Genomic DNA, 57,671 nt, shown 5'->3' on the forward strand with positions numbered 1-57,671 from the left:
CGTGTTCTTCGTGTCGCTGATCAGCTATTTACTGTCGACGATCCAGTGGGTGGAGCACACCGACCGGGTGATCAATAACGCCAATGAAGCGGTCAAGCTGACCGTGGACCTGGAAACCGGGATGCGCGGTTTCCTGCTCAGTGGCGACGAACATTTCCTCGACCCCTACGAAACCGCCAAGCCACGCATCGCCGTGGCGCTCAACACCATGCTCGAACTGACCGCCGACAACCCGGTGCAGTCCGACCGCTTATTGCGGTTGCAGGCCTTGCAGCAGGAGTGGTCCGACTATGCACAATCGATGATCGATTTGCAGCGCAGCAGCGGGGACTATCGCGCCGTGGTCAAGGCCGGGCGCGGTAAACGCCTGACCGATGAAATTCGCAAGCAGTTCGAGGCGGTGATCGACACCGAGCAACAGTTGCGTGCATCGCGCAATGATGAAGTGCGACGTACCACGGTCATGAGCATCAGCCTCTACCTGTTGTTCATTGCCGGGGTCAGTGGGTTGCTGGCGTATGTCGGGCGCCGCGATTTGTTGACGCTGTCGCAGAACTACAGCGTCAACCTTGCCGCCCAGCAGGCCAGCGCCCGTCGTCTGGAACAGCAGGCCTGGCTGCGCAACGGCCAGACCGAGCTGGCCGAGCAGGTGTTGGGGCAATTGAGCCTGAACATGCTCGGTCGCAACATCCTGCAATTCTGCGCGCAGTACCTGGGCACCGCCGTGGCGGCTATTTATGTGCGCGAAGACCACGGCGGCCTCAAACGCATCGCCACCTACGGCTTCTCTCGCGAACAGGAGGAGCGTGAACAGCAGATCTACAGCGACGAAGGCATTGTCGGCCAGGTGGCGCAGCAGGCACGGCTGATTCGCCTGGACGAGGTGCCGGGGGATTATTTCAAGGTCAGCTCCGGCCTCGGTGACGGTTTGCCGCGCAGTGTGCTGGTGGTGCCAACCAGCGACGACGAGCGGGTCAATGGCGTGATCGAGTTGGGCTTTCTGCGTCCACTGACGGACCGTGACGTTGAATTGCTTGAGCTGATTGCCGGCAACATTGGCACCTCGATCGAGGCGGCACGCTATCGCCAGCGTTTGCAGGAGGTGCTGGCCGAAACCCAGCAACTCAACGAAGAATTGCAGGTTCAGCAGGAAGAACTCAAGACCGCCAACGAAGAGCTCGAAGAACAATCGCGGATTCTCAAGGAGTCCCAGGCGCACCTGGAAACCCAGCAGGTGGAGCTGGAGCAGACCAACGAACAACTTGCCGAGCAGGCACAAGCATTGGCCGAGCAACGCGACGCCATGGACCTGAAGAATACCGAGCTCAATCAGGCCCAGATCCAGCTCGAAGAACGCGCAGTAGAATTGCAGCGCTCGAGCACGTACAAGTCCGAATTCCTCGCCAACATGTCCCATGAGCTGCGCACGCCGCTGAACAGCTCGTTGATTCTGGCCAAGCTGCTGGCGGAAAACCCGCAGGAAAACCTCAGTGCCGAGCAAGTCAAGTTCGCCGAGTCGATCTACTCTGCCGGCAATGACTTGCTCCACCTGATCAACGACATTCTGGATATTTCCAAAGTCGAGGCCGGCAAGCTGGAAATCCGTCCGGAGAACACCAGCGTGGTGCGTCTGGTGGATGGCCTGCGCGGCCTGTTCCAGCCGTTGGCTACCGACAAGCAGCTGGATTTCCAGTTGGATATGCAGGACGGTGCGCCGCTGATGCTGTACACCGACCGCCAGCGCCTGGAGCAGGTCCTCAAGAATCTGCTGTCCAACGCCGTGAAATTCACTGAAAACGGCAGCGTCAGCCTGTCCGTCGCCACGGCGCCGAATGACGGCATCGCGTTCAGCATCGGCGATTCCGGAATCGGCATCGAGGTGGATCAGCACGAAAGCATCTTCGATGCGTTCCGTCAGGCCGATGGCACCACCAATCGGCGTTACGGCGGCACCGGGCTGGGCTTGTCGATCTCCCGTGACCTGGCGGCCTTGCTCGGTGGCTCCATCAGCGTGAGCAGCGCGCCGGGGCAGGGCAGTGTGTTTACCCTGGTCTTGCCGCAGCAGTACGTAGAACCGGGCGAAGTGCCTGTCGAACCGATGCGAGCCGTTCCGGTGGCGGCCACGCCGAATGTATTGCCGCCCACGTTGTCGCCACGGGTGGCCGAAGTCGAAATTCCGCGTTTCGACGACGATCGCAACAAGGGGCCGTTCACCACCCGCTGCATGCTGGTGGTGGAGGATGAGCCGAACTTTGCGCACATCCTCTACGACCTGGCCCATGAACTGGGTTATCAGTGCCTGGTGGCCCACGGCGCCGACGAAGGCTACGACCTGGCCAAGGCGTTCATCCCCGATGCGATCCTGCTGGACATGCGCCTGCCGGATCATTCCGGCCTGACCGTGCTGCAACGCCTGAAGGAACACGCCGAAACCCGGCACATCCCGGTGCATGTGATTTCGGTGGAAGACCGGGTCGAGGCGGCGATGCACATGGGCGCCATTGGCTATGCGGTCAAGCCGACCACCCGCGAGGAACTCAAGGACGTGTTTGCACGCCTCGAGGCCAAGCTGACCCAGAAGGTCAAGCGCGTGCTGCTGGTCGAGGACGACGACTTGCAGCGCGACAGTATTGCCCGCCTGATCGGCGACGATGACATCGAGATCACTGCCGTTGGCCTGGCGCAGGAGGCGCTGGATCTGCTGCGCACGTCGGTCTTCGATTGCATGATCATCGACCTCAAGCTGCCGGACATGCTCGGCAATGACCTGCTCAAGCGCATGTCCACCGAAGACATCTGCTCCTTTGTGCCCGTCATCGTCTACACCGCACGCAACCTGACCCGGGATGAAGAAGCCGAACTGCGCAAGTATTCGCGTTCGATCATCATCAAGGGCGCACGCTCGCCAGAGCGCTTGTTGGATGAGGTGACGCTTTTTCTGCACAAAGTCGAATCACGGTTGTCCCATGAACGGCAGAAGATGCTCAAGGTCGCCCGCAGTCGCGACAAGGTCTTCGAGGGCCGCAAGGTGTTGCTGGTGGATGACGATGTGCGCAACATTTTCGCCCTCACCAGCGCGCTGGAGCAAAAGGGCGCTGTCGTGGTCATTGGCCGCAACGGCCGTGAAGCGATTGAACGATTGAATGAGGTGCAAGACATCGATCTGGTGTTGATGGACGTGATGATGCCCGAAATGGATGGCTTTGAAGCCACCGTTGAAATCCGCAAGGACCCGCGCTGGCGCAAGCTGCCGATCATCGCGGTGACGGCCAAGGCCATGAAGGACGATCAGGAGCGCTGCCTGCAGGCCGGCGCCAACGATTACCTGGCCAAGCCCATCGACCTGGATCGCCTGTTTTCGCTGATTCGTGTGTGGTTGCCGAAGATGGAACGGATCTAGTGGAGCGCAATTCCTCAGTGGAGCGAAACAGCGAAATCGAATTGCGGTTGTTGATCGAGGCGATCTACCTCAAGTACAGCTACGATTTTCGCGATTACTCCGGCGCTTCGATCAAGCGCCGGGTCAACCACGCGCTGAGTCAGTTCGAGTGCAATACCATCTCGGCGTTGCAGGAAAAGGTCCTGCACGACCCCGTCGCGTTCATGCAACTGCTGCAATTGCTGACCATCCCGGTCAGCGAGATGTTTCGCGACCCTTCGCACTTCCTGGCCATCCGCAAGGAAGTGGTGCCGCTGCTGCGAACCTACCCTTCGATAAAGGTCTGGATCGCCGGATGCAGCACCGGTGAAGAGGTGTATTCGATGGCCATTCTGTTGCGCGAAGAAGGCCTGCTCGACCGCACGATCATCTACGCCACCGACATCAATCCGCGCTCACTGGAAAAGGCCAAGCAAGGGATTTTCTCGATGGAGAATGTCCGCGCCTACACTGCTAATTACCAGCAGGCCGGTGGCCAGTGTTCGTTTGCCGACTACTATACGGCGGCCTATGGGTACGCGATTTTCGACAAGACCCTGCGCGAGAACGTGACCTTCGCCGATCACAGCCTGGCAACGGACAGCGTATTTTCCGAAACTCAATTAATTTCATGTCGTAACGTACTGATTTATTTTAATAAAAAGCTTCAGGATCGGGCATTCGGACTGTTTCATGAGTCCCTCTGCCATCGCGGTTTCCTGGTGCTGGGCAGTAAGGAAACCCCGGAATTTTCAGCCTGCGGCAATCGGTTCGAGCCGTTGGTCAAACAAGAACGGATCTATCGAAAATCATGAAACGTGCAACGAGTTTGCCGGCTATTGAAGCGATCGTGATCGGTGCCTCCGCCGGTGGCGTCGAGGCGCTGTTGAACATCCTCGGCCCGCTGCGCGAAGGTTTCGCACTGCCGATCATTGTCGTGCTGCACCTGCCGGACGAGCGCCGCAGCCAGCTGGCGGACGTGTTTTCCCGCCGGGTTGCCCTGCCGGTGCTGGAGGCGTGCGACAAGACCCCGGTCGAGGCCGGCACGTTGTATTTCGCCGCGCCCGGATATCACCTGTCGGTGGAGCAGGACCGCAGCTTTTCCCTGAGCCTGGAGCCTCGAGTGCATCATTCGCGACCCGCCATCGATTACCTGTTCGAATCGGCTGCCGATGCGTACGGCGCCAACCTGGCTGCGGTATTGCTCACCGGCGCCAACCGCGATGGCGCGCGCGGGCTGGCCCAGGTCAAGCAGCGCGGTGGCATGACCATCGTGCAAGACCCGCAAGAGGCTCAGGTCGCCACCATGCCCCAGGCTGCGCTGGATATGCAGCAGCCGGACCACATACTTCCTGTACGCGGCATCGGCCGTTTGCTTGTCGAGCTGGAACGAATCGCATGCTAAGTAATATCCAGGCCAAACTGCTGATCGTGGACGATCTGCCAGAGAATCTGCTGGCGCTCGAAGCGCTGATCAAGCGTGAGGACCGCATCGTCTACAAGGCGCTGTCCGCCGACGAAGCCTTGTCCCTGCTGTTGCAACACGAATTCGCCTTGGCCATCCTCGATGTGCAGATGCCCGACATGAATGGCTTCGAACTGGCCGAGTTGATGCGTGGCACGGAAAAGACCAGGAATATTCCGATCGTTTTTGTCAGCGCCGCCGGGCGTGAATTGAACTATGCCTTCAAGGGCTATGAAAGCGGTGCCGTGGATTTCCTGCACAAACCGCTGGACATCCAGGCGGTCAAGAGCAAGGTCAATGTGTTCGTCGACCTGTATCGCCAAAGCAAGGCGATGAAGGAACAAGTGCTGGCCCTTGAGCAAAGTCGCCGCGAACAGGAGACCCTGCTCAAGCAGCTGCAAAACACCCAGCTGGAACTGGAACAGGCGGTGCGCATGCGCGATGACTTCATGTCCATCGTCGCCCACGAAGTGCGCACGCCGCTCAACGGCCTGATCCTTGAAACCCAGTTGCGCAAGATGCACCTGGCCCGGGACAACGCCGCCGCCTTCACCCTGGACAAGATGCACGCCATGGTCGACCGCGATGAGCGGCAGATCAAAAGCCTCATTCGCTTGATTGAAGACATGCTCGATGTCTCGCGCATTCGCACCGGAAATTTGTCGATCCGGCCGACGCGCATCGATCTTTCGACGCTGGTTCGTGACCTGTTGCACAACTTTTCCCGGCAGATCGACGCAGCCGAGGCGTCGGTCACCCTCGATGCCGCGCAACCGGTGATCGGAAACTGGGACGAATTTCGTATTGAGCAGGTCATATCCAACCTGTTGACCAACGCCTTGCGCTACGGGGCCAAGAGCCCGATCTCGGTGAAGGTCTACAGTGAAGGAGGCCAGGCGCTGGTGGACGTGCAGGATCAAGGGATCGGCATCAGCGAAGAAAACCAGAAGCGGATTTTCCAGCAGTTCGAACGCGTATCCGCCAAGCACGCCATCGCCGGGCTGGGCCTGGGATTGTTTATTTCAGAACAGATTGTGGCCGCCCATGGCGGTACTATTACCGTCCAGAGCAGGATTGGCGAAGGCGCCTTGTTTCGCGTTTGTCTGCCGCTGTAGGAAAACAACCAGATTAACGCAACCTCTGATCGACCCCACGGTCGTATCAGCAGCAATTGACCGAACAAAGGCTTCCCATGAGCGAAGATGCACAAGATGTAGTACTCGTCGTCGAGGACGATCCCTCGATTCTGATGGTGCTGTCCGCTTATCTGTCGGGCGAGGGTTACCGCGTATTGCAGGCCGAAAACGGCGAACAGGCCTTTGAAATCCTGGCGAGCAAACCGCACCTGGACATGATGATCACCGACTTCCGCCTGCCAGGTGGGATCTCCGGCGTGCAGATCGCCGAGCCCGCCGTGAAGCTGCGACCCGAACTCAAGGTGATTTTCATCAGCGGCTATGCCCAGGAAATCCGTGAGACCGACAGCCCGATCACGCGCAAGGCGCCGATCCTGGACAAACCCTTCGATCTGGACAAGTTGCAGGAACTGATGCAGGACATGCTTTCGTAAGAGCATTGGCCGGGCGCGTACCTGTAATTTCTGACAGTTGACGGTAGTGCGGTAACGGCAGATAAACGTTCCGGATGTCATGTGGCTAATCCCTGCATGTGAATCCGGAGCGAGTGTGATGCACAGACATACACCAACACTTTCAGTGATTGATCCGCGTCGCACCGTCGTACGTGAGATCGCCTATCATCGGCGCTCGGACCAGCAAGCCCCCGAGGCTCGCATCACCCAACACATCTACAGCACTCCAAACCGAGTCAGTTACAGCCGCGATCCGCGGCTTTTTGCCCTATTTGAGGACGATAAGTCCACTCCCGCCAATCAAACCACAATCACCACGCTCACCGGGCAGCCTTTGCTCTCTGTGAACCTGGACGCCGGATGGCGGGTTAGTCTTTACGGTGCTGCCCGGCAAAGGCTGGAAGATTGGGACCAGAAACTTAATCACCTGCGTATGACCTACGATTGCTTATTGCGCCCAGAAGGTGTTTTTGAATCGGCGACAGGTGCAGAGCAGCGCACGGCTTGTTTTGCGTACGGCGACGATTCGCAAGAGTCCGCCAGGCACAATCGCTGCGCTCAGTTGATCCGTCACGATGACGGTGCGGGTACTCAGCACTTCAGCGAATTCAGTGTGTTCGGTGCATGTTTGCAGCAGACTCGTCGCTTTCTGGCGCAGATTCAATTGCCTGACTGGCCAGTGAACGAAACCGAGCGCGATAAATTGCTCGAGCCTCAAGGGGCGCTCACACAAACAGGATTTAACAGTGTGGGCGAGTCGGTACGTCTTGTAGACGCATTGGGCAATGAGCAAAACCAGCGTCAGAGCGTCGCCGGGGAATTGTTGGACACACGCATCAAGCTGTTCGGAGCCCATGACGAAATCACGCTTGTAAGTGACATTCGATACAACGCCTGGGGGCAAACAGAGCAGCAAACGGCCGGCAATGGCGTAGTAACCCGTACCGTTTTCGATCCCGAGGATGGGCGCCTGACAACGCTGCAAGCGCAACTGGCAAGCCAGCCGCCGTTGCAGCATCTGACGTATGCCTATGATCCAGTCGGTAACCCGATTCGTATCACTGACGCCACCCAGTCGATCCGCTACTCGCGCAATCAAAGCGTTGCCGCGGTCAGCACCTGGCAGTACGACACCCTTGGCCAACTTATCGAAGCCAGCGGTCGACAACGCTGCTATGCCTCGGGCGGGCCCCATTTGCCTGCGTTCGTTTCGCCACCGGACCCTGGCCAATTGGAGAACTATATCCAGACGTTCGACTACGACGCCGGTGGCAACCTGGAAATCCTGCATCACCACGCTGACAGCGCAAGTCGAACCGAGCGAACGGCCGTTGCAACCTTGAGCAACCGAAGCCTGCCTTGGGGCGATGGCATCGAATCGCCAGGTGACAGTGAAATTGATGCTGCTTATGACGCCTGCGGCAATCTCAAAGTGCTGCAACGGGGACAGACACTGCACTGGGATGCACACAACCGCCTGCGTCAGGTCGATCAGGTGGTGCGCGAGGACGAACCTGCAGACACGGAGATCTATGTCTATGACGGCGATGATCAACGCGTACGAAAGATCCGTACGGCTTATACCGGCACATTGAGCCGTACCCATGAAACCCGCTATTTGCCGGGCGTGGAGGTCCGGACGGGTCCGAATGAAATCCTGCATGTCATCAGTGTCCAGATTGGCGGATGCACCGTACGAGTACTGCACTGGCAAACAGGGCAGCCGAAGGCAATTGCCAGGACCCAATTCCGTTACTGTCTTGCTGACCATCTGGGATCAAGCACGCTGGAACTGGATGAAGACGCCAACATCATCAGCCAGGAAAACTTCTACTCCTATGGCGGCACAGCCTGGTGGGCGGGTCGAGACAAGGTTGAGGCCAGCTACAAGACGATTCGTTATTCAGGTCAGGAGCGGGACGCGACGGGACTGTATTACTACGGTTTTCGGTATTACATGCCGTGGCGACAGCGCTGGCTGAGCGCCGATCCGGCAGGGGCGATAGATGGGTTGAACCTGTATCGGATGGTGGGGGGCAATCCGATCGGGCATGTCGACTGGCTCGGATTGGCCAAAACCCGGATTGGTACTGTAAAGCGCGTTGCGGTGACCCTCGCGGCAATTGGCCGGGGAACTGTCAAAGGGGCAGCGGGATATGGCGCAAAGCAACTGGTAAAAAAGGCGTTGAGCGCATCGCTGGGGCAACTGGCACGTTATCCCGTTGCAATCATGTCAGGTGTGGCGGCGGGCTATGTCGGTGGCTCGACCGTGGCCCATGTTCTGGATCGCGAAGGTGACAGCGGTTTCCGCAAAAACCTGACCGTGGCGGGTGTGGGAATTGTCAGCTTTGGTGTGGGTTTCACTGCTGCTTTAACATCGCCCGACCCAATCGGCATCGTTGAAGGGGTGGTTAAATCAATGGGTTCGAAGGTGGTTGGGCGGGTAGTTTCCCGAATAGGCCCTACCATTACTCCCGACATCAGTACGCGAGGTGCGCTAGCCGTTGATACGATTGCCAATTTGAGCGGCAACATGGTTAAGGGTATGTGGTCCGCAAGCGCGCCTGAAGGCGTTCATCCAATACTGAATACTGTGGCCGGTGTCGTGATGAAAATGGCCGTAGGCGACGCGATTCGCGTTGTGGGAGGTGTGGACTCTCAACTCAAGAAAAGTAGGCATCAACGATTGATAGCGGTGCCAACAGGGGAGGATTTGATAAGCGCCGGGAAATCGTTGATTCACGATGCAGCGGTACAGTCGGTTTACAAACTGGGCAATACCGAAGTCGACAACGGGCTGACGGCAGTTTTGGGGGCGCAGGCCTCAGAGTCGGCATGGCGGGCTGGGCTTAGACAGTTGAAACCCGCTAATGAGGTCGGAGCTATCGGGATTTACTTGTACAAAGAGCAGAGTAACGGGCAGGGGATCACGGAGCATAAAAAACGCCCCTTTACGATGATGCAGGTATGAATTTAGGAACATTGCGGTGCCCACTACTCGCGTTCAGGCGCGGATCATCTCCCTCACCTTCGCCGTCAACAGGTCGAAGGTAAACGGCTTGGTGATCAACTGCATGCCCGGATCGAGGAACCCGCCGCGCACCGCGGCGCGCTCGGCGTAGCCGGTGATGAACAGCACCCTGAGGTCGGGCCGCAGTTGCCGGCCGATTTCCGCCAGTTGCCGGCCATTCATGCCGGGCAGGCCGACATCGCTGATCAGCAGGTCGATGCGCTGGGGCGAGTCGAGTATCGGCACGGCGCTATCACCATCACAGGCCTCGACGAAGGCATAACCCAGATCGCTCAACACCGTGCTGACCAGCACCCGCACCGCCGGATCGTCCTCGACAATCAACACCGTCTCGCCATTATTGGCGAGCGGTGAGTGTTCGACGTCCAGTGGATGGTCCCTGGGCAGGTCACCGCCAAAGCGAGGCAGAAACAGACTCACCGTGGTGCCTTTGCCCACTTCGCTGTGGATGGCGACGTGGCCACCGGACTGTTTGCTGAAACCGTAGATCATCGATAGCCCGAGGCCGGTACCCTGGCCGATGGGCTTGGTGGTGAAGAACGGGTCGAAGGCGCGGTTGATGGTGCTTTGCGGCATGCCACAGCCGGTGTCGGTGACGCTGAGCACCACGTAGTCACCTGCGTCGAGATTGCTCTGGCCTTGAGTGAAGTCCTCGTCAAAGTGCTGGTTCGAGGTAGAGACCAGCAGTCTGCCGCCATTGGGCATGGCATCGCGGGCATTGATCACCAGGTTGAGCAGGGCGCTTTCCAGTTGATTGGGGTCGGCTTCGGCCACCCACAGTTGCTCGTCCAGTTGCATGTCCAGGCGAATGCTTTCGTTGATGCTGCGCTGCAGCAGTTCATCCATGGAGATCACCAGGCTGTTCATCTCCACGGGTTTGGAGTCCAGCGACTGACGGCGGGAAAACGCCAGCAGGCGGTGAGTCAGGCCTGCCGCGCGGTTGGCCGAAGTCACCCCCAGGTCGATCAGGCTGTCCAGGTCTTCGGTTCGTCCCCGGGCCAGGCGTCGGCGCAACAATTCCAGGCTGCCGATGATGCCGGTCAGCATGTTGTTGAAATCATGGGCGATGCCGCCGGTGAGCTGGCCGACTGCTTCCATCTTCTGTGACTGGCGCAGCACTTCTTCATTGTGGCGCAATTGCGCGGTGCGCTCTTCTACCTGCTGTTCAAGGGTTTCAAGGGTGTATTGCAGGCGCAATTTGCTCTGGCTCAGGTCAATCAGGCGATCCCTGGCTTCGTACTGTCGTCGACGCCCACGCAAGGCGGTGGTGACCAGACTGATCAGTGTGACCGGGTGAAAAGGTCGCTCAAGGAAGGTGACGTTGCCCAATTGCGCGCCGAGGCGTGATGCCGGGTTCTGTTGCGGGCCACCATGGTGTGTCATCAACACGATCGGCAGGTCCGACCACGCGGGCTGCTGTTCAATCAGGTGGATCAGCGGTTCGAGATCAGCACCCAGCAGCGCCTCGCAAGAGATCAGCAGCAGGCCGGCACCCTGTTCCAGTTCGGCGCACAATCCCGGCAGGTCGCGACTGATCACTCCTTGGAACCCTGCCTTTTTGAGCATCATCAAGGTCATCTGGCCGTCGCGCCCCCGCGGTGCAAGGATGATGGCGCGTTCAGGTGTCGCTTGCACGGCCTTCACGGGATATCGTCCATCTGCCATTCATGGGACAAGGCGCCGTCGAGGATAGCGTCCAGACCTTCGATACCGGTGGCGGCCAAATCGTTGGATAGAGACAATCAAGCGTCCTCACATGGCCAGGGTCAACGAGACAGCCGCTGCGAAGTGCCGCAACGGGCTGCCTTTTTCACTTGACCCTTGGCCGGGACGACGGTTCAACGAAATTTCAGGCGGGGTCAAAGCCCTTGTTGCAACGACGGATCATCGGGGTTCATCTGTTCGAGTTGGGCCAACAGGATCTGCACGTTTTGCAGCTGCCCGCTTTCCTTCCAGTAATTGATCAGCAGTACCCGTGCCTTGCGATCGTTCGGGTGGCGCTGAACGATTTCCTGCAACTGATTCTGCGCCGCTTCGAGCTCCTGCTCACCGTGCAACGTGGTGGCCAGGTCGTAGCGGTAATCGCGGTTATTGGGCTCAAGTTCAACGGCTTTGGACAGGCCGAGCAGGGCGAACTCGCTTTGCTCGTGATGCAGCAGCCAGAGCCCCAGGGCATGTTGCAGGTAGGCCGAGTTGGGCTGTGCCTGCAGTTGCCTGGCCAACAGTTGCCGGGCAGCGTCGTTCTGGCCCTGTTTATCCAGCACCTCGATTTGCAGCACCAGCGCCGGCAAGTTGTCCGGCGCCAGGCGCAGGGTGTTGTCCAGCGCCTGTTGCGCTTGCTTGAGCTCGGCGTTGTGCAGGTGCAGCCGGGCCAGTTGGTATTGATTTTCGGCGCTTTGGGGGGCGCTCTTGAGCACTTGCTCCCAGGCATCGATGGCTTGCTCCAGCGGTGCGAAATACAAACCCAGTTCATCCGGAGACAACCCCAGCAGCGCGTTGATCGCCGCCAGCCGCACGCTTTGTTCGCTGTCATCGAGCAAGGGTCCCAGCAGCAGGCTGCGCTGGCCGTTCGGTACCAGGCCACTGATGCTCCTGATCGCCGCGATACGCACTTCGGGCGACTCGTTCTGCAAGTCGGCATCCGCCAGTTTCAGGGCCACCGAGCTTGGGTAGTTGGGCAGCTCGGCATGCAGCCAGACACGACGCTTGGGGGACAGGTCCGGACGGGCCAATTGCTGATAGAGCACCCGCGCGGCACCTGGTTTGCCGCCCCGGGCTGCCGCCAGCGCTTCGCTGTAGCCATGCTGGATAGCCTCGGGAACCACCGGGGTGGTATCGCGCAGGGAAAACCACACAAGGCCGATGACGAGCAGGGCGAAAAGGCTGATAAACAGATAGCGGCGGGACTTGGGCATGCAGGAATCCGGAAACTGGCGAGCTTAGGCAAAGGCGCCAGCTTCGGTCAGGCCAGGCCTTGAGTCAAACCTTGACGACGCTCACGCTCGATCCAAACGGTTGAACAGCCCTTCAGGAGGCAATCAACGGGCCTGCAAGCTGCGTCGACAGCAAAACCACTCGAGGCCCCGCAGCAGTGACTACGCTTGCTGGAGGTTTCTCGACGAGTGTTCCCATGCAAGCGTTGTTGCAGTACTTCAAGGCCATGCTCAACCCCGGGCCCGGGGTATTGCTGTTTGCCTTGCGAACCATCGCGGCCGGGTTGTTGACCCTGTACCTGGCGTTTTTGTTCGACCTGGACCAGCCCAAGTGGTCGATCATGGCCGTGGTCATCATCAGCCAGCCACTGGGCGGCATGGTGCTGGCCCGCAGCTTTGGCCAGGTGATCGGCACCACGACGGGCGCGGCCGTGGCGGTGCTGATCATGGCGATCTTTCCCCAGGCACCGTTGCCGTTCATCACCACCCTGGCGTTGTGGCTGGCGTTGTGCACCGCCGGTGGCACTTTGTTGCGCTATACCAGTTCCGGGGCGTTTGTCCTCAGCGGCTACACCGCCGTGGTGGTGGCCTTGCTGGCGGTGCCGGACCAGGACGGCATGTTTTTGCTGGCGGTGACCCGCGTCACCGAGACGTTGCTGGCGGTTGCCTGTGTGTGCGTGGTCAGCCTGCTTACCGCCAGGCCGGAAGCCGTGGCCCGGGATTACTTCGCCAGGATCGATCAAATCACCCGGTTGCTGGCCACCCATGCCAGCGCCGTCATCCGCACCGAAGAGAGCGAAGCCGATTTCCAGCAGCGGCAAATGCAGCTGTTGGGCCAGATCAGCGGCCTGGAGGGCGTGCGCCGGCACATGTACTACGATGCGCCACGGTTGCGCAGTGCCAACGGTCTGGTGCAACTGCTGGGCAACCAATTGGTGTTATTGACCGCACGGCTGACCGCCTTGCGCCACCAGCGGCTGCTGCTGACCGAGCGCTGGGAGGGCGAGTTGCCAAAAGAAATTCAACAGCTGCGTGCCGAAGAACTGGCCTTTCTCGATGAGCTGGCGCGGGAGGGGCGTTCGCTATCCAGTGACAAGCGCCACTATTTCACGTCGCTGCAACAACGCTTTGATGAACTGGCCTACAGGGCCGAACAATTGACCGAGCCGCTGCCGGCCACCTTGCGTTCGCTGGCCTGGTCACTGCGCTGGGAGCAGGCGCGCCTGCTGCAGCAACTGGAGCAGATTCTGGAGTTGAGTGATGCCATCCAGAGCGGGCGACCGGCCAGCAGCGTGTATCGCGGGCGGGAAAACCCACTGCACCTGGACTTCACCCTGGCGACCATGAACGCCGTCCGGGCCTTTTCCGCGCTGTTGATCGCCGGCCTGATCTGGATCGAAACCGGCTGGGACGGTGCGCGAGGCGGGATGGTGCTGGTGGGCATCCTTTGCTCGCTGATGTCGACGTTTCCCCGCCCGCTACTGGCCGTTCAAAGCTACGCGAGGGGGTTCGGGCTGGCACTGGTGGCCTCGGCGCTCCTTCAGTTCATGCTTGTGCCGATGATCAGCAATTTCGAGATGCTTGCCTTGCTGTTGGCTCCCTTGCTCTACGCCGTTGCGGTGGGGCTGGCCAGTCCACCCACCACAGGTACCGGCATTGGCCTGGGGCTCACGACCTTTCTGTTGCTTGGCCCGTTGAACGTGGGGATTGGCCAGAACACCGCCATCCAGTGGTTTGAGTTTGCTGGCGCCTATACCTGCGCGACCGTGCTGGCCTTGAGTGTCTACGCGCTGATCTTTCCGTTCATGCCGGATTTGCGCATGCGCCGGCTCCACAAAGAGAACTGCGAGCAGGTGTACGCCTTGCTGAAAACCTCGGCGAGCGATGAACAGCAGTTTGCGTTCGAGAGCCGCATGGTTGATCGCCTGACCATGATGCTGGGGCTACTGCCGGCGACCCGGGAGCCACAATCGCGCGAGCGGTTTCAAGTCAGCCTGGCCTGCATGGCACTGGGTATTGCCTTGAATCAGCTCAGGCAGCAGGGGCAGAACAACGCACTGCTGAGTCCGGATCTGCAAAGTCGCCTGTTTTCGACAGTCCGGGAAACGGGCAGGCTGGTCGCCGGCCGGCCCGGGGTCGAAGTGGCGCAGGTGCTTGATAGTCTCCACACACTGGGCGACGACCTGGATGCCTTGCATACCGATGTTCATGAGCGCTTGTGGTCGGTGTTCCGGATGCGCGTTGCGCTGTTGATCGTGGTGTCGTTCGTTGAGCGTTATCGCGGCTACTTTCAACCCTCAGGCCTTGAAGGAGACCCTGTCCTTGCCCATTGATCTGGAAGTGGGTGGCGCCTATCTGCCCCCGATTGCCCAGGCGCTGCTGCTGGGCTTGCCGATTTTTCTGCTGTTGGACTGGGCGTTGCGCCGCCTCGGTGTGCTGCAGTTCGTCTGGCACGAGGCGTTGTTCGAAGGCGCGCTGTACGCCTGCGTCTGCGCCACGCTGATTCTGGTCATGGGAGCCTGATGCCTTGAAGAACATCCTTTCCCGACTCTCGACGGTGGCAGTGGTACTGCTGGCCTTGATCCTGGGCTGGTTCGCCTGGGAGCATTACACCCGCGCGCCCTGGACCCGGGATGCCCGGGTGCGCGCCGATGTGGTGACCTTGTCCGCCGACGTCTCGGGGCGAATCGTCAGCCTGGCCGTGCAGGACAACCAGCATGTAAACAAAGGCCAGGCGCTGCTGGAGATCGATCCGGCGCGTTACACCCTGGCGGTGGAGCATGCCAAGCGCGCGGTGGAGGTGGCGAAAGCCTCGCTGGGGCAGGCCCAGGCAGCCATTATCGCCAGCGAAGCCTTGCTCAAACAACGTCAGAGCGAAGAGCAACGGCGGCGCACGCTCAAGGACCGTTCGGCGATTTCCGGCGAAGAGTGGGAAAAAGCCAACACCGATGTGTCAGTGGCCCAGGCTGATTTACTGCGTAATCAGGCAAATCTGGTGTTGGCCCACGCCAACGTGCAACTGGCCATTGCGGCCTTGACCCAGTCCGAGCTCGACTTGCAGCGCACTCATGTCGTCTCCCCGGTGACCGGCTATGTCACCAATCTGCTGACCCGGGAGGGCGACTACGCCGCGGCCGGCGGTCCCTTGCTGGCGCTGGTGGACAGCGACTCGTTCTATGTCAGCGGTTACTTCGAAGAAACCAAGCTGCCGCGGATCGGGGAGGGCGACCGGGTCAAGATCGAGTTGATGAGTGGCGAAACGTTCGGCGGCAAAGTGCAGAGCATCGCCTTCGCCATTTCCGACCGGGAAAACCTGCCCGGCGGCCGCCTGCTGGCGAATATCAACCCCAGTTACACCTGGATCAAGCTGGCGCAACGGGTGCCGGTGCGGATCGAGATCGATGCCGACTATGCCGGTAAAAACAACCTGAGGGCCGGGACCACGGCCACTGTGACCGTCCAGGAAAACCATCGGACTGAAGATCACCGCTAACCCTTGTGGGAGCGGGCTTGCTCGCGAAGACGGTGTGTCAGGCAATACATATGTTTACTGACGCACCGCCTTCGCGAGCAAGCCCGCTCCCACAAGGGAAATGAGCTGTTTTTAAGAGAACAAAAAAAGCCCCGCGACCGAATGAGACGCAGGGCAAGGAAATTGGTTGGTTGCGGCCAACCAAAGGAGCACTTCAAAACATCGGGTTAATTGCTCGCGACCGTCTCCGGCTGCCAGCCGCCACCGAGGGCCTTGTAGATCGCGACGATGCCGCGATACAGGTCGACTTCAGCCTGGGCCTGGGTGTCTTCGGCCGCCAGGCGTTCACGCTGGGCGTCGAGCAGCACCAGGAAATCGGCGGTGCCTTCGCGGTAGCGGATCTCCGCCAGGTCGGCGGCCGAGCGGCTGGACTCGCTCTGGCGAATCAGCGAGATCAGGCGCTGTTGGCGTTTGCCGTAGTCGCTGAAAGCGTTTTCAGATTCTTCCAGGGCCAGCAACACTTGCTGCTCGTAGGTCGCCAGGGCGCCTTCGGCATCGGCGTCGGCACCGCGCAACCGGGCCTTGACGCTGCCCAGGTCAAACGCCGCCCAGGTGATGCTCGGGCCCAGCGCCCAGGCGTTGGCCGCCGAGGAGCCGATCTGCGAACCGCGCCCGGCCGTAAAGCCAAGGAAACCGCTGAGGCTGACCCGAGGGAAAAGGTCGGCCTTGGCCACGCCGATACGCGCCGTGGCCGAAGCCAATTGGCGCTCGGCACTGCGAATGTCCGGACGGCGTTGCAACAGTTCACCCGGATCACCGATCGGCAATGCCTTGGCGATCGCCGGCAGGTCTTTCGGGCTCAGGTCCACGGTCAGCTTGTCCGGGCGTTCACCCAGCAGGGTGGCGATGCGGTTTTTCTGCCGAATCTGTTCGGCCTGTAGTTGCGGCACGCTGGCCTCAACCGACGACAGTCGCGCATCGGCGCGCTCCACATCGAGCTGATCACCGACGCCGGCATCACGCAGGCTGACTGTGATCTTGCGCGACTCCTGCTGGTTCTGCAGGTTGGCCAGGGCAATTTTCTCCCGCAGCTGCGCGCCGCGCAGTTGCCCGTAGGAATCCACCAGTTCGGCAATCATGGTGACTTGCAGTTGGTACAGGTCGGCCTCGAACGCCTGTTGCTCGGCGTTGGCCGACTCCAGGTTGCGCTGGATGCGACCGAACAAGTCGATTTCCCAGGCCATGTCCAGGCCCAGGTCATAGCGTTCGCTGTTGACCCGGTCGGTGGTCTGGCCCGGAATCTGGCCTTTGCCCAGATCACTGCTGACGCGGCTGGTGATGGTTGGCATGGCGTCGTTGCTGACGTCATCGCGGATCGCCCGTGCGGCTTTCCAGCGGGCGAAGGCGACGCGCAAATCGCGGTTGCCTTGCAGGGATTGCGTCACCAGCTGGTTAAGGGTCGGGTCTTCGAACTGTTGCCACCAGATGCCTTCGAAACGCGAACGGTCAAAATTCTTCTGGCCGGCGGCGCCATCGGTGGCGGCCGTGATGTTGGCCGCCTCGGTGGTTGGCGTCTTGTAGTCCGGGCCCACGGTACAGGCACTCAGGGCCAGTACCAGCAGGCTCGGCAGGAAGGCTTTCAAACTCATCAGTGCGACTCCAGCTTCAGGGCGGCCTTGGCGGCTTTGCGTGCCTGGCCGCGCTCGACAAAGTTACGAATCAGTACGTAGAACACTGGCGTCAGCAACAGACCGAAGAAGGTCACCCCGAGCATCCCGGAGAACACTGCCACACCCATGGCATGACGCATTTCGGCACCGGCACCGCTGGAGAACACCAGCGGCACAACACCCATGATGAACGCGAAGGAGGTCATCAGGATCGGCCGCAGACGCAGACGGCACGCTTCGAGTACCGCCGCCAGCGGGCTCAAGCCTTCCTCCTGTTTGTCCTTGGCAAACTCGACGATCAGAATCGCGTTCTTACAGGCAAGCCCCACCAGCACGATCAAACCGATCTGGGTAAAGATGTTGTTGTCGCCACCGGAAGCAATTACCCCGGTAATGGCCGACAGCAGGGTCATCGGTACGATCAGGATCACCGCCAGTGGCAGGCTCCAGCTTTCGTACTGAGCCGCCAGTACCAGGAACGCCAGCAGCACACAGAGCGGGAACACGAAGAGTGCGGTGTTGCCGGACAGAATCTGCTGGTAGGTCAGATCGGTCCATTCGTAGGTCATGCCGTTGGGCAGTTCTTCCTTGAGCAGTTTCTCGATGGCTTTTTCGGCCTGGCCGGAGCTGTAGCCGGGGGCTGCCGCACCGTTGATTTCAGCGGTGATGAAGCCGTTGTAGTGCATCACGCGGTCGGGACCTGAGGTGTCGCTGACCTTGATGAAGGTCGCCAGCGGGATCATCTCGCCTTTGTTGTTACGCACTTTCAGCTGGCCGATCTGGTCGGATTCGAGACGGAACTGTTGCTCGGCCTGAACGTTGACCTGATAAGTACGGCCAAAGCGGTTGAAGTCGTTGGCATACAGCGAACCCAGGTAGATCTGCAGGGTGTCGAAGATGTCGCTGACGGCGACGCCGTGGGTCTTGGCTTTTTCCCGATCGATAGCGGCATCGACCTGCGGCACGTTCACCGTGTAGCTGGTGAACAGGCCGGCCAGTTCCGGCACGTTGTGGCTCTTGTTGATGATGTTCATGGTTTCCTTGTACAGCTCTTCGTAGCCCAGGTTGCCCCGGTCTTCGATCTGCAGGCGGAAACCACCAATGGTGCCCAGGCCTTGTACCGGCGGCGGCGGGAAGATCGCCATGTAGGCTTCCTGGATGTTCGCGTACTGGCCGTTCAAGGCACCGGCAATCGCACCGGCGGACATGCTCGGGTCTTTACGTTCGTCGAACGGTTTCAGGGTCACGAACACGATGCCGGCGTTCGGGCTGTTGGTGAAACCATTGATCGACAGGCCAGGGAACGCCACCGCACTTTCCACGCCCGGCTGTTTAAGGGCGAGGTCGGACATGCGCTTGATCACGTCTTCGGTACGGTCCAGGCTCGAGGCATCCGGCAGTTGCGCGAAGGCCACCAGGTATTGCTTGTCCTGCCCGGGTACGAAACCGGTCGGGGTGCTGGAGAAACCGAAGAAGGTCAGGACCATCAGGCCGGCGTACAGCAGCAGGGCGATACCGCTGGAGCGGATCACGCGGGCAACGGTGCCGACATAACCATGGCTGGCCTTTTCAAAGAAGCGGTTGAACGGACGGAACAACCAGCCACCGAAAATCTTGTCCAGCACCTTGGAGAAACGGTCTTTCGGTGCGTCGTGGCCCTTGAGCAATACTGCGGCCAGGGCCGGCGACAGGGTCAGGGAGTTGAAGGCCGAGATCACCGTGGAAATCGCGATGGTCAGGGCGAACTGCTTGTAGAACTGGCCGGTCAGGCCGGAAATGAACGCCGCCGGAACAAACACCGCACACAGCACCAGCGCCGTCGCAATGATCGGGCCGGTTACCTCGCCCATGGCTTTTTTGGTCGCTTCGACCGGGGTCAATCCGAGTTCGATGTTCCGCTCGACGTTCTCCACCACCACGATGGCATCGTCCACCACGATACCGATCGCCAGCACCAGGCCGAACAGCGACAAGGCGTTGAGCGAGAAGCCGAACAGATGCATCACGGCAAAGGTACCGATCAGCGATACCGGCACAGCGACCAGCGGAATGATCGAGGCGCGCCAGGTCTGCAGGAACAGGATCACCACCAGCACCACGAGGATCAGCGCTTCGAAGAGGGTGTGAACCACCGCCTCGATGGAGCCGCGCACGAAGATCGTCGGGTCATAGACGATGCTGAAGTCCATGCCTTCGGGGAAGGTCTTCTTCAGCTCGGCCATTTTCGCCCGGACTTCATTGGAGATTTCGATGGCGTTGGAACCCGGACGCTGGAAGATCGGGATCGCCACCGCCGGCTGGTTGTTCAGCAGGGAACGCAGGGCGTACTGACTGGAACCCAGTTCAACTCGGGCGATGTCTTTCAGGCGAGTGATCTCACCGTTACTGCCTGCGCGAATGATGATGTTCTCGAACTCTTCCTCGGAAACCAGACGGCCCTGAGTGTTGACCGACAACTGGAAGCTTTGGGCATTCGGGGCAGGGGGCGCACCCAAGGCACCGGCCGCCACCTGGCGGTTCTGTTCACGAATCGCGGTGACCACATCGGTGGCGGTCAGGTTGCGCGAAGCGGTCTTGTTCGGATCGAGCCAGACACGAAGCGAGTAATCGCCCATACCGAACAGTTGCACGTCACCGACACCGCCCAGCCGCGCCAGCTCATCCTTGATGTTCAGGATCGCGTAGTTGGACAGATAGAGCATGTCGTAGCGTTTGTCCGGCGAGGTCAAGTGCACCACCATCGTCAGGTCGGGCGACGCCTTGTCCACGGTGATACCGATGCGTGTCACTTCCTCGGGAAGCTTAGGCTCGGTGCGGGTCACGCGGTTCTGCACCTGCACCTGGGCGTTGTCCAGGTCAGTGCCCAGGGCAAAGGTGATGGTCAGGGTGATCTTGCCGTCGGCGGTCGACTGCGAGGACATGTACAGCATGTTCTCGACGCCGGTGATGGCTTGTTCCAGCGGCGCGGCCACGGTTTCACCGATAACTTTCGGGTTGGCACCCGGGAAGTTGGCGCGGACCACCACGGTCGGCGGCACCACTTCCGGGTATTCGCTGATCGGCAACTGGAACAGCGAGATCGCACCGGCGATCAGGATCAGCAGCGACAGCACTGCTGCGAAGATCGGCCGCGAAATGAAGAATTGGGAAAAATTCATCGTAAAAATCCCTTAACCGCGTGGGGTCGTGGCAGCCAGTTTCACAGCCGTACCCGGTGCAACCCTGGCAGGCGCGACTTGAGGCAGGTTGCTGGCTTCCAGCGCTTGGCGTTGTTGTGCGAGTGCCGCGAGGGTTTGTTCGCTGGCCATCGGAATCACTTCAGGGGTGACCGGTGAACCAGGGCGTACCCGTTGCAGACCCTTGACGATGATGGTGTCGTCCTTGTTCAGGCCGTTGCGCACGATGCGCAGGCCTTCGATCTTCGGACCCAGTTCCACCGCGCGGTAGGCGGTCTTGTTGTCGGCATCCATCACCAGCACGAACTTCTTGCCCAGGTCGGTGCCGACCGCTTCATCGTTGATCAGCATGGCGCTGTAGGTGCCGCTGCCCACCAGTTTCAGGCGTGCATACAGGCCCGGGGTGTAGCTGCCATCGCTGTTGTCGAACACGGCGCGGCCACGGATGGTGCCGGTCTTCGGGTTGACCTGGTTGTCGACGAAGTTCATCACGCCCTGGTGCGGGTTGCCGTCCTCGTTGGACAGGCCCATGTAGACCGGGGTGGTGGCGCCGCGTTTGCCCTGACGGGCGAGCTCGGTGTACTTGAGGAACACACGCTCGTCCGCGTCGAAGTAGGCGTACACCTTGTCGGTGGAGACCACACTGGTCAGCGGGGTGGTGTCGGCGGTCACCAGGTTGCCGGCGGTGATTTCCGCACGGCTGACGCGGCCGCTGATGGGGGCGGTGACGCGGGTGAAGCTCAGGTTCAGCCGCGCTAGATCAAGCTGCGCTTGCAGGGCACCGACGGCGGCGCGGGCTTCCTGGGCGGCGCTGGTACGCGAGTCGGCCAGTTCGGCGGAAATGGCGTTGCTGGTGCGCAGGCGCTCACCGCGCTGGGCTTCGTTTTCGCTGCGGGTGGCATTGGCGCGCGATTGTGCAACCAGGGCTTCGAGGCGGCGGACCTCAGCCTGGAACGGACGCGGGTCGATCTGGAACAGCAGGTCGCCTTTCTTGACCAGGGCGCCTTCAGTGAACGCTACTTCATCGATCTGGCCGGAGACCCGTGGACGAATCTCGACGGTTTCCGGCGCTTCGAGGCGGCCGGTGAATTCGTCCCACTCGTTGACCGGTTGTTCCAGCACCTTGGCCACGCTGACCTTGGCCGCTGGCATGCTGGCGGCGGTTTCCGGGGCCTTGCCGCAAGCGCTGATCACCACTACGGCCAACAAAGCCAACGGGAAGCGCAAATGTTTGAGTGACTGTTCCATGGATGCATCCGCCAATGTGTTGAGATTGGCGAATGATGCGCGGCGGGTTTGTATCTCACGAATCGAATGGGGCGAAGGTAACTATCATTCGGAATGATATAAGACCCAAGCCAGCCCTCTAGCCTGCGCCTTGCGTCAGAGTGCAATCAACCCGGTTGATGGCAATTCTGTGTTTTCAGGTCTGCAAAGGTGTGAGGGAGGTCGATGTGCCGGTTTTCGGACGCCCTATGGTGAGGTGCATTCAATGAGGTATCAGTCATTTTTCGATACAGCCAAAGCATACGAAATGTAATTCGTATAATGAGGCTGCTGTATTAAAGGTAGTTAATTGTTTGCTGAAGTGGAAAAAATGGGAAGTTTCCTGTAATGATTTATCAGTAAAGCGTAAGTGGGACTATTGAATGACTCTGGTATGCTGAGTTTGTGTTCAGCCAACTAGAGAAATAAGCATGAGTAACATGAGGTTGCCGAAGCTCCTGAAAAATGGAAGCAGGATCGCTATAGTTTCGCCAGCAGGTTATTTGACCAATCCGGCTTTTTTGGATCACGTTACTACGATGATTAAAGAGCAGGGGTATAGTTTTGTATATTCAAAAAACTGCTTTGAGAAGTATGACAATCATTATGCCTATGCAGGCACACCGCAGCAAAGGTTGGCAGATTTACAATGGGCGTGCGATGACCCGAATATCGACGCTATCTGGGTGACTCGTGGGGGTTATGGAAGTGTACAGTTGCTGGATGGACTAAATTTTAGTGCCATTTGTAAAAATCCAAAATGGCTGATTGGTTATTCCGATATCACTTACCTGCACAGCGCTTTCAATCGAAACGGTATCGCTACGATCCATGGGCACAACGTGGTACGAACCCTGAGTAATGGCGTTCCTCCTCCGCCGTCTGCCTACGGCAAGATCTTTGATATTTTGAAAGGCCACGCGCCAGAGTATGAGATTGCTTCACATGCATTGAATGAAGCGGGTAAGGCCAAGGGGCGACTGGTGGGCGGAAACCAAACGATTGTCGGAGCCGTTTCCGGAACTCGCTACGACTTCGATTACAAGGGGGCAATATTGTTCCTGGAGGAGATCGGTGAAAACGCCTATTATAGAATCGATCGGCAAATGCAAACGCTGGAAACGGCAGGTGTATTGGCTAAAATAAAAGGCATCATTATAGGCTCCATGCGGGATATAGGCGGCGCAAAGTCGGATTTTGACGAGACTGCTTATAGCTTGATTCATCAAATTACAGAAAAATATAACGTACCTAAAATATTTGCTTTTCCCGCAGGGCATACGCCTGATCATTATCCGCTGATTATGGGGGCGGAGGTTGAGATGGAAGTGCAGGCAGGCCGGAGCATCGTGAAATACTCCCTGCCTCATAAGTGCCCTTGATTTGGGATGTTCTTCGGGTGGTTAAATAAATGTTGAACACTCGAAGAAGACCCGGTTGCGACAATTCTCGTAGATCATCAGGCGCCCGATTATGTGAGACTGTCCGGATCCCCGAAAAACATTTTGACTTGGCTCTATGGCGGTGGTTTAAGGCCGAAAAAACTTAGCGATGCCCCCACTTTTGCCCCCACTCGCACCCAGAACACGAGCGACCGAAACGGGGGGGCTGACTGAGCCCGAAAACTCTTGAGTAGTCACTAAGATCACGGCGAGAAAGTCAGATCTGACAGGCACCCATAAAAAAGCGGGTGACTGTCAGATCAAGCAGGGCTCACTGCATCAAATTCCTAGCGCGTCGAAGGGTAAAATGCTGATGTTTTTTTACCGGGCGGCAAGTATTCAGTTAATCCCTGGAACCACATCACTTCAACAAAGTCACCGCGGATAACCAAGTCCTCTTTACGCAATCCTGTCAGAAATGCATCTTTACTATCTTTGGCAGACAGAATGGCGAATCCCTTTGCTGCATCTCTGAACGACAGGGTGAATTTTGGCTTTTCAGTCAAACCGGTAGAGGATTTTATCTTGCCGTTTTTAAGGGTGAAGTAGCGACCCACTCCGTCATGCGTTTGGATTTGAAAGACCAGCTCCTTGCCTTTAACGTATTTTGCACAGTCAGGACTTTTTTTGATTGTTCTCTGTAATAACTTGGTCAACGCCCATAACAAAAATTTAAACTTCAGCATGGTGAGCTTGCTCCGCAAGGGGGGACTCGTTGAGGAATTGAATGGCGTGTTTGAGAAAACGCTCAGGGTATTGGAATTGAGCACCATGACCGGCATCCGGGTACAAGAACAGTTGGGCGTTCGGGATGTTCTGAGCCATGTACCAGGAATTGACCGTTGGAACCATAACGTCATTCATACCGTTCAGAATGAGCGTCGGCTGTTTGATCTCGCGCAGATGATTGAAAGGATCGTTCGGGTCCAGCTTTGGCAAATAGTACATATTCGCTTCGATCTGGGCCTGTATCACTTCAGGAGAGCTGGGTGGGTCCTGGTCGACACGCTGATGGCGGCGCTCCCAGAAATCACGTCCGGCCTGCTGCGCCGCCGCGGATCGACCGAAGAACAGAAACAGAAAGTCTTCGAGGGTCGGAACGGGGCGCGGTGCAGCTTCCAGCACTCCAGGGTCTGAATCCGGATTACCGCCACGAGGTCCAGTGCCGAGCAGCATGAGCTTGCGCACGAGGTCGGGATGGCGTCGTGTCAGGTCCTGGGCTTGAAAACCACCGAGTGAGAAACCTAAAACATCGACCTTGGACAGGCCTAGTGCGCGGATCACCGCAGCAGCGTCGTCGGCCATATGTTCGATCCGGTTACGCGGTTTGCCGGAAGAAGAGGCAATTCCACGACCGTTGTAGAGGATGACCTCGCGCCCCGCAGCCAAGCCATCCGTCATGAGTGGATCCCAATGATCCATACCGCCGCGGAAATGTTGAAGAAAGAACAGAGGGGGCTGGCCTGTCGTATTGTTGCCCCAGCGGCGATAGGCAAATTTATCCCCGTCGACTTCCACGAAGCGAGTGGGGGCGGTGAAATGGGTGTCGGTCATTGGCGTCTTCCGGAGTGGTTATTGTGGCGATCGATGCGAGCGAGCCTCGGGCTCAGGCCCGTGCGCGCATGCGCCGCGTACGGAACGTGCCCCAGCCGCTTTTCATCACTGATTTTGAAAACGCCCACAACCCACTTTCGTTGGGGCGCGGATCACCGCCATTGGCGATTCGTTTGAGCTGCAGCGTGTACCAGAAGATTTCCATGACGCCCATCTGATCGATTTGCTTGATGCCTGTGGTGATCGGCCGTACACGTTGCGAACTGTCCCGCCCTTGCAGTAGGGCCGCCGGTGCCTCGGGATCAATGGCCAATAAGCGCGCGAGGCCAATGACATCGAGCGCTTCGCAACGCAGCGCAGCGTTCATGGCGGCGGCACTGCGAAAACCGCCAGTGACCATCAAAGGCACCTTGATCGAGGCGCGCACCTTTTCAGCAAACTCAAGAAAGTAAGCCTCACGTGCTACGGTGGACGCTTTTTTCGTCTCCTGGAGCCCGCCGCTCATGGCTGGAGCCTCATAGGTGCCCCCCGAAATCTCAATCAGGTCGATGCCAGCTTCGGCAAGTGCATGAATCGTCGCCATCGATTCCTCTTCGGTGAAGCCTCCGCGCTGGAAATCTGCTGAGTTGAGCTTGATGCCTACGGGAAATTCGGCACCGACCTGGCGGCGAATCTCGGCGTAAACAGCCAACACGAAACGTCGACGTTTTTCCGGGCTGCCACCCCATTCATCCGTACGCCGATTGTGGTGTGGCGAGAGGAACTGATTGATCAGATAACCGTGTGCGCCGTGGATTTGCACGCCGCTGAAGCCGGCCTCCTTGCAGATGGCCGCGCTGCGTCCAAAGCGCCTGATGATGTCTTCGATCTCGGCCGTGGTGGCTTCGCGTGGGGTCTCGAAGAGCGCGGCCATGTCCTCGCGAAAGGGGACGGCCGATGGCGCGAGGTTGCTGGCATTCAAGCCTTTGGTCGACTGCTTGCCGGGGTGATTGAGCTGCACCCAGATCGCCGCTCCCTGCTCGGTTGCCGCACGGGCCCACTGGCGGAGCACAGGCAGGTCCGCTTCATCTTCGATTACCACGTTGCCTGGTTCACCGAGCGCACGCCGGTCGATCATCACATTTCCGGTGATGAGCAAACCAATGCCGGAGGCGGACCAGCGCCGGTACAACTCGACCAGTTTTAACGTCGGGTGATTGTTGTAGGTACCCAACGTTTCGCTCATGGACGCCTTGGCGAGGCGGTTGCGAAAAACGCTGCCGTTCGGGAGTTGTAAAGGCTGGTTCAGCAGATTTTCTTCAGGCGAGGCGGCGGTCATGGTGAGTTCTCAATAAGGGCTGTTTCATGATTGAAGGGTGTGCAGCGGGATGGAGTCCGATACCCGCCGGGATTGAGTGTTTTTCAATGGGATGTACGACATGGCATGCTCGGTCAGCGCGGTAATCGTCAGGCTTGGATTAACCCCGAGATTGGCGCTGAGCATCGAGCCGTCGCAAACCAGCAAGTTCTGATAGCCGAAGACCCGGTTCTGTACGTCCATCACGCCGCGCTCCGGCGAGTCCGCCATCGCACAGCCGCCCATGCAGTGGGCCGTGGTCGGGATGTTGAACAAGATCTCGGACAGAAAGGTGGTGGGTATGCCACCGAGCGCTTTTGCGCCCTTTTCGGCAAACGCGTTCGCCTCTGGAATGAAGGTCGGGATGGGACCACCCTCACTGGCGAGCTGTTTTGCGAATGGCCAAAACCAGCGACGCTTGAGCCGCATGTCGAGAGACGCATCCACTGCCTGCATCACCAGCAACAACATGGTCTGACGGGCGAAACCGGCGGGGTTGTGCACGAGCAATGCTTGCAGCGGATGTTTGAGCAGCGTCCACAGCCAGGTCAATATTCGCCTCCACCCCGGGCGTCCGCCGCACAGCAAGGTCATCATGAGGCCAATGGCGTCCGAGCCTTCCGGGTAGCGCACGACTCCGATATGTGTGCGCTCATCGAGATAGATGCTGCCACCCCCCGCCAGTCCCGGCGACATGCTCTTGTCCGCGGCCGGGAAGCGTACGCCAATAAGGGATTCGGCATTGGTGCGCACACGTTTTCCGAGGTCGTCGCTGATGCGCGGCAGCGACCCTTTTTGCTTGAGCCGGAACAACAATTCCATTGTGCCCAACGACGACGCGGCGAAGACCACGCCGCGGCAGCGAAAGCTGCGGCGCTGCTTATCGAACCAGGTGGTCGAGCACTCAGTGAGGACTTCATAGCCGTCACTGCCGTCCTCCTTGCCGTTGATCGGCCGCACGTCCACCACCCTGGTTTCGGCAAAAACCTGGGCGCCACGTTTTTCTGCGAGATAAAGGTAATTCTTGTCGAGTGTGTTCTTGGCGTTGTGCTTGCAACCCATCATGCAGCCACCGCAACCGGTGCAAGTCCCGCGCGCCGGGCCTTCACCATTGAAGTAGGGATCCGGGTAGCTCTTGCCGCCTGCTTCTCCGTCGGGAGCGAAGAAGGCCCCTACGCGGGGGGCGTGAAACGTATGGCCCACGCCTTGCAAATCTGCCATTTTCTTGAGGCGTAGATCAGCCTCGCCCATGATCTTGCTCTCGGTCACGCCCAGCATCTTCTCCGCTGTGGCGTAGTACTGCGGCATGATTCGTTTCCAGTCCGCCAGGCCGGCCCAGGAACCCTCATTCCATACGCTATCGCGCGGTGTCAGCAAGGCGTTGGCATAGGTGATGGATCCGCCACCGACTGCGTTGCCGCTGACGGTCATCACGTGACGGAACAGGCGCATGTTGTAGAAACCGAACATCTTCAGCCCGGGTCGCCACATCCAGCGCCGCGCGTCCCAGTTGGATTTTGGAAAGTCCTCGGCCGTCCAGCGCCGGCCCATCTCCATTACGCCAACGCGGTAGCCCTTTTCTGTCAGCCGGAAGGTGGACACGCTGCCACCGAATCCGGAGCCGATCACGATGTAGTCGAAATCGAAAGATGGATTCATTGCGTGCTGCTCAGCCAAGCACTGCGTAGAGGCGTGAAAAAACTGGTCATGCCGGTCTCCTTATTTTTGTAATGGTGCTGCGGGCACTGGTTGCAGGAGTGATTCTTTCAGGATGACTATACCATTCGTATATTCTCATAGCTATACGAACAGTATAGTATTATTAAGCTGTAGACGTAGACGCAGGAAGGGGCAAATCAGAAACGATAGGTTATCTGTGTACCTATAATGTGCGCGCTGTTGTCGTATTTTGCGCTGTAGCCGGGCTGTACGCCGGTTGTATTTGCCTGGCTGACGGAGGTGGTTGATTCCCATAGATAGCCGTAAGCCAAATCGATGGTCAGGTCGGTGTTGGGAGAGAACCCTATACCCAGCGTCACAGCTTTTCGGTCGCCCACGGGGAGTCGGACGTTTCGATCGGCGTTGCGGGCAGGTGATGGATCGTAGGCGAAGCCGCTGCGCAACAGCCATTGCGGGGAAAGTTGGTAAGAGGCCCCAATGGCCATCGACCAGGTGTCATGTAATTTAAAGTCATCTCCGAAGCTGTTAAATCCCAATTGCTGGCCCAACGGCGGTACTCCACTATTAACGGCTTCGATCCTCTGAACGCGGCTCCATCGGGTCCAGGTCGCGCCCAGGTAGCCAGTCCAGCGCTCGTCAAAGTGATGGGTAAACGATGTGTCCAGCGACTCTGGCAACGTGATGTCTATTTTATTGCTGTATTTGCCATCGAGACCGAAAGCACTTGGCGAGTTGCTCACCTGCGTATGGCCGTTGACGTGAAAATCAAGTTTTGAATGATAGGTGATGCCCCACGTGGTGGAATCATTCAGGTCGATCATCAGGCCGAAATTATAGCCAACGGCGTTATCGTTACCCTTGATAGTGATCTTCGTGTCGGTGCCCCCATTGAGCTGCCCTGTGGCCAAGTAGGTTTGCATATTGTTTTCGATACGGTTCAATGTCAGCCCGCCTCCGACAGAGACATGATCACTGATGCGATAAGCAACGGCGGAGTTCAGGGTTTTAACTTGAACCTTGCTATAGGAGCCATGGTAGCGTCCCTGGAACGAACTTTCGTAATCGTTCACAAGGCCATAGAGCGCGTACATTCCCAGGCCGAAAGTGAAGCGTTCGTCAATCGGTATGGATAAATAGCCAAAAGGGATTGTCGTCAGGGGTACGGAATCTCCTTTGTTGGTGCCTGGCGCCTCGCCATGAGCGTTTTTAATATCGCTATTGACCTTGATCAAGGCGAACCCTCCGCTCACTTCCCTGCGCTTTATCTTGCTCAGGCCGGCCGGATTCCCATAGACAGTACTCGCATCCAGAGCCGCAGACGAGCGCCCGGCATAAGCAGTTCCGGCGCTGCCAACGCTTTGCTCGTTAATAGATAAACCATTGGCTAAAGATAAAGTTGCCTGCCCACAGATAGCCAATGACAGAGTGGTTTTGAACAACGCCCTGCTTGACTTGAGTATCAGGGTGGACCCTGTCTCAAGATGACGTTTCAAACGCAGTACTGATTTCTGGGAAGGGCGAAGCGCAGAAAGATATTCATGGTTCATCTGGCGGTACCTGTTGTTGTTGTTGTTGTTGTTGTTGTTGTTGTTGTTGTTGTTGTTGTTGTTGTTGTTGTCGGGATGAATAGAAATCGTGGGCGGCCGTATACATCAACAGTGCCGGCCGGGCTGGAGTAGGGAGTGTTAATTGGATCTTGCAGACTCGTAGTTGTTTTTTAGTTGCAAAGCCCTCTCTGGAATATCACAGGCTCAGACGATTGCCCTATTTATATATCTTGGGGTTGCAAGTTGCGTTGATGGAAAGAAGAGCCTTGCCTGGCAGGCAAGTACCCTCGGGCCAGACGCGGGTACAAGGCTGCAAGCAACTCGCTGATAAAGAGGCAATGACGGATGCCGGGCGGGCAAGTCCCCCTCGATCCGCATGGTGCGAGGGAAGGGGGAAAGGCCGGCAGTCCTAGGGCTTGTATTCGAGTACTTTGCACACTCGTGTGAAGGCTGGCCGATCCCCTTGCAACAGCTTTGCATGACCTTCGCGAAGGGCGCGAGTTGGCGTGATCTGGCGCAGGACTAATGCAATGAAGGTTTCCATGTCGCATTGTATTTTGACGTCGATGGGCTCTTCGCTCGGCCCGGAGCGTGCCAACAGGTTCCCGTCGTTGACTCGAATATGGAAGACTTCCGCCCCCACCTGGAACTCGTACAACTCCTGCAAACCGGCGCTCGCTGCCGAATCGTTCGAGCCTGTCAGGCACAGGGCTATGAGCTCCGCACGAGCACTGGACGGATCGATGCGTTCGTCGATCGGCAGGCTCAACCCCCAGAATCCCAGCGCGATCACCGGCTTGCGTAGTTGCTCGCCCAAGTCCGTCAGCTCGTAAGCGGGCGTGGCGGAAGGTGTGTTCAGGGTGACTTGTTGAATGACGCCGTTCTGCACCAGCATGGCCAGGCGTTCGGACAGTCGGTTTGTACCCATTGCAGGCAGGATCGCGAGCAGATCCTTGAAACGCTTCGGACCTAACAGGAGTTCGCGAATCAAGAGCAGCGTCCAGCGATCTCCGAGTACGTCGAGCGACCGGGCTAAGGGGCAGAGTTGACCGTAAGTTTTGTTTGTCATGCCGCATTGTACAAAATTCCGCTCAGTTGAAATACAGTGAAAAGCCACTGCTGCCTCAAGTCGAAGGAATTGGGCGATGTTCCAGGCCCTTGGACGGCTGATCTCACGGTCGCGTTCATGTATCGCTCACTGAACAGGTTGAGTCATTCTTATTGATTTCACTATACCGTTCGCTTTGTGGTTTCGCTATATAAAAAGTATAGTTGTGTCGTGAGCCTGTCCGTTATCGCGCAATGCGTTGGACGACCCAGCGGGTCAGAGCCGCAGGCGCGAGACGCGTAGCGAACGACAGGAATCCGGCTTGCATGCCGACTGTCCAGTGGGTCTTGTGGATTCGTCGTTTCGACGTCGCGCAAGCCCACACGGTCGATGCGACGTCGTGCGACGTGAGCCGGATACCCAGCGATCTGGCGCTGGGAATACGACCGTAGTCATCAGCCATTGCGGTCTTTACGAAGCTCGGCCAGATATCGCTCACGCGAATGCCGAACTTTCCCCATTCGAGGTCGAGTCCTTCGGTGAATCCGCGCACGGCGAACTTGCTCGCCGAGTAGGTTGCAAGTTCAGGCTGTCCGTAGATTGCGGTGGCAGAGGCCATATTGATGACATGAGAGCAGGGCGTGCCTCGCAGGTACCGGAAGGCGCTGTGACAGCCGGTGATCATTCCCTGAACGTTCACGTCAAGCATTGCCTGGTGTCTGCTCAACGGTACAGCTTCAAATTGCCCGGCGGCGAGAATCCCGGCGTTATTGAGCAACACGTCAAGCCGCTGGCCGCTATGTGCCCAGAAATCCACAAGCGCTTGCTTCCAGGCTTGGGGATCGCTCACGTCGAGCGCACCGCAGACGGCGTTGCCCTCTCCCAGGGTCGCGGCGACCGCGGCGACACCCTCTGAATCGATATCGTATAGCCCCACGAACCAACCGCGCCGCGCAAACAACTCAGCGCAGGCGCGACCGATTCCCGAAGCCGCGCCTGTGACGAAGATGGCTGGTCTCCATTCAGGAAGAAGGGATTCAGTCTGGTTTCTGGCTGTTTGATTGCTCTGTACCACAGTGATGTGCGGTTTCATTTCAGAGGTTCCCTTCAGAAGCTGAGCATTGAGGTTTTGTGTACAGGTCAGTGCATATTGCGAGAGTAATATAACGGTGTTATGTTTTGCAATAACAGTGTTATCTATCTCTCCGACTGATCTTATGACTGGTCAGGAGGTGGAAATACTGATGGGAGCGCTTGCTCTCTACGTTTGTCACCGGAGGATCCAAGAGATGACGAAGATGCATACACCGCCCGAGTACCTTGATATGGAGTCCCGTGGCTCTGTGTTGATTGCGCGGCTGGATGGAGGTCCACACGGGCTGATGGGGTTGGACATGGCCAATGAGCTTGCGGCGCTATTGGACAAGCTGGAGTCCGATACCGCGGTAAAAGCGGTGGTGCTCACCGGAACTCATCCTGAGCGTTTCATCGGTCATGCAGACGTTCGTTGGCTGCAGGAAGGTGGAAAGAGTATCCCGTCGGTCGGGCGCAGTACGGCCTCGGCGATCGCTCGAACCGCCAAGACCGTTCGCGGTATTGCGCCATTGGCGTCAGCTGCGTCTCTGACACCGCTGGATGGCGGGATGCAACTCGACAAGCTGCACGACACTTTTTTACGGATGAACCGCAGTGGCGTCATTTTCGTCGCCGCGCTGAATGGATCTGCGCTGGGACTTGGCAGCGAGCTCGCGCTAGCGTGTGACGTCCGCCTGATGGCGGATGGCGATTTCTTCATCGGGCAGCCCGAGGTGCTTCTTGGAATCCTTCCCGGTGGCGGAGGCACTCAGCGATTACCACGACTGGTCGGCGCCCATCGCGCGCTGATGCTGATGCTTGAAGGTCGGCCGGTGTCGCCACAGAAGGCGCTCGAAATAGGATACATCGACGAAGTGGTTGCTTCAGATGCGCTGCTTGATCGTGCCGTCAAGCTGGCCGGGCATCTGGGTTCCCGACCCAAAGGGGCGATTGAGGCAGTCAAGCGAGCCGTGTACTTCGGCGGGTCAGCCACCCTCGACGAGGGGCTGCATATGGAGCGTACCGAATTCATCAAGATCTCGCCGACCGAGACTGCGCAATCGCTCATGGTTGAATACCTTGAGCGCACCGATCAGGACGGCAACGTGCCGTTCTACAACCCGGCCATTTTCGAGCAAACCCTTGAGCAAGGCTCCTTGCCCCTGCAAAACGGGGGAGGGAGGAAATGAATCAAATGTCACCGCTTACCTACCCGTTCACTCGCCAGGATGTTCGCTTTGACTCGGGCGAAACCTATTGTTCAGCCTGGCTCTACCTGCCGGTCGGCGTAGAGAAACCGCCGATTGTAGTGCTCGGACACGGACTTGGTGCGGTTCGCGAGATGCGCCTCGACGCCTTTTCCGAGCGATTCGCTGCTGCGGGAATCGCTACATTGGCCTTCACCTACCGTTATTTCGGAGACAGCGGTGGTCGGCCCAGACAATTGATGTCTGTGAAGCGGCAACTGGCTGATTGGGATGCCGCGCTGGACTTCGTCAAAGGTTGCGCAGATGTCGATGGGCGGCGGGTTGCCGTATGGGGAAGCTCGTTTGGGGGAGGGCATGCAATCACGGTGGCCAGCCGACACCCCGAGTTACTGGCGGCTATCAGCCAGTGCCCCTTTACCGACGGTCTTGCTTCAGCTGCCGCGCTGGGTGTGAAGGGTTCGCTGCAGGTAACGCCGGTGCTCCTGCGTGATTTTGCAGCCAGGCTACTGGGTCGTCCGCCCGTGATGGTGCCAATCGCTGCCGTTCCCGGTCAGCCAGCCTTGATGAATGCGCATGATGCCCTGCCGGGTTATCTGGCCTTGGTGCCGAAGGGGATGGTGTTCGTCAATCACGTCGCCGCACGGGTGCTCCCGGAAATCATGGCTTATCGACCCGGACGCTCCGCCTCCAAGGTGAAGCTCCCCATCCTGTTTTGCGTCAGCACCACTGACACCGTCACGCCACCGGAACAGACGATCGCCTTGGTGCGCAAGGCGCCGCATGGAGAAACCAAACTCTACGCGGCGGGGCATTTCGAGTTCTATATGGGCGACGCGTTCGAAGAACTGGTGAAGGATCAGACTCAATTTCTGACGAAACATCTACTCGGCTCTTCAGCCAATTGATTCAAGCGTTTCCGTCACTTTCAGAGAGAACAACAATAATGTGCTTTTCCAAACTTTCAGATTTGCGCGCGGTGACAGAGCCTGATGGTCTGTGCATCGCTGACGACAGCAGCAACCTGACTAACCGGCAGTTCCATTCCAGAGTCCTCGCGGCAGCGGGAGTATTCGCGGACAGGGGGGTGGGCGTTGGAGACGTCGTTGCTATCATGTTGCCCAACCAGGTGGAGTTTGTGGTGGCGATGTTCGCCGCCTGGCGTCTGGGGGCGGCGGTCACGCCGATCAATCCTGGGCTGACCAGCAAGGAAGCCACTCATCAACTGGTTGATTCGGGGGCGAAGCTGCTCATCAACGCCAGCGGCGAAGTCATAGTCCCGAATCTGCAGTCTCTGCCTGTCGCCACTCTGGAAATGGGGGCGTCCTACACCGGTGTACCCTTTGAAGAGCCTGGCGCACTGGCATTGTTGATCTACACCAGTGGCACTACCGGCCTGCCGAAGGGCGTGATGCTCGATCACGCCAATATTGAAGCCATGTCGGAAATGGGACGAAACTCACTCAAGGTCACGGCAGCAGACCACTGTTTATTGATACTGCCACTCTTTCACGTAAACGGCATTGTGGTGAGCACTCTTGTCCCGCTATCAAGCGGTAGTCGGGTTTCGATTCGCAAGCGTTTCAACGTCGACACGTTTTTTGAGGATGTCGAGTGGCTTCGACCCACGTACTTCTCTGCAGTGCCAACCATCTACGCAATGCTTAACGCGTTACCTCGTGAGGTAAAACCTTATACCTCCAGTCTTCGGTATGGCATCTGCGGCGCGGCGCCTGCATCGGCGGAACTACTGAAAAAATTTGAAGCTCGCTTCGGTTTTCCGCTGCTTGAGGGATATGGCCTGTCCGAAGGCACGTGCGCTTCGACCATCAACCCCTTCGACGGCCTACGCAAGGTCGGTACGGTCGGGCTGCCCTTCATCGGGCAACGCATTGCAATCGCCGACCCGAGCGGTGTGCATTTGCCGCAGGGCGCCACTGGCGAGGTACTGGTTCAAGGTCCTAACGTCATGCGCGGTTACCTTGGGAAGCCCGAGGAAACAGCGAAGACCATCGTCGATGGCTGGCTGCACACTGGCGACATTGGCCGGATCGACGAAGACGGTTATCTGGCCATCGTCGGGCGCCTTAAAGAGATGATCATTCGCGGAGGCGAGAACATCTATCCGAAGGAGATCGAGGATGTGTTGTTCGAATTTTCGGGGGTTCTTGAAGCAGCAGTGATTGGTGTCCCTCACGAGACCCTTGGCGAAATTGTTGTTGCCTACGTCGCGTTTCGTACGGGATTCGCCGGTACCCAGGAGGGCTTGAATGAGCACTGCACTGACCGGCTGACGCGTTATAAACGACCTTCCACGATCAACATCATCGACAGCCTGCCAAAGAATGCCGTGGGCAAAGTCGACAAGTTGAGACTGCGCAAGATGTGGACCGAACCTGTCGATTGACAGGTAATTACCTGATGGACTTTAGGCGAAAAGCAACCGGCACGTAGAAGGGGACACATCATGAAAAACGCAGACTTCGACTGGCTGGTGATCGGATCGGGATTTGGCGGCAGCGTCTCGGCGCTGCGCCTCGTGGAGAAAGGCTATCGCGTCGGGGTACTTGAGCGCGGCCGTCGCTATCGCGACGAAGACCTTCCCAAGTCGGCCTGGCAGTTCAACAAGTATCTGTGGGCACCCGCATTGGGTTTGAAGGGCATCATGCGCATGTCGCTGTTTCGCCATGTCTTTTTTCCCAGCCAGTCGGGTGTCGGTGGCGGTAGCACCGTGTATGGCGGTGTGTTGTACCGCGCCAAGCCAGAGTTCTTCAAAAACGTGCAGTGGCGCGCGCTCGGTCACTGGGACAGGCTATTGCAGCCTCACTACGATACGGCCGAGCGCATGCTTGGGGTAAAGACGGTGCCATTCGACTCGACGAACCAGCAATTGGCCCGGGAGATGGCGCAACACTTCGCAACCGAAGACACATTCACCCGAGCACCCACCGGAGTGTTCTTTGGCGAGCCGGGCAAAACCGTCAAGGACCCCTATTTCGGTGGGGAAGGGCCTGACCGTACCGGGTGTATACGTTGCGGCGCCTGTATGGTGGGATGCCGCGTCGGTGCCGTGAACTCGCTGGTGAAAAACTACCTGTGGTTCGCAGAGAAACGCGGCGTGCAGATATTGGCAGAGCGCGAGGTTGTTGATGTGAACCCAATCGGGGCAGCCGATGGCAGTGACGGCTACCGTGTGACCACCCAGCGCCCTGGCGCCTGGTTCGCCCGTGATCGCCATACTTACACCGCCCGCGGAGTGATCTTCGCCGGCGGGGCTCTCGGTACCAACGAATTACTGGCCAACTGCAAACACGGAGGCTCGTTGCCCCGGGTCAGCGATCGTCTTGGTGAACTGGTGCGCACCAACAGCGAATCGGTTCTGAACGTGCGCCTGCCCGAGGACCGCAAAACCTGGAACGATGTCACCGCCAGCAGCAGTGTGCACGTCGATCAGGATACCCACATCGAGTTTCTCACCTATGGTCGCAACGCGGACTTCCTGAGCTTGCTTTGCACGCTATTGGTCGGGAAGGGTAACCGCGTGACGCGGCCGTTGAAGTGGCTGGGGAATATCGTGTTGCACCCGGTGCGATGGCTCAAGTCAATGTGGCCAAGGGGCTGGAGCCGACACATGGTGATGCTGCTGGTGATGCAGACATTGGACAATGCGATTGCACTGCGTCCCAGGAAGCGTTGGCTGGGCCGCGGCTATCGCCTCGTCACCGAGCAGAACCGCAAAAAGCCAAATCCGACGTATATCGAGATGGGTAATCAGGCCGCTCAGTGGTTGGCCAGGCACACGGGCGGTATCGCCCAGAGCAACGTACTGGAAGCGCTGGGCAACATTCCGACAACAGCCCATGTGCTGGGAGGCGCCGTGATCGGCGCCGATGCCCAACGCGGCGTGATTGATCAGAACCTGCACGTTTTTGGTTACCAGAACATGTTGGTGTGTGACGGCGCTGCGATGCCTGCAAATCCCGGGGTTAATCCTGCGTTGACCATCACGGCACTTGCCGAGTACGCAATGGCGCAGATTCCACAGGCCCGCAATAACGAAGGTGTTCATGAGCGAGGTGAAGCGGTCGCTACGAAACCGTCCAGTGGCGTGCCCGGCCAACCTGATAATCAGCGCGTGGCCTCGATACAGATCCCTATCCTGTTGCACATATGAGCACTGAGCCGCAAAGCATACGAGCATCTGTCATGACCGGTTCCTTCTCTGCATGAGCGAACCGGTTGACCCAACCTCTGAACATGCCGAGTGGCTGCGTACTTGAACTGAAATACTGTTCGCACCGCGTGACTGCATGGTTGCGCGGTTTTTTCAAGGTTCTAGCGCAGTTGCCGACCCGGCAATGACGCCAGCAGTGGAAGATTCCACTTTTTCGCGCTTCGCTCCCAAGCCGACAACAATGTTGTTACACGTCGCTACCAGGATCTGCGAAGCAGGATTTTCCATACCTGAGAAGTGGCCAGCGAGTTCGAGCATGATGAATCCATGCGCGGCACTCCACAGCTGTGGCGCGATGAGAGCAGGATCGATTTTGCGAACGCATTTGGCATCAACCAAGCGAGCGCACGCGTCGATCAGAATCGCGTATGTCGCCTTGAAGGCTTCCGATTGCCCATTTGCAATCGATGTCATGGTACCTCGTGAGGGGCTATATCTGCCGTCAATCGAAAGACCAAACATCAAGTCGTACAGATGGGGATTGCTTCGTGCAAGGTCTCGGCAAGCCAGGAGCATCGCACATAAGTCGGTTATCGGATCATCCGTGATTGGCACACGCTTGAAGACTGCAGCCAACCGCTTGAATCCCTCGTCAGCGACTGCTTGTAGAAGTTCCGGCACTCCGCCGAAGTGTGTGTAAACCCCCATCGTCGACAGGCCGGCTTCGCTCGCTACCGAACGGGCCTTGACTTCGGACGGGCCGCTGGTCGCAAGCACACGGATGGTTGCCTCGACGAGGCGGGTGGGGGCATTAGGGAGTGAGTTATCAGTGGTCATGTTGCAATACTGCCATAACGGCGTTATGTTTATCAAATAACAGCGTTATAGATCTGCAAGCGCTCAATCATGAGGATTCAGACAATGCGTACGCTCAAAACAGGTGTCTTTGGACTCACCCTGGCAGCAGCAATCATGTCATCGGCACTGTGGGCAGACGACAATTCGCCGGTTGGCCTGTGGCAAAACATCGACGATGTCAGTGGCAAGCCGAGGGCGTTGATTCGAATCACCGAATCCAATGGCACTCTGAAGGGCATTATCGAAAAAGCGTTTCCCGCTCTCAAAGAAAATCAGAATCCGAGGTGCGAGAAATGTGAAGGCGTGAACAAGAATGTGCCGATTGTAGGCCTGACCGTTCTGACCGGTTTGCGAAAGGATGGCGAAGAGTACACCGGTGGCCAAATCCTCGATCCGGATAACGGCAAGGTCTATAGCAGTAAAGTCTACCTGACCGACAACGGCAAAAAGCTCAGCGTGCGCGGCTACATTGGCGTGCCGGTATTAGGGCGCTCACAAACCTGGGTACGCCAGGAATAAGGAAGCACGATGAAAGCATTCATTATCGATCGCTATGGAAAAAAGGCTGCGTTACGGGCGACCGAAATACCAGAACCTGAATTGGGCAAGGATGATGTTTTAGTCCAGATCCATGCGGCGGGTGTAAATCCTCTGGATTTAAAAATCCGAGACGGTGAGTTCAAAATGATTTTGCCGTATCGCATGCCGCTTATTCTGGGTAATGATTTGGCTGGGGTCGTCGTACGGGTCGGCTCAGGCGTGCAGCAATTCAAGGCCGGTGATGAGGTCTATGCACGGCCCGATGACAATCGAATCGGTGCATTCGCCGAATTCATTGCGATCGATCAAGGCTCGCTGGCGATCAAGCCGAAAGGTCTCACCATGGAAGAAGCGGCTTCGATCCCTCTGGTTGGTTTGACCGCGTGGCAGGCGCTGGTCGAAAAAGCGAACCTGAAGAAAGGTCAAAAGGTGCTTATCCATGCGGGCTCCGGTGGCGTGGGAACACTGGCCATTCAGCTGGCCAAACACCTGGGGGCGACCGTCGCGACGACCACAAGCACGGCGAATGTCGAATGGGTGAAGCGTCTCGGTGCGGATATCGTGATCGATTACCGCAAAGACGATTTCGAAAAGATCCTGCACGACTACGATGTGGTCTTGAACAGCCTCGGCACAGAGACTCTCGAAAAATCGTTACGCATCCTCAAGCCGGGTGGAAAGCTCATCTCGATCTCTGGGCCACCGGATGTGGACTTCGCGAAAAACGCTGGATTGTCCGGGTTCCTGAAACTGGTCATGCGTCTGTTGAGTTATGGGATCAGGAAAAAAGCCAAGCGTCGTGGTGTCAGCTATTCATTTCTTTATATGACAGCCAGCGGTGAGCAATTGCGCAAGATTACCGCACTCATCGACTCCCGGGTCATACGCCCGGTGGTGGATCGGGTTTTTCCATTCGAATCGACCCCGGATGCCTTGGCTTATGTTGAAACCGGCCGGGCAAAAGGCAAGGTCATCGTCAAGATAAAGTAACGAGACGACGTCCATGTTCGAAAACTTCGAAACGCACCGAATTACCGCAGGTGATGTAGAAATTGCCTGTGTTGCAGCGGGTACAGGCGAACCCATACTGATGCTCCATGGTTTTCCGCAGACCATGGCACTCTGGGCGCGTATCGCACCTGGGCTGGTCGCGCGTGGCTATCGGGTTGTCTGTGCTGATTTGCGTGGGTATGGCGCATCGTCTAAGCCGCCGGCTCAACCGGATCTGTCGAACTACGGATTTCGCGCCATGGCTGCGGATCAGGTCGAATTGATGTGTGTGCTCGGGCATGAACGGTTCCATCTTGTTGGACACGACCGTGGTGCGCGCACTGCATACCGGATGACACTGGATTATCCAGACAAGGTGGCGAGCGTCACGCTAATGGACATCGTTCCTACGGCTGTGATGCTGACAGATCTGCGCAAGGACGTAGCCCACAGTTACTGGCACTGGTTTTTCCTTTCTCAGCCCGCACCCTTCCCGGAGCGCATGATTGAGGCAGATCCCGATTTCTTCTTCGAGAGTTGCCTGTTCGGCTGGGGTGCCGCAGGGCCGGAGGATTTCGATGCAGACCAACTGGCGGCGTATCGGAAAGCCTGGCGTGATCCGGCGACGATCGCTGGGTTTTGCAACGATTATCGCGCCACGCTCACTGTGGATCTGGAGGACGATTTGTCAGGCTCCGGACGACGTATCACCGCGCCCGCGCTGATTCTCTATGGCGCCTCGGGTGCGATGGCCAAGCAATATGATTTACCCGCCACTTGGGTGGATCGCTGCACAGTGATGGAGGCCTCTGCGATAGTGGGCGGACATTTTTTTGCTGATTCCCGGCCAGACGAGGTCGTTGAGCGAGTCGCCGCATTTTTGGCAAGCCATCCCTTGCAGTCTTGCTGAAAACTTCCCTGCTCGGGATTGCCGCTGAGGCAACGACTACGTGGACTGCGACGGTGACAGTGTCGCGAGAGTTTTTTCGCGGCAGACCTCCAGAATCTCATCCGTCAGTGGGGAATCATCCGGGCAAGCCCGCGACAACACGACTGCGCCGATCACATGGGCAAGCATGTCGATCATCTGTGCTCGTACTGTGTGCGGATCCACGTCGCCCAGCGAATCCCCAGGCTCAAGGGCTGCCAGCAAGCTTTCGATCCCGTCGGCAAACGTTGCCTTGATCTCCTCTGACTGACGCGCAGCGTCCCCGCAGAGGGCTGCCATCGTGCAGCCAACGTTGCGGCCATCACGGTGAGCCCGTGACATGTAAATATTGACGAACTCGGTGACGTCGAGGCCTGCGCTATTGACCAGACTCTGCGAAAGCCCGTTCGCCGCTGCTTCAGCCATCAAATCGGCTTTGGAGCGAAAGTGCTTGTAGAACCCGCCATGGGTGAACCCGGCAGCGGCCATCAGTTCCGCCACCCCCACACCGTCATAGCCGCGTTCACGAAACAGGGCGGAGGCCGTCTCGACGATGTGCGCTCGATTCGCTTGTGCCTGCGCTTTGGTGACTCTCATACCCACATGCCTCTTTTGAATCTGCTGACTGTCAGGCGGTCAATATACATTGATGTCAATCATAATCAAAGTTATTGACGGATAAGATTATGATCGACATCATAACGGCTCGCTAACTTTGGAAGGGCTCAGGCCATGAACGCCGCCCACCTGAAAGCGCCGATCGTATGGCGATGCACACTCACAACAACGACCATCAGTCAACGTGGGAGAAACAAGGCATGACCGAAAAAACTTTATTTGAACCCTACACCCTCGGCTCCCTGGCGCTCTCCAACCGGGTGGTCCTGGCGCCGCTGACGCGCAACCGCGCCGGCGCGGGCTTCGTTCCAAGCGAGTTCGCTGCAACGTATTACAGCCAGCGGGCGTCGGCCGGCCTGCAGATTTCCGAGGCCACACAGATTTCTCAGCAGGGGCAGGGCTACCAGGATACGCCCGGCATCTACTCGCAAGCGCAGATCGACGCTTGGCGTGCGGTCACCGATGCCGTCCATGCGAAGAACGGGAAAATTTTCCTGCAGTTGTGGCACGTCGGACGAGTTTCGCATGTTGATCTACAGGAGAACGGCGCCGCTCCGGTGGCGCCCTCGGCCATTCGGGCCGCAACCAAAACGTTCGTCAACAACAGCTTTGTCGACGTTTCCGAGCCTCGGGCGCTGGCGCTCGACGAACTGCCCGGGATCGTCAACGATTTCCGCCAGGCCGCGGCAAACGCTATTGCCGCAGGCTTCGATGGCGTCGAGATCCATGGCGCCAATGGCTATCTGCTGGACCAGTTCGTCAAGGACGGTGCCAACGTACGCACCGATGCCTACGGCGGGTCGATCGAAAATCGCGCTCGGCTGCTGCTGGAGGTGACGGCAGCAGTGGTGGGTGAGATCGGCGCCGAGCGCACCGGCATTCGTATCTCGCCGGTTTCGCCCACCAATGGTGTCTCGAGCAGCGATCCACAGGGGCAGTTCGACTACCTCGTCGATCAGCTCGACGCCTTGGGCATCGTCTATCTCCATGTCGTCGAGGGCGCGACCGGCGGGCCGCGCGAGGTCGCACCGTTCGACTTTGATTCCCTGCGCCGGCGATTCAGGAACACCTACATCGCCAACAACGGTTATGACCTGGATCTCGCTACCTCCCGGCTCACCGAAGGCAAGGCAGACCTCTTCGCGTTCGGGCGCCCATTCATTGCCAACCCCGATCTGGTGGAACGTCTGAAAACCGCAGCGCCGTTGGCGTCGTTCGATCCGACCACGCTGTTCGGTGGTGGTGCTGCGGGATACATCGACTATCCGGCCCTCGGCGACGCCAGTGCCCTGTAACACTGGCGCGGTGTCGACTTTGAACGTTGCATGCCCGACATGGGTTCACCTGATCAAGAGAGCAAATACATGACTACCCATCCCGCAGTCCTGATTACCGGCGCTTCCTCCGGCATCGGCGCCACCTATGCCGAGCGCTTAGCACGTCGCGGCCACGATCTGGTGCTGGTTGCCCGCGACAAAGTCAGGCTGGAGACGCTTGCGGCTCGCCTGCGTGAGGAACACAGCGTCGCTGTCGATATCCTCCAGGCCGATCTCACCCAGCCCGGCGACTTGGCCGTCGTCGAGACGCGCCTGCGCGATGATTCGCGCATCGGCATCCTCATTAACAACGCCGGGGCAGCCCAGTCTGGCAGCTTCATCGAGCAGACGACCGACGATGTCGCTCGACTCATCGCGCTCAACACAACCTCGTTGGTGCGACTCGCCAGCGCTATCGCCCCTCGGCTTGCGCAGGCTGGTGAAGGCGCGATCGTCAATATCGGCTCAGTGGTTGGCTTGGCGCCGGAGTTCGGCATGTCGGTCTATGGCGCCACCAAGGCCTTTGTGTTGTTCCTATCCCAGGGGCTGAGTCTGGAACTCGCGCCCAAAGGCGTCTATGTCCAGGCTGTGCTTCCTGCCGGTACCCGCACGGAGATTTGGGGGCGTGCGGGCATCGACATCAATGCGCTGCCGGAACTGATGGAGGTGGGTGAGCTGGTGGATGCCGCGCTGATGGGCTTCGATCGGCGTGAGCTTGTGACCATCCCGCCACTGCATGACGCAAGTCGCTGGACCGCTCTGGATGCCGCGCGACAAGCGCTCATTTCAGACATTAGACAAGCGCATGTAGCAGAGCGGTATCGCACGCCCTCGTAAGTATTCCGACGACGTGCAGGGGTAGAGGCGTCATCACTTTCAATCGACATAAAGCAGACCGGGACCTCCCCAGATCAGGACTCCCGGTCCACATCAGACGCACGGAGTAAACAATGACCCATTCCGACACTCACCTTGGATCGGGTACGTCCTACGTAACTGCCGTGAACCGCTCGATCAATGTCGCAGGGACCGTGTTTGCCTACCGTGACCTGGGGCCTCGCAGCGCAGTGCCGCTGATTCTTCTTAACCATTGGGGCGCGGTATTGGACAACTTCGACCCGCTGATCATCGATGGTCTTGCCAGTAAGCATCGCGTCATCGCCACTGACTACCGGGGCATCGGCGCATCGGGAGGAACAGCGCCCCTGACCATTGATGAAATGGCGCGGGATGCTATAGCCCTGATCCACGGGCTGGGCTTGGAGAAGGTTGATCTAATCGGTTTTTCCCTTGGCGGATTCGTGGCACAGGACATCGTGCTCAAAGCCCCCGACCTGGTACGCAAGCTCATTCTGGCGGGTACGGGGCCGGCGGGCGGCAAAGACATTGACAAGGTAGGGGCGGCATCCTGGCCCTTGATGATCAAGGGGTTACTGACGCTGCGGGATCCGAAGTTCTATCTGTTCTTCACAGCCTCGACCAATGGTCGCCAAGCCGCGAAGGCCTTCTTGAAACGACTGAAGGAGCGCAAAACGGATCGGGACAAGGGACCCACACCAAGTGCCTTCTCGCGACAGTTGAAGGCGATCAAGGCGTGGGGGCGGCAGGCACCCCAGGATCTCGGCAGTATCCGGATCCCGGTTCTGATCGCCAATGGTGATAACGACATCATGGTGCCGACAGTGAACTCTACTGATATGGCCCGCCGCATCCCGAACTCGCAACTGATCATTTACGAAGATGCCGGACATGGTGCGATTTTCCAGAATCACGCCAATTTCGTAGCGCAGGCGCTGGCTTTTCTCGATCCCGAACATCCTGACAAAACGTTACCTGACCTGCACTAGTTTTTCAGTTGCGCGAGGCGTTGGTGCCTTCAGTTGATTTCGACCCGCAGGGTCATTGAGGAGAATATGATGTCGTTCAAAGCACTGCTCGCAACAAAGACAGACGATAAGATTTCGGCCAGCGTAGTTGATATGCATGAGCGAGATCTCATGCCTGGCGACGTTACCGTCAAGGTCGACTATTCAACCGTTAACTACAAGGATGCGCTGGCGCTGAGTGGATACGCCGACGTCATCAAGCAGTTTCCATTGATTGCCGGGATCGATTTTGCCGGCACCGTCGAAGCCTCGGCTTACCCCGGCATCAGTGTGGGGGATCGCGTAGTCGCCAATGGTTGGGGGTTGAGCCAGACCCATCACGGCGGATTTGCTCAGAAGGCACGTGTAAAAGGCGAGTGGCTGGTCAAGCTTCCGGACGTCTTCTCGACCAAGGACGCAATGGCTATCGGCACGGCAGGCTACACGGCGATGCTGTCGGTACTGGCGCTGGAACATGGCGGTCTCACACCGGCTCGCGGTGACGTCCTCGTCACTGGCGCCAATGGCGGAGTCGGCTCGATCGCGATTGCGATTCTCTCCGGTCTCGGCTATCGCGTGGTCGCATCGACCGGGCGCGTTGAGGAGCAAGATTATCTGACCCGTCTAGGTGCGGCGCAGATCATCGATCGCCGAACGCTCTCTGCCCAGGGAACACCGATAGCGACTGAAAAATGGGCTGGTGCTGTGGACTCGGTCGGCAGTCATACGCTAGCGAACGTATTGGCGCAGACCCGGTATCGCGGTGTGGTGACGACCTGCGGTCTGGCTCAGGGTATGGATCTTCCAGGGTCGGTGTTGCCCTTCATCCTGCGTAATATAACCCTTGCTGGCATCGACTCCGTCAATGCCCCGTACGAGTCCCGAATCCAGGCCTGGACGCGCCTGGCAAGCGATCTCGATCTGAGCAAACTCGCGCGCACGACGCAGGTGGTGGGTCTGGCGGAGGTGCCCGCGGTGATCGGCCGAATGTTCGAAGGCAAAGTCCAGGGCCGCGTAGTGGTCGACGTCAACGCGTGACCATGAGCTCCATCAAGTGGATGGCAGACCGCGTTTTCACACGGTCTGATGGATGGCGCTCTTTTTATTAGTTCAGTGGCTGATCTTCTTGAATCTTCGTTCCGATGCATCGATCAAAGACGCCGGTCAGGCCATCATCATCGCCGTAGTACGAGTGTATGCAGGCATCGATCCACTCTTGGCGATCAGCCAGGCTCCAATCGATCGTATATCCCGTATTGAGGATGATCCATTCAAAGAGGATCCGCTGGGTCCGGCCATTACCCTCCCTGAAGGGGTGCGCAACATTGATCGTGCCGTAGGACTCGGCTATGGACGAAACAAGCAAGTGGCGGGGGTACCCTTCAAACCAACCCGCATTCGCAATCTTGGAAAGTTCCTTTCCGATTTCCTTCTCGATGAACTCCGGGCTACAGAATCTAGTGTCGCCTTTGCTGATTGCGAGTGTGCGGATCTTTCCAGCCCACTCGTAAACTTCAGCAAACAAAGTGCGGTGGATCCGCTTCAGGGTAGCTACGTTGTAAGGGGGGTCGACGAACTCCAGTCGCGCCAAGGCGACTTCGTTGAGATAGCGCTCAGCCTCATCAAGGTCATCGGCGTCATGCAGGTCGAGCAGGTTTACTAGAACCTCGGTGCCCGGATAGCAATCCGGGGCTTGGTCAGTGCCGTATTTGTCGTGACTCAAACTTTGACGTGCCGCACAGCTTTAAGGGCAGCTTCTCGGGTAGGGAGTTTGATGTCGCCATCATTTGGAGAAGGCACGAAACCTTCCAGGCGCAGGCTGGCGGCGAAATTGGCCTTGCGGTGCTTGGCGAACCACGCCTTCTTGGTCTGCAGACTCAGCTTTTCCATTTTCGGCACCCCAATGTCAGTGTCTGGCAAGTATAGCTGATTGAGTCCCTGATCAGGGGCTACCAAGTCAGCATCGCATACTGATATGAACCACTCAACCCAGTCGATGTTCATGAGCAATCCACCGTTACTGCCGCCCAAGCCTCATCGCGCGCAAGGTCCTCCACTGCGGCGATAAAGGTGTACTCGGTATGTCTGAATGTACCGGAGGAAGCTGGATTTGATCGGAGGTACCCGGAGGATAAACCCCCTGTATTTATTGGCTTGTGCGGCTGAAGTGCTCGGTTATGTGAGACTGTCCGGATCCCCACCGTTCCGCTGAAAGCCTCAGGCCGGTCTATCGACTCGCAGAGAGTCCGGTCGGAGCTATCCTCATCAATAGCGTGCTTGGCCTTGGAGTAGGAACGACGTTGTGGCTGCATGAAATACCCGCTTAAAAGGCTAGAACTGGTGCCCACTTAAATTTAAGTGCACACCATGTCCTGGCCTTGCGGGGCTGGGGAGATGACTTGGCCGGACGGATACAGTATTTCTGTGCCTGCTCGCGAATATCTGTCTTCAACAGCGCGAACTGCTGGCTGGCTTTGACCAACTGCTCGTCAAACACGCCTTCCAGGCGTGCCTTGCCACTTCGCATACGCTTAAGCATGTCCTGCTCGGTTTTTTCCAGCTCCCCGATGTCGCCGTTGCGCACACGCTCGTTGCGCGCCTGCAGGCTGAGCTCAATTTGTTGCAGGCGTTCGCGGGTGCCGTTGTGCACGCCTTCGATCAGCGCCTGCTCTTTGCTGGCGATCAGGTGCTGCTTGTGTTCGCGCTGGGCGAGGATCTCGTCGCGCAGCACCGGAATGGGATTTCGCCAGCATTCGCAGCCAGGTGTCCAGCGCTTCGGCTGTAAGCACATCGATATGGCAATGGGCGGGCAGCAGGTTCACTGTTGCACGCAGGGGAGTGCCATTTGCGCGTTCGCGCAATGCGGCGACGCGCTGCAGCGGATTCTCATCACGGCTTATGCATTGCGCGATCACGGCCGGGACCAATACCTCGGTGGCGGCCAGTCGAGCGTGCCCAAGCGAGTTCATCGTTCCCAGCATCATCGCCGTGCTGACGGCACCGCCCCAGGCCGTGGTCTGACCGTCGCTCAGGCTGACGTCGACCAATGTTGCCATGCTCATGCTCGCTCCTTGGCTTGTTTCAAAGCCTGTTTGCGGGCGGGTACGAAGACGTCTTCAACCCAGCGTGTGGTGACAAGACCCGCGACGAAGTCCGGGTGGTCGAGCACGGCATGATGGAAGCTGGCGGTGGTCGACAGGCCCACGACTTTCATGTCCTCCAGCGCCTTGCGCATCAGCACGATCGCCTCGCTGCGGGTCGGTGCATGCACGATCAGCTTGGCGAGCAGGGAGTCATAGAACGGTGGCACCGTGGCGCCGCTGTAGCAGTGGGTATCGACCCGCACGCCTTTGCCTTTGGGTGGCTGCCATTCGCTCACCAGGCCCGGGCTCGGCAGGAAATTGCGGTCCGGGTCCTCGGCATTGATCCGGCACTCAATGGCATGCCCGACCAGTGTCACGTCTGCCTGAGTGAACGACAACGGCAGGCCTGCGGCGATGCGAATCTGCTCGGCGACCAGGTCGAATCCGGTGATCATCTCCGTCACCGGGTGCTCGACCTGGATGCGGGTATTCATTTCCAGGAAATAGAATTTGCCGTCGCGGTCATCGACCACGAATTCGATCGTACCCGCGCCGAAGTAGCCGACATTCTTGGCCAGACGTACGGCGCATTCACCCATTTGCTCACGGGTGTGCGGCGCGAGGCTAGGGGAAGGCGCTTCCTCGATCAGTTTCTGATGACGGCGTTGTGTCGAGCACTCCCGCTCGCCCAGGTGCACCACGTTGCCATGGCGGTCGCCCATGATCTGGATTTCGATATGGCGTGCCAGTTCGATGAATTTCTCGACGTAGAGGGTCGGATCGCCAAAGGCTGCTTGCGCTTCAGATGAGGCCGAACGGAAGGCCGCTTCGGCCTCTTCATCGCTGCGCACGATGCGCATACCACGTCCGCCGCCGCAAAGGCCTTTACCCCGAGCCAAGTCCGTCCTCATCGCCGCCCCTTGGATTGCTCTACGGAGGCGCCAACTGTTCTGACGCGGGGAGAGGTGAATTAGGGCCTGATCTGGCTGAGCCAATCAAGAGCCGTTCAAAGCCTTTGGCAAGCAGTTGAGCACAGTGCGGCTTCACTGCACCGGCCGCCGCCACGAGTCGCGACAGCGCGGTGTCGGTGCCCGTGCGCATGTCAATGGGCTCGGTGGCGAGGTGGGGGAACCATCACCTCGAGCTACGGTGTCAGGAAGGTGTGTTGCCCAGAGGCTTCCGGGCTAGGTTCTCCACGCATAATTTTACTTGTTTGCGCATCGGAGCGACCTCACCAAGTGCATAAGCGAGAACACCTTGAATGGAGCGCTACGCCGGATGGCCTATACCGACCATCGCTGCGATTTGTCCAAAGCAGTCATATCGATTGAGAGCTTGGACTATTGCCCGCACGCCACTCTGACGCGACCCTATATCAAGTTCTCATAACAAAAAAACAAATGAGGTGCATCGACAATGCGAGATTACGCGACTGCAGTGGCTAGCTATAACTACCAACACACCCTTGAGGCCACGCTCACAGGTAGTCTGTCTGCCCTTAATGCCTGTATTGAGTGCTGCGACCGACATGCAGAGAGTGGCGGGATGGCGTTGTATTGGGAAGGCCGTGATGGCAGTAGTGCACAGTATAGCTTCCGCGATTTGCAGAGTGAGGCTGCGCGGTTTGGCAACCTGCTAAAGGCTCGAGGCATCGGGCCGGGCGACCGGGTCGCTGGTCTGTTGCCGCGCACCGTCGAACTGTTGATCGCTGTGCTCGGCACTTGGCGCGTCGGGGCGGTGTATCAACCGCTATTCACCGCTTTCGGTCCTAAGGCCATTGAGCACCGCGTGACGGCTTCGGGGGCAAAGCTGGTGGTGACTGACAGCGCTAACCGCGCCAAGCTTGACGACGTAGAAGGTTGCCCGGCGATTGTCACGGTAGGGGCCGATCCTGCTGCCACTGACGCTGACTTCTGGAACAGCATCAAGCAATACCCCGCGGACTGCGAGCCCGTCCATCTCAATGGAGAGTCACCGTTCATACTGATGTTCACTTCCGGCACCACGGGGCCTGCTAAACCGCTGGAAGTGCCGTTGCGCGCCATCGCTGCGTTTCAGGGCTACATGCGCGACGCAATTGACCTGCGCCCAGAGGACGCTTTCTGGAATTTGGCTGATCCGGGCTGGGCTTATGGCTTGTATTACGCTGTCGCCGGCCCCTTGGCGCTTGGCCACGCCACGACTTTTTTCGATGGCCCGTTCAGCGTCGAAAGCACCCGCCGGATCATCCAGAAATACGCCATTACCAATCTGACCGGATCACCCACTGCCTACCGCTTTCTGATCGCTGCCGGCGAAGCGTTCAGCGCAGGCCTGAAAGGCCAACTGCGGGTTGTCAGCAGTGCCGGTGAACCGCTCAACCCAGAAGTGATCCGCTGGTTCGCCAGCGAACTGGACGTCACCATCCATGACCATTACGGGCAGACCGAAACCGGTATGGTGCTGTGCAATCACCATGCGCTGAACCACCCGGTGCACGCCGGCGCGGCGGGTTTCGCCTCGCCGGGCCACCGCATAGTGGTGCTCGATGAGCAGCACAACGAATTGCCCGCCGGGCAGCCAGGCATTCTGGCGGTCGACCGGGAGCAATCGCCGATGTGCTGGTTCAAGGGCTATCACGGCGTCACTACCCAAGCCTTGGTCGGCAAGTATTACCTGAGCGGCGACACCGTGGAGCTGAACACTGACGGTAGCATCAGCTTCGTTGGCCGCTCTGATGATGTGATTACCACCTCCGGCTACCGTGTGGGGCCCTTCGATGTGGAGAGCGCGCTGATCGAGCACCCGGCCGTGGTCGAGGCGGCGGTCATCGGCAAGCCCGACCCGGAGCGCACGGAGTTGATAAAGGCATTCGTGGTGCTGAGCCAAGGCTTCGACTCCTGCCCGGAACTGGGCGAAACCCTGCGCCTGCATGTGCGCCAACGGTTGGCTGCGCACTCGTACCCTCGTGAAATCGAATTTGTCAGCAAGTTGCCGAAAACCCCCAGCGGCAAGTTGCAGCGCTTTATCTTGCGCAACCAGGAAATCGCCAAGGCTCAAGAGGCCACTGTGAAGAACGTTTCAGCTTGAATCCGAGGAGACAATGATGCAGATCGACAACAAGGTTTTTCTCGTCACCGGCGGTGCCTCCGGGCTCGGTGCGGCCACGGCTGAAATGCTGGTCGCGACCGGTGCCAAAGTGATGCTGGTGGACATGAACGCCGAGGCCGTTACGGCCCAAGCTGAACGACTCGGCGCGCAAAGCGTGGTTGCAGACATCAGCAACGAAGCCGCGGCCGAAGCCGCCGTGCAGGCGACGGTCAAAGCCTTCGGTGGCTTGAATGGTCTGGTCAACTGCGCTGGCATCGTGCGTGGCGAGAAGATCCTCGGCAAGAACGGTCCGCACGCGTTGTCCAGCTTCAGCCAGGTGATCAACGTCAACCTGATCGGCAGCTTCAATATGCTGCGCCTGGCCTCGGCGGCGATTGCCGAAAGCGAAGCGGACGGCGGTGGCGAGCGTGGCGTAATCATCAATACCGCCTCGGCCGCCGCTTATGACGGCCAGATCGGCCAGGCGGCTTATGCCGCGTCCAAAGGTGCGATCGTTAGCCTGACCTTGCCCGCCGCCCGGGAACTGGCGCGTTTCGGCATTCGGGTGATGACCATCGCGCCGGGCATTTTCGAAACCCCGATGATGGCCGGCATGACCCAGGAAGTCCGTGACTCTCTGGCGACGGGCGTGCCGTTCCCGCCGCGTTTGGGCAAACCTGCCGAGTACGCCGGACTGGTCAAACATATTATTGAAAACAGCATGCTCAATGGCGAGGTAATCCGTCTCGACGGCGCCTTGCGCATGGCCGCCAAATAGGAGAATTTGTCATGACTATTGCCAACGATCCAATCGTTATCGTCAGCGCCGTCCGCACCCCGATGGGTGGATTTCAGGGCGAACTGAAAAGCCTGACCGCGCCGCAACTCGGTGCTGCCGCGATCAAGGCGGCGGTCGAGCGCGCCGGTGTTGCGCCCGATGCCGTGGACGAAGTGCTGTTCGGCTGTGTACTGCCGGCCGGCCTGGGCCAGGCGCCGGCGCGCCAAGCGGCACTGGGCGCCGGGCTGGATAAATCGACTCGCTGCACGACCCTGAACAAAATGTGCGGTTCGGGCATGGAAGCAGCCATTCTGGCCCACGACATGCTGGTGGCCGGCAGCGCCGAAGTGGTAATCGCCGGCGGTATGGAAAGCATGTCCAATGCTCCTTATTTACTGGATCGCGCACGCAGCGGATACCGCATGGGCCATGGCCGGGTGATCGATTCAATGTCCCTCGACGGCCTGGAAGACGCCTACAACAAGGGACGTCTGATGGGCACCTTTGCCGAAGACTGTGCCGAGACCAACGGTTTCACCCGTGAAGCCCAAGATGCCTTTGCCATTGCCTCGACCACCCGTGCCCAGCAGGCGATCAAAGACGGCAGCTTCAGGGATGAAATCGTTCCGCTGACCGTGATGATTGGCAAGGAGCAAGTGCTGATCAGCAATGATGAGCAGCCACCGAAAGCCAAACTGGACAAGGTCACCTCGCTGAAGCCGGTGTTCCGCGAGGGCGGCACGGTGACGGCGGCGAATTCCAGCTCCATTTCCGATGGCGCCGCGGCACTGGTGTTGATGCGTCGTTCCGAAGCTGAAAAGCGCGGCCTGAAGCCGCTGGCGGTGATTCACGGCCATGCGGCGTTTGCCGATGCTCCAGAGCTGTTTCCGGTAGCACCAGTGGGCGCGATCAAGAAACTGATGAAGAAAACCGGCTGGTCGCTGGAGCAAGTTGATCTGCTCGAAATCAGCGAAGCCTTCGCCGTGGTCAGCCTTGTAACCATGACCCAACTGGAAATCCCCCACGAGAAGATCAACGTTCACGGCGGCGCTTGCGCCCTAGGTCACCCGATCGGTGCGTCCGGCGCGCGGATCCTCGTGACCTTGCTATCGGCCCTGCGCCAGAAAGGCCTGAAACGCGGCGTTGCAGCGATCTGCATCGGCGGCGGTGAAGCCACGGCCATGGCCGTTGAATGTCTGTATTAAGGAATCGACATGCTCCCGACTGACGAACAACTGCAGATCAGCGACGCGGCCCGGCAGTTTGCCCAAAAACGGCTGAAACCGTTCGCTGCCGAGTGGGACCGCGAGCATCGCTTCCCGAAGGAAGCCATCGGCGAGATGGCGGAACTAGGCTTCTTCGGCATGTTGGTGCCGGAGCAGTGGGGCGGTTGCGACACCGGTTATTTGGCCTACGCCATGGCCCTGGAAGAAATCGCCGCCGGTGACGGCGCCTGCTCGACCATCATGAGCGTGCACAACTCGGTGGGTTGCGTGCCGATCCTCAAGTACGGCAACGACGACCAGAAAGAACGCTTCCTCAAACCGCTGGCCAGCGGCGCGATGCTCGGGGCTTTTGCCCTGACCGAACCTCAGGCCGGCTCCGACGCCAGCGGCCTGAAAACCCGTGCCCGTCTGGAAGGCGATCACTACGTGTTGAACGGCTGCAAGCAGTTCATCACGTCCGGACAGAACGCCGGGGTGGTGATCGTGTTCGCCGTGACTGATCCGAGTGCCGGCAAACGCGGCATCACGGCGCTGATCGTGCCGACCGATTCGCCGGGCTACAAAGTCGCACGGGTCGAAGACAAACTCGGCCAGCACGCGTCCGACACCTGCCAGATTCTGTTTGAGGACGTGAAGGTGCCGGTGGCCAACCGGTTGGGCGAGGAGGGCGAAGGTTATCGAATCGCCCTGGCCAACCTCGAAGGCGGCCGTGTCGGAATCGCTTCGCAATCGGTGGGCATGGCCCGCGCTGCGTTCGAAGCGGCCCGGGACTATGCCCGCGAGCGTGAAAGCTTCGGCAAACCGATCATCGAACATCAAGCGGTCGCGTTCCGCCTGGCGGACATGGCAACCCAAATCGCTGTGGCCCGGCAGATGGTGCATTACGCGGCGGCGCTGCGTGACAGCGGTAAACCGGCCTTGGTCGAAGCGTCCATGGCCAAGCTGTTCGCCTCGGAAATGGCCGAGAAAGTCTGTTCCTCGGCGTTGCAAACCCTCGGCGGTTACGGTTACTTGAACGATTTCCCGCTGGAGCGGATCTACCGCGACGTGCGCGTTTGCCAGATCTACGAAGGCACCAGCGATATTCAGCGCATGGTTATTTCGCGCAATCTTTGAGAAGGAAGCTACTTGTGAACTACGAAACGATTTTGTTGGAAACCCATGGTCGCGTCGGCCTGATTACCCTGAACCGTCCGCAAGCGCTGAATGCGTTGAACGCACAGATCGTCAGTGAGCTGAACCACGCCCTCGATGGCCTGGAAGCCGATTCGAACATCGGCTGCATCGTGCTGACTGGCTCGAAAAAAGCCTTCGCGGCCGGCGCCGACATCAAGGAAATGGCCGAGCTGACCTACCCGCAGATCTACCTCGATGACCTGTTCAGCGACAGCGATCGCGTGGCTAACCGCCGCAAGCCGATCATTGCCGCCGTCAACGGTTTCGCCTTGGGCGGTGGGTGTGAACTGGCGCTGATGTGCGACTTCATCCTGGCCGGCGACAACGCCAAGTTCGGTCAGCCGGAAATCAACCTCGGCGTGCTGCCAGGCATGGGCGGCACCCAGCGCCTGACCCGCGCCGTGGGCAAGGCCAAGGCCATGGAAATGTGCCTCAGTGGCCGACTGATCGATGCGGTGGAAGCGGAGCGTTGCGGGATTGTGGCGCGGATTGTTCCGGCCGATGAGTTGTTGGACGAAGCGTTGAAAGTCGCGGCGCTGATTGCCAAGAAGTCGTTGCCGATTGCAATGATGATCAAGGAAAGCGTCAACCGCGCGTTTGAAGTGAGCCTGTCGGAAGGTGTGCGCTTTGAGCGTCGAGTGTTCCATGCGGCATTTGCGACGCAGGATCAGAAGGAAGGGATGGCGGCGTTTATTGCCAAGCGTGAGGCCGAGTTCGTCGGTAAGTAACCCCACACACACTGATCGTTCCCACGCGGAGCATGGGAACGATCAGCTCTACGGCGATTATTTAAACCAGGTAGTGCTTCAGCTCTCGAGCAATCACCATCCGCTGTATCTCGCTCGACCCTTCATAAATCTGCGTGATCCGCGCATCCCGGTAATAGCGTTCCACCGGGTAATCCTCCAGATACCCATACCCGCCGTGAATCTGCATCGCCGACGAACACACTTTCTCGGCCATCTCGGATGCAAACAGCTTCGCCTGTGAAGCCTCCGACAGACACGGCTTGCCGGCACTGCGCAACCGCGCGGCATGCAGGATCAGCAGTCGTGCCGCGTTCAACCGGGTGTGCATGTCGGCCAGCATATTGGCAATGCTCTGGTGCTCGATGATCGGTTTGTCGAACTGCACCCGATCCCGCGAGTACGCCAGCGCCGCTTCGAACGCCGCACGGGCAATGCCCAAGGCTTGAGCGGCGATGCCGATGCGGCCGCCTTCGAGGTTGGAGAGGGCGATGGCCAGTCCTTTGCCGCGCTCACCCAACAGGTTGGCTTCGGGAATCGTGCAGTTGCTCAGGGTTACCGCACAGGTATCCGACGCGCGAATCCCCATCTTGTGTTCGGTGCGATCAACGATGAAACCTGCTGTATCGGTCGGCACCAGGAACGCCGAGATGCCGCGCTTGCCCAAGTCCGGATCAGTCACCGCGAACACGATGGCCAGTTTCGCCCGTTTGCCGTTGCTGACGAATTGCTTGGCGCCGTTGATCACCCATTGGCCGTCGCGCAGTTCGGCGCGGGTGCGCAGGTTGTGGGCTTCGGAACCGGCCTGGGGTTCGGTCAGGCAGAAGCAGCCGATGGCCTGACCGCTGGCCAGATCCGGCAGCCAGGTCTGTTTCTGTTCTTCGGTGCCGTAGTTGAGGACTGGCCCGCAACCCACGGAGTTGTGAATGCTCATCAGTGCGCCAGTGGCGCCGTCGCCGGCCGAGATTTCTTCCACGGCCAGGGCGTAGGCCACATAGTCGGTGTAACTGCCGCCCCATGTGTCCGGCACAACCATGCCCAGCAGGCCCAGTTCACCCATCTGCGCCACCACGGCGTCATCGATCCAGCCGGCCTTCTCCCAGGCTTGGGCATGCGGGCCGACTTCGCTGCGGGCGAAGTCGCGCGCCATGTCTCGGATCATGCGTTGTTCTTCGGTCAATTCGATATCGTGCATTGCGAGTCTCCTGCCGATCAGGCGGTGCGAAGGGGGTTGCCAGAGGCTGGGCGATAGTCTCTGAAGAAGGCCTGCACCCGCGCAGGTACCAGTTCCCCCAGGGAGGGCGGGTTCCAGCGTGGGATCTTGTCCTTGTCGATGATCAGGGCGCGGACGCCCTCCATCAGGTCGCCCTTGTCGAACCACTGGTAGCCCAGGTGCAACTCCAAGGCAAAACAGTCGGCCAGGCTCAGGTATCGACCGCTACGTAATAGCTCCAGTGTCGCGGCCATTGCCAGCGGCGAGCGGCTGTCGAGCAGCTCGACCGTCTGTTCGGCCCAGTCGCGCAGCTCGGGACGCTGCTCGCGCTGCAGCGCGTTGCGAATCGCTGGCACATCAGGCAGGGCGAAGTATTCATCGATCACCTGGCGATAGACCTTGAGTTCCGATCCCGCAATATGCTCGGTGGCCAGGCCGGCGAGCAGGTCTTGCAAGTCTTCGTCGGGCGCACGGGTCCAGTTCAGATGATCCAGGGCGGCATCCAGTTCGGCCAGCCGCTCGCTGGGCAGATAGTAGTCGGCCAGGTTGGCATAGAGCGCATCGGCGGCACGTACCTGGCAGCCTGTGACCCCCAGATAGATACCCAGCTCCCCCGGAAGGCGCGGCAGGAAATAGCTGCCGCCGACATCGGGGAAAAAGCCGATGCCGACTTCCGGCATACCCATCCGCGTGCGCTCGGTGATCACCCGCAGTGAGGCAGCCTGTGCCAGCCCCATGCCGCCGCCCAGGACGAACCCATCCAGCAGCGCCAGCACCGGTTTGGAATAGCCATGCAGGTACTCGTCAAGGGCGTACTCTTCCTCGAGAAACAGCTCGTGCAGGTTGTCGCCGGCCTTGTGACTGTCATACAGCATCCGGATGTCGCCACCGGCACAGAAGGCTTTTTCCCCGGCGCCACGAAGGGTCACGGCGACGATTTCCGGGTCCTGTTCCCACACCCGCAGGTACCGGCACAACAGTGTCACCATGGGCAGGTCCAAGGTGTTCAACGCGCTTGGTCGATTCAGCGTCAGGTGGCCGATGCGGTTGCGCACACTGGCCAGCACCGGGGCTTGCTGCCCGCTCATACTTTTGCTTCCCCACGGAACAGTTTGATGATGGCGGAGAAGTCCAGACCGCCATTACCTTGCAGGCTGAAGGTCTGGTACAGCTGCTGGGCGGCAGCACCGAGCACCACTGGCTGACGCGCATGTTTCGCTGCTTCGGTGGCCAGGCCGAGGTCCTTGAGCATCAGGTCGGTACCAAAGCCGCCACTGTAACCACGCGAGGCCGGAGCGTTTTCCAGCACACCCGGGAACGGATTGTTGATCTCCGAGCTCCAGCAGCGACCGGTGGAGGTACCGATGACACCGGCCAGCACCTTGGCGTCCATGCCCAGAGCTACACCCAAGGCCATGGCCTCGGCGACGCCGACCATGGAGATGCCGAGCAGCATGTTGTTGGCGATTTTGGCCACCTGGCCGTTACCTGCTGCGCCGCAGTGCACGATGTTCCTGCCCATGGCCGAGAGGATTGGCAGGGCCTGGTCGAACACGCTGACCAAGCCGCCGACCATAAAGGTCAGGGTGCCTGCCATCGCGCCACCGGTGCCGCCGGATACCGGCGCGTCGAGCATCGGGTTGCCTTGGGCAAGGGCGAATTTAGCCACCTCGCGGGCACTGAGCGGGTCAATGGTCGAACTGTCGATCAACAGCACGCCTTGGCCAATATTGGCCAACAGGCCGTCCTTGCCGCGATAGACCTGCTTCACATGGTCGGCGGTCGGCAACATGGTGATGATCACCTCAACCTTGGCTTTGGCCACGGCGGCGGGCGAGTCAGCGGCGCTGGCACCGGCCTCCACCAGGGCGGCGACCGCCTGCGGGAAAGGATCGAAGACGGTCAGACTGTGGCCAGCCTTGAGCAGGTTGCGGGCCATTGGGCCGCCCATGTTGCCGAGGCCGAGAAATCCGATATGCATGATGACTACCTTTTGCGAGTGGGGATCAGCGGTGCAGAAAATTCGGCGCGCGCTTTTCGACGAAGGCTTGCATGCCTTCCTTTTGGTCGTGGCCGGCAAACAGCGAATTGCATCGTTCAGCTCCTGGCCGGCCGACGCTTGGCGCCGGCCGGCAGAGATCATTTAAGGGTGATGGTGGTGTTCACCGAGCCGCCGGTGTCAT

General features: G+C 58.8%; 49 protein-coding genes (2 of these 49 running past the window's edge). 27 read left to right on the top strand and 22 right to left on the bottom strand.

Going from position 1 to position 57,671, the window contains the following annotated elements; all coding sequences use genetic code 11:
• The 6 genes from AC3IT6_RS13970 to AC3IT6_RS13995 form a co-directional block, all read left to right on the top strand.
• A protein-coding gene (locus AC3IT6_RS13970) for a response regulator (RefSeq protein WP_489356301.1) crosses the window boundary here: on the top strand, positions 1-3,400 show its 3' portion. The gene continues 92 nt to the left of window position 1, outside the view; the window shows 3,400 of its 3,492 coding nt (coding positions 93-3,492); the start codon falls outside the window, past its left edge; it ends in the stop codon at positions 3,398-3,400.
• Complete coding sequence (locus tag AC3IT6_RS13975) at positions 3,400-4,233, top strand: CheR family methyltransferase (protein ID WP_489356303.1); 834 nt, start codon at positions 3,400-3,402, stop codon at positions 4,231-4,233. The genes AC3IT6_RS13970 and AC3IT6_RS13975 overlap by 1 nt, the downstream gene beginning before the upstream one ends.
• Positions 4,230-4,823: a chemotaxis protein CheB gene (locus tag AC3IT6_RS13980; protein WP_489356305.1), complete on the top strand. Its 594-nt coding sequence runs from the start codon at positions 4,230-4,232 to the stop codon at positions 4,821-4,823. The genes AC3IT6_RS13975 and AC3IT6_RS13980 overlap by 4 nt, the downstream gene beginning before the upstream one ends.
• Entirely contained in the window at positions 4,817-5,998 is a 1,182-nt protein-coding gene (locus AC3IT6_RS13985; protein WP_489356307.1) for a hybrid sensor histidine kinase/response regulator, read from the top strand. Before AC3IT6_RS13980 ends, AC3IT6_RS13985 begins: the two co-directional genes overlap by 7 nt.
• Before the next feature lie 77 nt (positions 5,999-6,075).
• Complete coding sequence (locus tag AC3IT6_RS13990) at positions 6,076-6,453, top strand: response regulator (protein ID WP_007970583.1); 378 nt, start codon at positions 6,076-6,078, stop codon at positions 6,451-6,453.
• A gap of 118 nt (positions 6,454-6,571) precedes the next feature.
• Positions 6,572-9,445: an RHS repeat-associated core domain-containing protein gene (locus AC3IT6_RS13995; RefSeq protein WP_489356309.1), complete on the top strand. Its 2,874-nt coding sequence runs from the start codon at positions 6,572-6,574 to the stop codon at positions 9,443-9,445.
• A gap of 33 nt (positions 9,446-9,478) precedes the next feature.
• On the opposite strand, the gene AC3IT6_RS14000 is transcribed toward AC3IT6_RS13995, so the two are convergent.
• On the bottom strand, positions 9,479-11,149 hold the full coding sequence (locus tag AC3IT6_RS14000) for an ATP-binding protein (RefSeq protein ID WP_489356311.1): 1,671 nt from the start codon (positions 11,147-11,149) through the stop codon (positions 9,479-9,481).
• Positions 11,150-11,364: 215 nt separating this feature from the next.
• Complete coding sequence (locus tag AC3IT6_RS14005) at positions 11,365-12,420, bottom strand: tetratricopeptide repeat protein (protein ID WP_489356313.1); 1,056 nt, start codon at positions 12,418-12,420, stop codon at positions 11,365-11,367.
• A gap of 215 nt (positions 12,421-12,635) precedes the next feature.
• Between AC3IT6_RS14005 and AC3IT6_RS14010 the strand changes: the two genes are divergently transcribed.
• The 3 genes from AC3IT6_RS14010 to AC3IT6_RS14020 are packed head-to-tail and all read left to right on the top strand — an operon-like array spanning position 12,636 to position 15,931.
• A complete protein-coding gene (locus tag AC3IT6_RS14010; RefSeq protein ID WP_489356315.1) occupies positions 12,636-14,771 on the top strand; it encodes an FUSC family protein in 2,136 nt (711 codons plus the stop codon).
• Complete coding sequence (locus AC3IT6_RS14015) at positions 14,761-14,961, top strand: DUF1656 domain-containing protein (protein ID WP_414919040.1); 201 nt, start codon at positions 14,761-14,763, stop codon at positions 14,959-14,961. The genes AC3IT6_RS14010 and AC3IT6_RS14015 overlap by 11 nt, the downstream gene beginning before the upstream one ends.
• Positions 14,962-14,965: 4 nt before the next feature.
• The gene (locus tag AC3IT6_RS14020) at positions 14,966-15,931 is read left to right on the top strand and encodes an HlyD family secretion protein (RefSeq protein WP_489356318.1); all 966 of its coding nucleotides are present in this window, start codon (positions 14,966-14,968) and stop codon (positions 15,929-15,931) included.
• A 206-nt stretch (positions 15,932-16,137) separates the two neighbouring features.
• On the opposite strand, the gene AC3IT6_RS14025 is transcribed toward AC3IT6_RS14020, so the two are convergent.
• From AC3IT6_RS14025 to mexE, 3 genes are read right to left on the bottom strand one after another with little or no spacing between them, the layout of a single operon-like run.
• On the bottom strand, positions 16,138-17,559 hold the full coding sequence (locus AC3IT6_RS14025; RefSeq protein ID WP_489356320.1) for an efflux transporter outer membrane subunit: 1,422 nt from the start codon (positions 17,557-17,559) through the stop codon (positions 16,138-16,140).
• The gene (locus AC3IT6_RS14030) at positions 17,559-20,738 is read right to left on the bottom strand and encodes an efflux RND transporter permease subunit (protein WP_151213558.1); all 3,180 of its coding nucleotides are present in this window, start codon (positions 20,736-20,738) and stop codon (positions 17,559-17,561) included. Before AC3IT6_RS14030 ends, AC3IT6_RS14025 begins: the two co-directional genes overlap by 1 nt.
• A gap of 12 nt (positions 20,739-20,750) precedes the next feature.
• Positions 20,751-22,004, bottom strand: coding sequence for a multidrug efflux RND transporter periplasmic adaptor subunit MexE (mexE, locus tag AC3IT6_RS14035; RefSeq protein WP_057714781.1), 1,254 nt, complete (start codon positions 22,002-22,004; stop codon positions 20,751-20,753).
• A gap of 449 nt (positions 22,005-22,453) precedes the next feature.
• On the opposite strand from mexE, the gene AC3IT6_RS14040 reads away from it, so the two are divergent.
• A complete protein-coding gene (locus AC3IT6_RS14040; RefSeq protein WP_489356322.1) occupies positions 22,454-23,404 on the top strand; it encodes a S66 peptidase family protein in 951 nt (316 codons plus the stop codon).
• Positions 23,405-23,751: 347 nt separating this feature from the next.
• Here AC3IT6_RS14040 and AC3IT6_RS14045 read toward each other — a convergent pair whose 3' ends face one another.
• From AC3IT6_RS14045 to AC3IT6_RS14065, 5 genes are all read right to left on the bottom strand, one after another.
• Positions 23,752-24,150, bottom strand: a complete 399-nt coding sequence (locus tag AC3IT6_RS14045; RefSeq protein WP_046043287.1) for a hypothetical protein — start codon at positions 24,148-24,150, stop codon at positions 23,752-23,754.
• Positions 24,137-25,018, bottom strand: coding sequence for an alpha/beta fold hydrolase (locus tag AC3IT6_RS14050; protein ID WP_046043288.1), 882 nt, complete (start codon positions 25,016-25,018; stop codon positions 24,137-24,139). The genes AC3IT6_RS14045 and AC3IT6_RS14050 overlap by 14 nt, the downstream gene beginning before the upstream one ends.
• 52 nt (positions 25,019-25,070) lie before the next feature.
• On the bottom strand, positions 25,071-26,336 hold the full coding sequence (locus tag AC3IT6_RS14055; protein WP_223464121.1) for an NADH:flavin oxidoreductase/NADH oxidase family protein: 1,266 nt from the start codon (positions 26,334-26,336) through the stop codon (positions 25,071-25,073).
• Between the two features lie 24 nt (positions 26,337-26,360).
• Positions 26,361-28,013, bottom strand: coding sequence for a GMC oxidoreductase (locus tag AC3IT6_RS14060; protein ID WP_489356325.1), 1,653 nt, complete (start codon positions 28,011-28,013; stop codon positions 26,361-26,363).
• A gap of 197 nt (positions 28,014-28,210) precedes the next feature.
• Complete coding sequence (locus AC3IT6_RS14065) at positions 28,211-29,581, bottom strand: outer membrane protein transport protein (RefSeq protein ID WP_489356327.1); 1,371 nt, start codon at positions 29,579-29,581, stop codon at positions 28,211-28,213.
• Here AC3IT6_RS14065 and AC3IT6_RS14070 point away from each other — a divergent pair.
• Complete coding sequence (locus tag AC3IT6_RS14070; protein ID WP_489356329.1) at positions 29,573-29,713, top strand: hypothetical protein; 141 nt, start codon at positions 29,573-29,575, stop codon at positions 29,711-29,713. The genes AC3IT6_RS14065 and AC3IT6_RS14070 overlap by 9 nt on opposite strands.
• Before the next feature lie 277 nt (positions 29,714-29,990).
• Here the strand turns inward: AC3IT6_RS14070 and AC3IT6_RS14075 are convergent, their stop codons facing one another.
• Both AC3IT6_RS14075 and AC3IT6_RS14080 read right to left on the bottom strand, forming a co-directional pair.
• Entirely contained in the window at positions 29,991-30,572 is a 582-nt protein-coding gene (locus AC3IT6_RS14075) for a winged helix-turn-helix transcriptional regulator (protein ID WP_489356331.1), read from the bottom strand.
• Between the two features lie 301 nt (positions 30,573-30,873).
• Positions 30,874-31,722: an SDR family oxidoreductase gene (locus AC3IT6_RS14080; RefSeq protein ID WP_489356333.1), complete on the bottom strand. Its 849-nt coding sequence runs from the start codon at positions 31,720-31,722 to the stop codon at positions 30,874-30,876.
• Between the two features lie 196 nt (positions 31,723-31,918).
• On the opposite strand from AC3IT6_RS14080, the gene AC3IT6_RS14085 reads away from it, so the two are divergent.
• From AC3IT6_RS14085 to AC3IT6_RS14100, 4 genes are read left to right on the top strand one after another with little or no spacing between them, the layout of a single operon-like run.
• Complete coding sequence (locus tag AC3IT6_RS14085) at positions 31,919-32,893, top strand: enoyl-CoA hydratase/isomerase family protein (RefSeq protein ID WP_489356335.1); 975 nt, start codon at positions 31,919-31,921, stop codon at positions 32,891-32,893.
• Entirely contained in the window at positions 32,890-33,816 is a 927-nt protein-coding gene (locus tag AC3IT6_RS14090) for an alpha/beta hydrolase (RefSeq protein WP_046043294.1), read from the top strand. The genes AC3IT6_RS14085 and AC3IT6_RS14090 overlap by 4 nt, the downstream gene beginning before the upstream one ends.
• A gap of 38 nt (positions 33,817-33,854) precedes the next feature.
• A complete protein-coding gene (locus AC3IT6_RS14095) occupies positions 33,855-35,315 on the top strand; it encodes a class I adenylate-forming enzyme family protein (RefSeq protein ID WP_489356338.1) in 1,461 nt (486 codons plus the stop codon).
• 60 nt (positions 35,316-35,375) lie between these two features.
• The gene (locus AC3IT6_RS14100) at positions 35,376-37,082 is read left to right on the top strand and encodes an FAD-dependent oxidoreductase (RefSeq protein ID WP_223513171.1); all 1,707 of its coding nucleotides are present in this window, start codon (positions 35,376-35,378) and stop codon (positions 37,080-37,082) included.
• Positions 37,083-37,235: 153 nt separating this feature from the next.
• Here the strand turns inward: AC3IT6_RS14100 and AC3IT6_RS14105 are convergent, their stop codons facing one another.
• Positions 37,236-37,919 (bottom strand): TetR/AcrR family transcriptional regulator, encoded by a 684-nt coding sequence (locus AC3IT6_RS14105; RefSeq protein ID WP_046043296.1) that lies wholly within the window; start codon positions 37,917-37,919, stop codon positions 37,236-37,238.
• A gap of 84 nt (positions 37,920-38,003) precedes the next feature.
• On the opposite strand from AC3IT6_RS14105, the gene AC3IT6_RS14110 reads away from it, so the two are divergent.
• The 3 genes from AC3IT6_RS14110 to AC3IT6_RS14120 are packed head-to-tail and all read left to right on the top strand — an operon-like array spanning position 38,004 to position 40,380.
• A complete protein-coding gene (locus tag AC3IT6_RS14110; protein WP_223464124.1) occupies positions 38,004-38,459 on the top strand; it encodes a DUF2147 domain-containing protein in 456 nt (151 codons plus the stop codon).
• 9 nt (positions 38,460-38,468) lie between these two features.
• A complete protein-coding gene (locus tag AC3IT6_RS14115; protein WP_489356341.1) occupies positions 38,469-39,470 on the top strand; it encodes an NADP-dependent oxidoreductase in 1,002 nt (333 codons plus the stop codon).
• Positions 39,471-39,483: 13 nt separating this feature from the next.
• Positions 39,484-40,380, top strand: coding sequence for an alpha/beta fold hydrolase (locus AC3IT6_RS14120; RefSeq protein ID WP_489356343.1), 897 nt, complete (start codon positions 39,484-39,486; stop codon positions 40,378-40,380).
• 36 nt (positions 40,381-40,416) lie between these two features.
• On the opposite strand, the gene AC3IT6_RS14125 is transcribed toward AC3IT6_RS14120, so the two are convergent.
• Entirely contained in the window at positions 40,417-40,995 is a 579-nt protein-coding gene (locus tag AC3IT6_RS14125; protein WP_046043302.1) for a TetR/AcrR family transcriptional regulator, read from the bottom strand.
• Between the two features lie 221 nt (positions 40,996-41,216).
• Here AC3IT6_RS14125 and AC3IT6_RS14130 point away from each other — a divergent pair, with 221 nt between their 5' ends.
• From AC3IT6_RS14130 to acuI, 4 genes are all read left to right on the top strand, one after another.
• A complete protein-coding gene (locus AC3IT6_RS14130) occupies positions 41,217-42,311 on the top strand; it encodes an alkene reductase (protein ID WP_489356345.1) in 1,095 nt (364 codons plus the stop codon).
• Positions 42,312-42,380: 69 nt separating this feature from the next.
• Positions 42,381-43,169: an SDR family NAD(P)-dependent oxidoreductase gene (locus AC3IT6_RS14135; protein ID WP_489356553.1), complete on the top strand. Its 789-nt coding sequence runs from the start codon at positions 42,381-42,383 to the stop codon at positions 43,167-43,169.
• 113 nt (positions 43,170-43,282) lie between these two features.
• Entirely contained in the window at positions 43,283-44,179 is an 897-nt protein-coding gene (locus tag AC3IT6_RS14140; protein ID WP_223464127.1) for an alpha/beta fold hydrolase, read from the top strand.
• Positions 44,180-44,248: 69 nt separating this feature from the next.
• Entirely contained in the window at positions 44,249-45,235 is a 987-nt protein-coding gene (acuI, locus tag AC3IT6_RS14145) for an acrylyl-CoA reductase (NADPH) (RefSeq protein ID WP_046043361.1), read from the top strand.
• A gap of 67 nt (positions 45,236-45,302) precedes the next feature.
• Here the strand turns inward: acuI and AC3IT6_RS14150 are convergent, their stop codons facing one another.
• From AC3IT6_RS14150 to AC3IT6_RS14165, 4 genes are all read right to left on the bottom strand, one after another.
• The gene (locus AC3IT6_RS14150) at positions 45,303-45,920 is read right to left on the bottom strand and encodes a Fic/DOC family protein (RefSeq protein WP_489356348.1); all 618 of its coding nucleotides are present in this window, start codon (positions 45,918-45,920) and stop codon (positions 45,303-45,305) included.
• Positions 45,917-46,087 (bottom strand): YhfG family protein, encoded by a 171-nt coding sequence (locus AC3IT6_RS14155; RefSeq protein ID WP_185754855.1) that lies wholly within the window; start codon positions 46,085-46,087, stop codon positions 45,917-45,919. The genes AC3IT6_RS14150 and AC3IT6_RS14155 overlap by 4 nt, the downstream gene beginning before the upstream one ends.
• A 433-nt stretch (positions 46,088-46,520) precedes the next feature.
• Positions 46,521-46,928 (bottom strand): hypothetical protein, encoded by a 408-nt coding sequence (locus tag AC3IT6_RS14160; RefSeq protein WP_489356350.1) that lies wholly within the window; start codon positions 46,926-46,928, stop codon positions 46,521-46,523.
• A 327-nt stretch (positions 46,929-47,255) separates the two neighbouring features.
• Positions 47,256-48,140: an ATP-binding protein gene (locus AC3IT6_RS14165; RefSeq protein WP_489356352.1), complete on the bottom strand. Its 885-nt coding sequence runs from the start codon at positions 48,138-48,140 to the stop codon at positions 47,256-47,258.
• A gap of 556 nt (positions 48,141-48,696) precedes the next feature.
• On the opposite strand from AC3IT6_RS14165, the gene AC3IT6_RS14170 reads away from it, so the two are divergent.
• From AC3IT6_RS14170 to AC3IT6_RS14190, 5 genes are read left to right on the top strand one after another with little or no spacing between them, the layout of a single operon-like run.
• Complete coding sequence (locus AC3IT6_RS14170; RefSeq protein WP_489356354.1) at positions 48,697-50,349, top strand: AMP-binding protein; 1,653 nt, start codon at positions 48,697-48,699, stop codon at positions 50,347-50,349.
• 16 nt (positions 50,350-50,365) lie between these two features.
• A complete protein-coding gene (locus tag AC3IT6_RS14175) occupies positions 50,366-51,127 on the top strand; it encodes an SDR family NAD(P)-dependent oxidoreductase (protein WP_489356356.1) in 762 nt (253 codons plus the stop codon).
• A gap of 11 nt (positions 51,128-51,138) precedes the next feature.
• Complete coding sequence (locus tag AC3IT6_RS14180) at positions 51,139-52,332, top strand: acetyl-CoA C-acyltransferase (RefSeq protein ID WP_489356358.1); 1,194 nt, start codon at positions 51,139-51,141, stop codon at positions 52,330-52,332.
• A 9-nt stretch (positions 52,333-52,341) separates the two neighbouring features.
• Positions 52,342-53,469, top strand: coding sequence for an acyl-CoA dehydrogenase (locus AC3IT6_RS14185; protein WP_489356360.1), 1,128 nt, complete (start codon positions 52,342-52,344; stop codon positions 53,467-53,469).
• Between the two features lie 14 nt (positions 53,470-53,483).
• A complete protein-coding gene (locus AC3IT6_RS14190; protein ID WP_489356362.1) occupies positions 53,484-54,257 on the top strand; it encodes an enoyl-CoA hydratase in 774 nt (257 codons plus the stop codon).
• A 61-nt stretch (positions 54,258-54,318) separates the two neighbouring features.
• Here AC3IT6_RS14190 and AC3IT6_RS14195 read toward each other — a convergent pair whose 3' ends face one another.
• The 4 genes from AC3IT6_RS14195 to AC3IT6_RS14210 form a co-directional block, all read right to left on the bottom strand.
• Positions 54,319-55,470, bottom strand: coding sequence for an acyl-CoA dehydrogenase family protein (locus tag AC3IT6_RS14195; RefSeq protein WP_489356364.1), 1,152 nt, complete (start codon positions 55,468-55,470; stop codon positions 54,319-54,321).
• A 17-nt stretch (positions 55,471-55,487) separates the two neighbouring features.
• Positions 55,488-56,576, bottom strand: a complete 1,089-nt coding sequence (locus AC3IT6_RS14200) for an enoyl-CoA hydratase/isomerase family protein (RefSeq protein ID WP_489356366.1) — start codon at positions 56,574-56,576, stop codon at positions 55,488-55,490.
• On the bottom strand, positions 56,573-57,469 hold the full coding sequence (gene mmsB / locus AC3IT6_RS14205) for a 3-hydroxyisobutyrate dehydrogenase (RefSeq protein ID WP_489356368.1): 897 nt from the start codon (positions 57,467-57,469) through the stop codon (positions 56,573-56,575). The genes AC3IT6_RS14200 and mmsB overlap by 4 nt, the downstream gene beginning before the upstream one ends.
• 158 nt (positions 57,470-57,627) lie before the next feature.
• Positions 57,628-57,671 carry the 3' portion of a CoA-acylating methylmalonate-semialdehyde dehydrogenase gene (locus tag AC3IT6_RS14210; protein WP_489356370.1) on the bottom strand. It continues 1,465 nt past the right edge of the window, so 44 of the gene's 1,509 nt are visible here — the last part of the coding sequence; its start codon lies beyond the right edge, outside the window; it ends in the stop codon at positions 57,628-57,630.

Source organism: Pseudomonas sp. KH_017 (assembly GCF_057840285.1).

Coding starts and splice junctions, on each gene's coding strand:
- AC3IT6_RS13980 (WP_489356305.1), top strand. CDS start 4,230: ATGAAACGTGCAACGAGTTTGCCGGCTATTGAAGCGATCGTGATCGGT.
- AC3IT6_RS13985 (WP_489356307.1), top strand. CDS start 4,817: ATGCTAAGTAATATCCAGGCCAAACTGCTGATCGTGGACGATCTGCCA.
- AC3IT6_RS13990 (WP_007970583.1), top strand. CDS start 6,076: ATGAGCGAAGATGCACAAGATGTAGTACTCGTCGTCGAGGACGATCCC.
- AC3IT6_RS13995 (WP_489356309.1), top strand. CDS start 6,572: ATGCACAGACATACACCAACACTTTCAGTGATTGATCCGCGTCGCACC.
- AC3IT6_RS14005 (WP_489356313.1), bottom strand. CDS start 12,420: ATGCCCAAGTCCCGCCGCTATCTGTTTATCAGCCTTTTCGCCCTGCTC.
- AC3IT6_RS14010 (WP_489356315.1), top strand. CDS start 12,636: ATGCAAGCGTTGTTGCAGTACTTCAAGGCCATGCTCAACCCCGGGCCC.
- AC3IT6_RS14025 (WP_489356320.1), bottom strand. CDS start 17,559: ATGAGTTTGAAAGCCTTCCTGCCGAGCCTGCTGGTACTGGCCCTGAGT.
- AC3IT6_RS14030 (WP_151213558.1), bottom strand. CDS start 20,738: ATGAATTTTTCCCAATTCTTCATTTCGCGGCCGATCTTCGCAGCAGTG.
- mexE (WP_057714781.1), bottom strand. CDS start 22,004: ATGGAACAGTCACTCAAACATTTGCGCTTCCCGTTGGCTTTGTTGGCC.
- AC3IT6_RS14040 (WP_489356322.1), top strand. CDS start 22,454: ATGAGTAACATGAGGTTGCCGAAGCTCCTGAAAAATGGAAGCAGGATC.
- AC3IT6_RS14045 (WP_046043287.1), bottom strand. CDS start 24,150: ATGCTGAAGTTTAAATTTTTGTTATGGGCGTTGACCAAGTTATTACAG.
- AC3IT6_RS14050 (WP_046043288.1), bottom strand. CDS start 25,018: ATGACCGACACCCATTTCACCGCCCCCACTCGCTTCGTGGAAGTCGAC.
- AC3IT6_RS14055 (WP_223464121.1), bottom strand. CDS start 26,336: ATGACCGCCGCCTCGCCTGAAGAAAATCTGCTGAACCAGCCTTTACAA.
- AC3IT6_RS14060 (WP_489356325.1), bottom strand. CDS start 28,013: ATGAATCCATCTTTCGATTTCGACTACATCGTGATCGGCTCCGGATTC.
- AC3IT6_RS14070 (WP_489356329.1), top strand. CDS start 29,573: ATGGTTCATCTGGCGGTACCTGTTGTTGTTGTTGTTGTTGTTGTTGTT.
- AC3IT6_RS14065 (WP_489356327.1), bottom strand. CDS start 29,581: ATGAACCATGAATATCTTTCTGCGCTTCGCCCTTCCCAGAAATCAGTA.
- AC3IT6_RS14080 (WP_489356333.1), bottom strand. CDS start 31,722: ATGAAACCGCACATCACTGTGGTACAGAGCAATCAAACAGCCAGAAAC.
- AC3IT6_RS14085 (WP_489356335.1), top strand. CDS start 31,919: ATGACGAAGATGCATACACCGCCCGAGTACCTTGATATGGAGTCCCGT.
- AC3IT6_RS14090 (WP_046043294.1), top strand. CDS start 32,890: ATGAATCAAATGTCACCGCTTACCTACCCGTTCACTCGCCAGGATGTT.
- AC3IT6_RS14095 (WP_489356338.1), top strand. CDS start 33,855: ATGTGCTTTTCCAAACTTTCAGATTTGCGCGCGGTGACAGAGCCTGAT.
- AC3IT6_RS14100 (WP_223513171.1), top strand. CDS start 35,376: ATGAAAAACGCAGACTTCGACTGGCTGGTGATCGGATCGGGATTTGGC.
- AC3IT6_RS14105 (WP_046043296.1), bottom strand. CDS start 37,919: ATGACCACTGATAACTCACTCCCTAATGCCCCCACCCGCCTCGTCGAG.
- AC3IT6_RS14110 (WP_223464124.1), top strand. CDS start 38,004: ATGCGTACGCTCAAAACAGGTGTCTTTGGACTCACCCTGGCAGCAGCA.
- AC3IT6_RS14115 (WP_489356341.1), top strand. CDS start 38,469: ATGAAAGCATTCATTATCGATCGCTATGGAAAAAAGGCTGCGTTACGG.
- AC3IT6_RS14120 (WP_489356343.1), top strand. CDS start 39,484: ATGTTCGAAAACTTCGAAACGCACCGAATTACCGCAGGTGATGTAGAA.
- AC3IT6_RS14125 (WP_046043302.1), bottom strand. CDS start 40,995: ATGAGAGTCACCAAAGCGCAGGCACAAGCGAATCGAGCGCACATCGTC.
- AC3IT6_RS14130 (WP_489356345.1), top strand. CDS start 41,217: ATGACCGAAAAAACTTTATTTGAACCCTACACCCTCGGCTCCCTGGCG.
- AC3IT6_RS14135 (WP_489356553.1), top strand. CDS start 42,381: ATGACTACCCATCCCGCAGTCCTGATTACCGGCGCTTCCTCCGGCATC.
- AC3IT6_RS14140 (WP_223464127.1), top strand. CDS start 43,283: ATGACCCATTCCGACACTCACCTTGGATCGGGTACGTCCTACGTAACT.
- acuI (WP_046043361.1), top strand. CDS start 44,249: ATGTCGTTCAAAGCACTGCTCGCAACAAAGACAGACGATAAGATTTCG.
- AC3IT6_RS14155 (WP_185754855.1), bottom strand. CDS start 46,087: ATGGAAAAGCTGAGTCTGCAGACCAAGAAGGCGTGGTTCGCCAAGCAC.
- AC3IT6_RS14165 (WP_489356352.1), bottom strand. CDS start 48,140: ATGCGCATCGTGCGCAGCGATGAAGAGGCCGAAGCGGCCTTCCGTTCG.
- AC3IT6_RS14170 (WP_489356354.1), top strand. CDS start 48,697: ATGCGAGATTACGCGACTGCAGTGGCTAGCTATAACTACCAACACACC.
- AC3IT6_RS14175 (WP_489356356.1), top strand. CDS start 50,366: ATGCAGATCGACAACAAGGTTTTTCTCGTCACCGGCGGTGCCTCCGGG.
- AC3IT6_RS14180 (WP_489356358.1), top strand. CDS start 51,139: ATGACTATTGCCAACGATCCAATCGTTATCGTCAGCGCCGTCCGCACC.
- AC3IT6_RS14185 (WP_489356360.1), top strand. CDS start 52,342: ATGCTCCCGACTGACGAACAACTGCAGATCAGCGACGCGGCCCGGCAG.
- AC3IT6_RS14195 (WP_489356364.1), bottom strand. CDS start 55,470: ATGCACGATATCGAATTGACCGAAGAACAACGCATGATCCGAGACATG.
- AC3IT6_RS14200 (WP_489356366.1), bottom strand. CDS start 56,576: ATGAGCGGGCAGCAAGCCCCGGTGCTGGCCAGTGTGCGCAACCGCATC.
- mmsB (WP_489356368.1), bottom strand. CDS start 57,469: ATGCATATCGGATTTCTCGGCCTCGGCAACATGGGCGGCCCAATGGCC.